The organism is Actinomycetospora atypica, from assembly GCF_042653685.1.
In the GTDB taxonomy this organism is placed as follows: Bacteria; Actinomycetota; Actinomycetes; order Mycobacteriales; family Pseudonocardiaceae; genus Actinomycetospora; species Actinomycetospora atypica.
On record NZ_JBHSIV010000019.1, the window covers coordinates 57,139 to 106,153 of the forward strand.

At 74.8% G+C, this 49,015-nt stretch carries 46 protein-coding genes (1 of these 46 cut by a window edge); 12 read left to right on the top strand and 34 right to left on the bottom strand.

Going from position 1 to position 49,015, the window contains the following annotated elements:
* Window positions 1-918, bottom strand: partial view of a cytochrome P450 gene (locus tag ACFPBZ_RS17690; RefSeq protein ID WP_378037407.1) — the 5' portion only. It extends 426 nt beyond the left edge of the window; 918 of the gene's 1,344 nt are visible here — the first part of the coding sequence; its start codon is at window positions 916-918; its stop codon lies beyond the left edge, outside the window.
* Between the two features lie 74 nt (window positions 919-992).
* Here ACFPBZ_RS17690 and ACFPBZ_RS17695 point away from each other — a divergent pair, with 74 nt between their 5' ends.
* Both ACFPBZ_RS17695 and ACFPBZ_RS17700 read left to right on the top strand, forming a co-directional pair.
* Window positions 993-1,607: a TetR/AcrR family transcriptional regulator gene (locus ACFPBZ_RS17695; RefSeq protein ID WP_378037408.1), complete on the top strand. Its 615-nt coding sequence runs from the start codon at window positions 993-995 to the stop codon at window positions 1,605-1,607.
* A gap of 45 nt (window positions 1,608-1,652) precedes the next feature.
* Window positions 1,653-1,940, top strand: coding sequence for a YiaA/YiaB family inner membrane protein (locus tag ACFPBZ_RS17700; RefSeq protein ID WP_378037409.1), 288 nt, complete (start codon window positions 1,653-1,655; stop codon window positions 1,938-1,940).
* 78 nt (window positions 1,941-2,018) lie between these two features.
* Here the strand turns inward: ACFPBZ_RS17700 and ACFPBZ_RS17705 are convergent, their stop codons facing one another.
* On the bottom strand, window positions 2,019-2,255 hold the full coding sequence (locus tag ACFPBZ_RS17705; protein ID WP_378037410.1) for a hypothetical protein: 237 nt from the start codon (window positions 2,253-2,255) through the stop codon (window positions 2,019-2,021).
* Between the two features lie 72 nt (window positions 2,256-2,327).
* Here ACFPBZ_RS17705 and ACFPBZ_RS17710 point away from each other — a divergent pair, with 72 nt between their 5' ends.
* Complete coding sequence (locus ACFPBZ_RS17710; RefSeq protein WP_378037411.1) at window positions 2,328-3,233, top strand: LysR family transcriptional regulator; 906 nt, start codon at window positions 2,328-2,330, stop codon at window positions 3,231-3,233.
* 44 nt (window positions 3,234-3,277) lie between these two features.
* Here the strand turns inward: ACFPBZ_RS17710 and ACFPBZ_RS17715 are convergent, their stop codons facing one another.
* The 4 genes from ACFPBZ_RS17715 to meaB all read right to left on the bottom strand — a co-directional run bounded on the left by ACFPBZ_RS17715 (window position 3,278) and on the right by meaB (window position 6,718).
* Complete coding sequence (locus ACFPBZ_RS17715) at window positions 3,278-4,936, bottom strand: catalase (RefSeq protein ID WP_378037412.1); 1,659 nt, start codon at window positions 4,934-4,936, stop codon at window positions 3,278-3,280.
* 123 nt (window positions 4,937-5,059) lie between these two features.
* The gene (locus ACFPBZ_RS17720; protein WP_378037413.1) at window positions 5,060-5,443 is read right to left on the bottom strand and encodes a type II toxin-antitoxin system VapC family toxin; all 384 of its coding nucleotides are present in this window, start codon (window positions 5,441-5,443) and stop codon (window positions 5,060-5,062) included.
* Entirely contained in the window at window positions 5,440-5,700 is a 261-nt protein-coding gene (locus ACFPBZ_RS17725) for a type II toxin-antitoxin system Phd/YefM family antitoxin (RefSeq protein WP_378037414.1), read from the bottom strand. Before ACFPBZ_RS17725 ends, ACFPBZ_RS17720 begins: the two co-directional genes overlap by 4 nt.
* A gap of 25 nt (window positions 5,701-5,725) precedes the next feature.
* Window positions 5,726-6,718 carry a methylmalonyl Co-A mutase-associated GTPase MeaB gene (gene meaB, locus ACFPBZ_RS17730; protein WP_378037415.1) on the bottom strand — a complete coding sequence of 331 codons (993 nt, stop codon included), beginning with the start codon at window positions 6,716-6,718 and terminating at the stop codon, window positions 5,726-5,728.
* 160 nt (window positions 6,719-6,878) lie between these two features.
* On the opposite strand from meaB, the gene ACFPBZ_RS17735 reads away from it, so the two are divergent.
* Complete coding sequence (locus tag ACFPBZ_RS17735; RefSeq protein WP_378037416.1) at window positions 6,879-10,145, top strand: DEAD/DEAH box helicase; 3,267 nt, start codon at window positions 6,879-6,881, stop codon at window positions 10,143-10,145.
* Window positions 10,146-10,151: 6 nt separating this feature from the next.
* Here ACFPBZ_RS17735 and scpA read toward each other — a convergent pair whose 3' ends face one another.
* From scpA to ACFPBZ_RS17760, 5 genes are all read right to left on the bottom strand, one after another.
* Complete coding sequence (gene scpA / locus ACFPBZ_RS17740; RefSeq protein WP_378037417.1) at window positions 10,152-12,356, bottom strand: methylmalonyl-CoA mutase; 2,205 nt, start codon at window positions 12,354-12,356, stop codon at window positions 10,152-10,154.
* The gene (locus tag ACFPBZ_RS17745; RefSeq protein ID WP_378037418.1) at window positions 12,353-14,236 is read right to left on the bottom strand and encodes a methylmalonyl-CoA mutase family protein; all 1,884 of its coding nucleotides are present in this window, start codon (window positions 14,234-14,236) and stop codon (window positions 12,353-12,355) included. The genes scpA and ACFPBZ_RS17745 overlap by 4 nt, the downstream gene beginning before the upstream one ends.
* Window positions 14,237-14,338: 102 nt before the next feature.
* Window positions 14,339-15,385: a 3-deoxy-7-phosphoheptulonate synthase gene (locus ACFPBZ_RS17750; RefSeq protein WP_378037419.1), complete on the bottom strand. Its 1,047-nt coding sequence runs from the start codon at window positions 15,383-15,385 to the stop codon at window positions 14,339-14,341.
* A 146-nt stretch (window positions 15,386-15,531) separates the two neighbouring features.
* Window positions 15,532-15,957 carry a barstar family protein gene (locus tag ACFPBZ_RS17755; RefSeq protein ID WP_378037420.1) on the bottom strand — a complete coding sequence of 142 codons (426 nt, stop codon included), beginning with the start codon at window positions 15,955-15,957 and terminating at the stop codon, window positions 15,532-15,534.
* A complete protein-coding gene (locus tag ACFPBZ_RS17760) occupies window positions 15,954-16,328 on the bottom strand; it encodes a guanyl-specific ribonuclease (protein WP_378037450.1) in 375 nt (124 codons plus the stop codon). The genes ACFPBZ_RS17755 and ACFPBZ_RS17760 overlap by 4 nt, the downstream gene beginning before the upstream one ends.
* Before the next feature lie 213 nt (window positions 16,329-16,541).
* Here ACFPBZ_RS17760 and ACFPBZ_RS17765 point away from each other — a divergent pair, with 213 nt between their 5' ends.
* Both ACFPBZ_RS17765 and ACFPBZ_RS17770 read left to right on the top strand, forming a co-directional pair.
* On the top strand, window positions 16,542-17,453 hold the full coding sequence (locus tag ACFPBZ_RS17765) for an acyl-CoA desaturase (protein ID WP_378037421.1): 912 nt from the start codon (window positions 16,542-16,544) through the stop codon (window positions 17,451-17,453).
* Window positions 17,454-17,506: 53 nt separating this feature from the next.
* On the top strand, window positions 17,507-18,991 hold the full coding sequence (locus ACFPBZ_RS17770; protein ID WP_378037422.1) for a Mur ligase family protein: 1,485 nt from the start codon (window positions 17,507-17,509) through the stop codon (window positions 18,989-18,991).
* Here ACFPBZ_RS17770 and ACFPBZ_RS17775 read toward each other — a convergent pair.
* Window positions 18,988-20,442 (bottom strand): acyl-CoA synthetase, encoded by a 1,455-nt coding sequence (locus ACFPBZ_RS17775; protein WP_378037423.1) that lies wholly within the window; start codon window positions 20,440-20,442, stop codon window positions 18,988-18,990. The genes ACFPBZ_RS17770 and ACFPBZ_RS17775 overlap by 4 nt on opposite strands.
* A 126-nt stretch (window positions 20,443-20,568) precedes the next feature.
* Here ACFPBZ_RS17775 and ACFPBZ_RS17780 point away from each other — a divergent pair, with 126 nt between their 5' ends.
* Window positions 20,569-21,036 carry a MarR family winged helix-turn-helix transcriptional regulator gene (locus ACFPBZ_RS17780; RefSeq protein ID WP_378037424.1) on the top strand — a complete coding sequence of 156 codons (468 nt, stop codon included), beginning with the start codon at window positions 20,569-20,571 and terminating at the stop codon, window positions 21,034-21,036.
* On the opposite strand, the gene ACFPBZ_RS17785 is transcribed toward ACFPBZ_RS17780, so the two are convergent.
* Complete coding sequence (locus ACFPBZ_RS17785; protein WP_465251517.1) at window positions 21,021-21,866, bottom strand: p-hydroxycinnamoyl CoA hydratase/lyase; 846 nt, start codon at window positions 21,864-21,866, stop codon at window positions 21,021-21,023. The two genes, ACFPBZ_RS17780 and ACFPBZ_RS17785, sit on opposite strands and share 16 nt — an antisense overlap.
* Before the next feature lie 67 nt (window positions 21,867-21,933).
* Window positions 21,934-22,848 carry an EamA family transporter gene (locus ACFPBZ_RS17790; RefSeq protein WP_378037425.1) on the bottom strand — a complete coding sequence of 305 codons (915 nt, stop codon included), beginning with the start codon at window positions 22,846-22,848 and terminating at the stop codon, window positions 21,934-21,936.
* Between the two features lie 80 nt (window positions 22,849-22,928).
* Here ACFPBZ_RS17790 and ACFPBZ_RS17795 point away from each other — a divergent pair, with 80 nt between their 5' ends.
* Window positions 22,929-23,411: an Lrp/AsnC family transcriptional regulator gene (locus tag ACFPBZ_RS17795; protein ID WP_378037426.1), complete on the top strand. Its 483-nt coding sequence runs from the start codon at window positions 22,929-22,931 to the stop codon at window positions 23,409-23,411.
* A 3-nt stretch (window positions 23,412-23,414) separates the two neighbouring features.
* Here the strand turns inward: ACFPBZ_RS17795 and ACFPBZ_RS17800 are convergent, their stop codons facing one another.
* From ACFPBZ_RS17800 to pcaH, 3 genes are read right to left on the bottom strand one after another with little or no spacing between them, the layout of a single operon-like run.
* Entirely contained in the window at window positions 23,415-24,620 is a 1,206-nt protein-coding gene (locus ACFPBZ_RS17800) for a 4-hydroxybenzoate 3-monooxygenase (protein ID WP_378037427.1), read from the bottom strand.
* The gene (gene pcaG / locus ACFPBZ_RS17805) at window positions 24,617-25,234 is read right to left on the bottom strand and encodes a protocatechuate 3,4-dioxygenase subunit alpha (protein WP_378037428.1); all 618 of its coding nucleotides are present in this window, start codon (window positions 25,232-25,234) and stop codon (window positions 24,617-24,619) included. The genes ACFPBZ_RS17800 and pcaG overlap by 4 nt, the downstream gene beginning before the upstream one ends.
* 3 nt (window positions 25,235-25,237) lie before the next feature.
* Window positions 25,238-25,948: a protocatechuate 3,4-dioxygenase subunit beta gene (pcaH, locus tag ACFPBZ_RS17810; RefSeq protein WP_378037452.1), complete on the bottom strand. Its 711-nt coding sequence runs from the start codon at window positions 25,946-25,948 to the stop codon at window positions 25,238-25,240.
* Between the two features lie 190 nt (window positions 25,949-26,138).
* Between pcaH and ACFPBZ_RS17815 the strand changes: the two genes are divergently transcribed.
* Window positions 26,139-26,939: an IclR family transcriptional regulator gene (locus ACFPBZ_RS17815; RefSeq protein ID WP_378037453.1), complete on the top strand. Its 801-nt coding sequence runs from the start codon at window positions 26,139-26,141 to the stop codon at window positions 26,937-26,939.
* A gap of 8 nt (window positions 26,940-26,947) precedes the next feature.
* Here ACFPBZ_RS17815 and ACFPBZ_RS17820 read toward each other — a convergent pair whose 3' ends face one another.
* The 5 genes from ACFPBZ_RS17820 to ACFPBZ_RS17840 form a co-directional block, all read right to left on the bottom strand.
* Window positions 26,948-27,865 carry a hypothetical protein gene (locus tag ACFPBZ_RS17820; protein WP_378037429.1) on the bottom strand — a complete coding sequence of 306 codons (918 nt, stop codon included), beginning with the start codon at window positions 27,863-27,865 and terminating at the stop codon, window positions 26,948-26,950.
* Window positions 27,866-27,887: 22 nt separating this feature from the next.
* Complete coding sequence (locus ACFPBZ_RS17825; RefSeq protein WP_378037430.1) at window positions 27,888-28,940, bottom strand: FUSC family protein; 1,053 nt, start codon at window positions 28,938-28,940, stop codon at window positions 27,888-27,890.
* A 28-nt stretch (window positions 28,941-28,968) separates the two neighbouring features.
* Window positions 28,969-30,603 (bottom strand): APC family permease, encoded by a 1,635-nt coding sequence (locus ACFPBZ_RS17830; protein ID WP_378037431.1) that lies wholly within the window; start codon window positions 30,601-30,603, stop codon window positions 28,969-28,971.
* 150 nt (window positions 30,604-30,753) lie between these two features.
* The gene (locus ACFPBZ_RS17835; protein ID WP_378037432.1) at window positions 30,754-31,611 is read right to left on the bottom strand and encodes a SigB/SigF/SigG family RNA polymerase sigma factor; all 858 of its coding nucleotides are present in this window, start codon (window positions 31,609-31,611) and stop codon (window positions 30,754-30,756) included.
* 359 nt (window positions 31,612-31,970) lie between these two features.
* On the bottom strand, window positions 31,971-33,626 hold the full coding sequence (locus ACFPBZ_RS17840; RefSeq protein ID WP_378037433.1) for a CocE/NonD family hydrolase: 1,656 nt from the start codon (window positions 33,624-33,626) through the stop codon (window positions 31,971-31,973).
* A 144-nt stretch (window positions 33,627-33,770) separates the two neighbouring features.
* Between ACFPBZ_RS17840 and ACFPBZ_RS17845 the strand changes: the two genes are divergently transcribed.
* Both ACFPBZ_RS17845 and ACFPBZ_RS17850 read left to right on the top strand, forming a co-directional pair.
* Window positions 33,771-35,477 carry a metallophosphoesterase gene (locus tag ACFPBZ_RS17845; RefSeq protein ID WP_378037434.1) on the top strand — a complete coding sequence of 569 codons (1,707 nt, stop codon included), beginning with the start codon at window positions 33,771-33,773 and terminating at the stop codon, window positions 35,475-35,477.
* Between the two features lie 218 nt (window positions 35,478-35,695).
* Window positions 35,696-36,652 (top strand): patatin-like phospholipase family protein, encoded by a 957-nt coding sequence (locus ACFPBZ_RS17850; protein ID WP_378037435.1) that lies wholly within the window; start codon window positions 35,696-35,698, stop codon window positions 36,650-36,652.
* Window positions 36,653-36,699: 47 nt separating this feature from the next.
* Here ACFPBZ_RS17850 and ACFPBZ_RS17855 read toward each other — a convergent pair whose 3' ends face one another.
* The 8 genes from ACFPBZ_RS17855 to ACFPBZ_RS17890 all read right to left on the bottom strand — a co-directional run bounded on the left by ACFPBZ_RS17855 (window position 36,700) and on the right by ACFPBZ_RS17890 (window position 43,707).
* Entirely contained in the window at window positions 36,700-37,065 is a 366-nt protein-coding gene (locus ACFPBZ_RS17855) for a glycerol dehydratase reactivase beta/small subunit family protein (protein WP_378037436.1), read from the bottom strand.
* Window positions 37,062-38,891 (bottom strand): diol dehydratase reactivase subunit alpha, encoded by a 1,830-nt coding sequence (locus tag ACFPBZ_RS17860; RefSeq protein WP_378037437.1) that lies wholly within the window; start codon window positions 38,889-38,891, stop codon window positions 37,062-37,064. The genes ACFPBZ_RS17855 and ACFPBZ_RS17860 overlap by 4 nt, the downstream gene beginning before the upstream one ends.
* A 1-nt stretch (window position 38,892) precedes the next feature.
* Window positions 38,893-39,474 carry a propanediol/glycerol family dehydratase medium subunit gene (locus ACFPBZ_RS17865; RefSeq protein WP_378037438.1) on the bottom strand — a complete coding sequence of 194 codons (582 nt, stop codon included), beginning with the start codon at window positions 39,472-39,474 and terminating at the stop codon, window positions 38,893-38,895.
* A complete protein-coding gene (locus tag ACFPBZ_RS17870) occupies window positions 39,471-41,186 on the bottom strand; it encodes a propanediol/glycerol family dehydratase large subunit (protein ID WP_378037439.1) in 1,716 nt (571 codons plus the stop codon). Before ACFPBZ_RS17870 ends, ACFPBZ_RS17865 begins: the two co-directional genes overlap by 4 nt.
* Window positions 41,183-41,608, bottom strand: a complete 426-nt coding sequence (locus tag ACFPBZ_RS17875) for a diol dehydratase small subunit (RefSeq protein ID WP_378037440.1) — start codon at window positions 41,606-41,608, stop codon at window positions 41,183-41,185. The genes ACFPBZ_RS17870 and ACFPBZ_RS17875 overlap by 4 nt, the downstream gene beginning before the upstream one ends.
* A complete protein-coding gene (locus ACFPBZ_RS17880; RefSeq protein WP_378037441.1) occupies window positions 41,605-42,480 on the bottom strand; it encodes an MIP/aquaporin family protein in 876 nt (291 codons plus the stop codon). Before ACFPBZ_RS17880 ends, ACFPBZ_RS17875 begins: the two co-directional genes overlap by 4 nt.
* Window positions 42,477-42,893, bottom strand: a complete 417-nt coding sequence (locus ACFPBZ_RS17885; RefSeq protein WP_378037442.1) for a GlcG/HbpS family heme-binding protein — start codon at window positions 42,891-42,893, stop codon at window positions 42,477-42,479. Before ACFPBZ_RS17885 ends, ACFPBZ_RS17880 begins: the two co-directional genes overlap by 4 nt.
* 160 nt (window positions 42,894-43,053) lie before the next feature.
* Entirely contained in the window at window positions 43,054-43,707 is a 654-nt protein-coding gene (locus ACFPBZ_RS17890; RefSeq protein WP_378037443.1) for a GntR family transcriptional regulator, read from the bottom strand.
* 154 nt (window positions 43,708-43,861) lie between these two features.
* Between ACFPBZ_RS17890 and ACFPBZ_RS17895 the strand changes: the two genes are divergently transcribed.
* Window positions 43,862-45,295, top strand: a complete 1,434-nt coding sequence (locus tag ACFPBZ_RS17895) for a LuxR C-terminal-related transcriptional regulator (protein ID WP_378037444.1) — start codon at window positions 43,862-43,864, stop codon at window positions 45,293-45,295.
* Between the two features lie 52 nt (window positions 45,296-45,347).
* Here ACFPBZ_RS17895 and ACFPBZ_RS17900 read toward each other — a convergent pair whose 3' ends face one another.
* The 4 genes from ACFPBZ_RS17900 to ACFPBZ_RS17915 all read right to left on the bottom strand — a co-directional run.
* Complete coding sequence (locus ACFPBZ_RS17900) at window positions 45,348-46,337, bottom strand: aldo/keto reductase (RefSeq protein ID WP_378037445.1); 990 nt, start codon at window positions 46,335-46,337, stop codon at window positions 45,348-45,350.
* A 9-nt stretch (window positions 46,338-46,346) separates the two neighbouring features.
* The gene (locus ACFPBZ_RS17905) at window positions 46,347-47,267 is read right to left on the bottom strand and encodes a glycosyltransferase family 9 protein (protein WP_378037446.1); all 921 of its coding nucleotides are present in this window, start codon (window positions 47,265-47,267) and stop codon (window positions 46,347-46,349) included.
* Entirely contained in the window at window positions 47,264-48,418 is a 1,155-nt protein-coding gene (locus ACFPBZ_RS17910; RefSeq protein WP_378037447.1) for a glycosyltransferase family 4 protein, read from the bottom strand. Before ACFPBZ_RS17910 ends, ACFPBZ_RS17905 begins: the two co-directional genes overlap by 4 nt.
* Window positions 48,419-48,508: 90 nt before the next feature.
* Window positions 48,509-49,015 (bottom strand): hypothetical protein (locus ACFPBZ_RS17915; protein WP_378037448.1); only part of this gene is annotated, 507 nt, incomplete at its 5' end.

Here is a 49,015-nt window from a genome sequence, read left to right on the forward strand (position 1 = left end):
GAAGAGCCGGTTCGCTCCGTTGGAGATCAGGTTGACCGTCGTCTCGAACCCCGCGGCGAGGATGAGCATCGACGTGGCCACGAGCTCCTGCTCGGTCAGGCCCGTCCCGTCGTCGTCGGCCACCCCGACCAGCTTCGAGAGCAGATCCTCGCCCGGGTTCGCCCGCAGGCTGCGCAGGTGCTCGCGCAGCCAGGCGTCGAAGGCCGCGAGCGAGCGCTCCGCGAGGGCGTAGCGCTGCCAGGGCAGCCCCATGTCGAGGGTCGCGGCGGCGCCGTCACCCCAGGTCAGCAGCGTCGTCCGCATCTCCTGCGGCACGCCCAGCATCTCGGCGATCACCGTGACCGGGACGAGCGCGGCGTAGTTCGCCACGAGGTCGACGGGGCCGCCACGCAGCTCCCGCTCCATGTCGTCGAGCAGCCCGGTGGTGATCTCCTCGGTGCGCGTCCGCAGCGCGGCCACCGCCTTCGCGGTGAACGCCCGGGTCACCAGGCGGCGGTACCGCGCGTGGTCGGGCGGGTCCACGACGAGCATCGAGGGCGGCGCGTCGACGCCCGCGTAGGGCCGGGGCCCGAGCAGCCGGATGCCGGCCCGGACCGCCGCGGGGAGCACCCGGTCGCGGTCGGCGACCCCGAAGTCGTCGCTGCGCAGGACGGCGGTGGTGATGTCGTGGTGGGCGGTGATGCGCCCGAACGGCCCCGTCGCGAAGGGCCGGGACTCGCGGAGGCGGTGGTAGTGCTCCCAGGGCTCCGCCTGCATCGCCGGGTCGTGCAGCATCCGCCCGTCGGCGTTGCCCGCCCGGGCCCTCGCGGACATCGCGGTCCGCAGCAGCCCCTGGGTGAGCGCCCACCGCAGCGCGAGCGCGGGCGTGGAGGGCGCGGCCGGCGCCGACCTCCGGGTGTCTCCGACCAGCGTCGTCATACCAACCACCTCTCACCGACCCGTCGTCGGGAACATACCGAGAGTATGTCGTCGACCCGACTATGGTCGGACCCGTGGTCGAGGTCAAGAGCCGCCGCGGGGAGTACACCGAGGCGACGAGGCGTGCCCTGCTCGACGCGGCCGCGCGGCTGTTCACCGAGCGCGGCTTCGCGAAGACCTCGCTCGACGACGTCGCGGCCGACGCCCGCGTCACCAAGGGCGCGATCTACCACCACTTCAGCGGCAAGTCCGGCCTGTTCGAGGCCCTCTTCGACGAGCTCGAGCAGAGCGAGAACGGCGCGGCCCGCGCGGCCTTCGTCGCGCACGACGACCCCACCGAGGGCGCCCTCGCCGCCCTCGACCAGTTCCTGCTCGCCTGCTCCGAGTCGGTCTACGGCGCGCTCGTGTTCCGCGAGGCGCCCATCGCCCTGGGCTGGGAGGCCTGGCGCCGGTGCGAGGAGAAGTACTCCTACGCGCTGATGGCCGACATGCTCACGGCCCTGCAGGCGGCCGGCCGCATCCCGGCGCACGGCGGCGACGCGCTGCCCAACATCGCCTTCGGCATGCTCGGCGCGGCGGGCCAGCTCCTCGCCCGCACCCCGCCCGAGGACCGCGCCCGTGTCCGCGAGGAGTGCCGGTGGCCGTTCGCGGCGCTGCTCGCCGGGTTCGCCTCGCTGCCCCCTGAGTAGCTCCACGGATTCCCGACGACCGGCGGTGCGAGCAGGGTCGCCGGCATGGCTTCCTCGACCGCCCGCCCCACCACGCCCGCCTTCGCCGCCCAGGCCGCGCTCTCCTTCGGGGCGTCGCTGTTCGCCCTCGGGGTCGGCCTCGCCTACCTGCCGGTCGACGGCTGGGTGCGCGGCTTCCTCGCCGTCGGGCTCCTCTGGTGCATCACCTCGGCGTTCACGCTCGCCAAGGTCGTCCGCGACCGGCAGGAGGAGGGCACGATCCTCAGCCGGGTCGACCAGGCGCGGCTCGACAAGCTCCTCGCCGAGCACGACCCGTTCGCGAGCTCCGGCTGACCGTGTCCCGCGACCGGACGAACGGCCCGGTCGTCACCTCCTTGGGTGACGAACGCGCCGGTCGTCCGGACTGGCCGGTCAGCGGTGCGGCCGGGGCAGGGGACGACCGGCCGCGCGCCGGCACCAGCCGCCCCGCGTGGTCGACATCCGCCGCTTCGTCGAGGGCATCAGCTCGCCGTGCAGGACGTACTCGCCGCCCTCCCAGGCCCAGTGGAGGTACCGCTCCTCCCACGGGCGCTCGGCCAGGCTGAGACGCTCGGACAGTTCCTTCTGCTCGGCCCAGAACCGGGCCAGCGCTTCCCACGCCGTCTTCACACCGTCCATGCTCCGCAGTGGTGGCCGTTCCGACCAGCGAGAAAGTCGCCCTCCGCCCTTAAGCTCTCCTTCATGCTCGATCCGCGACGCCTGCTCGTCCTGCGCGCCGTGGTCCGCGCCGGCTCGATGACCGCGGCAGCCCCGGAGCTCGGCTACACGCCCTCGGCGGTGTCCCAGCAGGTGGCGGCACTCGAGCGGGAGCTCGCGACGCCCCTGCTGGTGCGCCACGCCCGCGGGGTGGTCCCCACCGAGGCCGGGGCCCTGCTGATCGAGCACGCGGACGCGGTGGCGGGGCGGCTCGAGCGGGCCGCCGACGAGGTGGCCGACCTGACGGCCCTGCGCGCGGGCCGGCTCCGGCTCGCCTCGTTCGCGAGCGCCGGCGCCCGCCTGCTGCCCGGGGCGATCGGGGCGTTCCGGCGGCGCCACCCCGCCGTGCGGCTCTCGCTGGAGCTCCGCGAGCCCGACGAGTGCCCCGACCTGCTGCGCGACGGCGACCTCGACCTCGCGATCTCCTTCGGCTACGTCCCCGGCCCCGGGCACGACACCGACGGCCTCACCGCCACCTGGCTGCTCGACGACGTCGTCAACGTCGCGCTCCCGGCCGACCACCCGGCCGCCGAGGAGGCCGGTCCCACCCCGACCGACGAGATCGACGTGGCGACGCTGCGCGACGCCGCCTGGATCCGCGACTCCGGCAACGTGTGCCGTGAGCAACTCGTCGAGATGTGCGCCGCCGCGGGCTTCACCCCGAACATCGCCTTCGACTCCGACGACTTCCCGATGGTCTCGGGACTCGTGGAGTCGGGAGTGGGCGTGGCGCTCGTCCCCGACCTCGCCGTCCACCAGATGGGCCGCCGCGTGGTGCTCCGTCGGCTGCGACCCCGGGTGGTGCGCCGGATCGAGGCCCTGACCACCCCGAACCCGTCGCCCGCGACCGCGGCGATGCTCGACGTGCTCCGCTCGCGGCGCCCCGCCTGACCGGCCCGCGGCGACCCGGTCGGGTCGCCGCGGCCGCCCGGTGTCTAGCGGGAGGTGACGTGGCGCTCGTCGGGAACGCAGTGGGTCATGACGAGCCCCTCGACGTCCCGGCGACCGTTGCTGCCCAGGTTCGCCAGCCGCTGCTGGTCCTCCTCGGACAGGGTCTGGCTCTGCAGGGGCTCGAGGTGGGTGACGTCGGAGGCCTTGATGCCCAGCCCCTCGCCGACCCGCTCGCCCAGCTCGTCCTCGACGAGGAAGAAGTGCCAGACCATGCGCTCCTGGACGTCCCGCTCGCACTGCCCGAGCAGCGTGACGAAGTTGGCCACGAGGTCGTCGCGCTCCCAGTCCTCCATCAGCAGGTACCGCTGGCCGGCCTGCTTGTAGTCCTGGGTGAGCGGGATGCGCCTGCGCGTCAGCCGCCCGGAGATCTCCGGCCCCACGTCGTCGGTCTGCGGGGCCTCGGCCTCGCGCAGTCCGCCGTGGATCGACGGCTCGTAGTTCACGTGCGGGTTCGTCCCCGGCACGTGGTCGACGCTGTACTCCATCTGCCCGTCGCGCTGGTTCGTGCCCACCCGCGTCCGCGGCTGGTTCACCGGCAGCTGCAGGTAGTTCGGACCCACGCGGTAGCGCTGGGTGTCGGAGTAGGAGAACGTCCGGCCGACGAGCATCTTGTCGTCGGAGAACTCCAGACCGTCCACGAGCACGCCGGTGCCGAACGCGATCTGCTCGTTCTCGGCGAACTGGTTCTCGACGTTCCGGTTCAGCACCATCCTCCCCACCGGCTTCGCGGGGAAGTCGTTCTCCGGCCAGGTCTTGGTGTCGTCGAGCGGGTCGAAGTCCAGCTCCGGGTGCTCGCCGTCGGCCATCATCTGCACCCGGAGCTCCCACTCCGGGTAGTCGCCGTTCTCGATGGCCTCGTAGAGGTCCTTCGTGGCGTGGCCGAGCTCGTAGGCCTGGATGTTGGCCGCGTCCTCGTCGGTCATCGACCGGACGCCCTGGGAGGGGATCCAGTGGTACTTGACCAGCACCGACTCCCCGGCGGCGTTGACCCAGCGGTAGGTGTTCACGCCGAAGCCCTGCATGTGCCGGTAGTCCGCCGGGATGCCGCGCGGGCTGAAGAGGTTCATCAGCATGTGCATGGTCTCCGGCGTCTGCGACATGAAGTCGAAGATCCGGTTGGGCTCCTGCCGGAACGTCACGGGGTCCGGCTTGAGCGAATGGATGACGTCCGGGAACTTGATCGCGTCGCGGATGAAGAACACCGCGAGGTTGTTGCCGACCAGGTCCCAGTTCCCGTCCTCGGTGTAGAACTTCACCGCGAAACCGCGCGGGTCGCGGGCGGTCTCCGCGGAGTCGCGGCCGCCGATCACGCTGGAGAAGCGGACGGCGACGTCGGTGCGCTTGCCCTTCTCGCTGAACAGCTTCGCGCGGGTGTAGGTGGCGATCGGCTCCTCGCCCCAGGCGCCGTAGGCCTCGAAGTAGCCGTAGGACAACGCCCCGCGCGCGTGCACCACGCGCTCCGGGATCCGCTCCCGGTCGAAGTGGCTGATCTTCTCCAGGAACTGGTAGTTCTCCAGCGTCGCGGGCCCGCGGGCCCCGACGGTGCGCTGGTTCTGGTTGTCGTAGACCGGGTGGCCCTGGCGAGTAGTGAGCACGGCGCGGTCGTCGCCCGGCTCCGGTCCCTTGCTCGACACGTCGGTCATGGAAATCCTCTCGGACGGCACGCGACCCGGGTGGGAGGCCGCGGGCCTCGCGGCTACCCACCGTCCGGCGAGCCGGACGCGTCGAGAATCCGGTCCGCCGCAGGGGCCGGGGACCGTGGGGGATCAGCCGTCGGCGCGCAGGACCGCGACCGAGTAGGCCTCCAGTCGTCGGTCCGCCGTGACGAGCGTCAGCCCCTCGTGCCGGGCCTGCGCGACGAGCATCCGGTCGAACGGATCGCGGTGGTGCACCGGCAGGCCGGCGAACTCCTGGGCGTGCTCTCCGGTCACCGGGAGCTCCCGGATCCCCACCTCGGCGAGCCATGTCCGCAGGTCGACGTCGAGCTCGAGCTTCCCCACCGCTTCCTTGATGGCGACCTCCCACAGGCTGATCACCGAGCAGACGAGGTCGTTCGACTCCGACTCCAACGCACTCCGCGCCGCGACGGACAGCCGTGGCGAGCCGGTAGCGGCCCAGATGACCACCTGGGTGTCCGCGAGGAGTCTCATCCGGGCGGCGACACGTCGAGCTCGCGCCCGAGGATCATGTCGGCGATCTCCTCGTCCCCCTCGTGCCAGTCGCCGATCACCCGGATCTTCCCCTCGAGCCCGCCCAGGCGCCGGGCCCCGACCTTCCGCTGCTCCGGGACGAGCCGCGCGACCGGCCGGCCGTGCCGGGCGATGACGATCTCCTCGCCCGCCTCGACGCGCTCGAGCAGTCTGGACAGCTGCGTCTTCGCCTCGTACACGTTCACCTGCTCGGTCACGGTGACGAGAGTACAGAGACATTGGTCAACGTTGGTCTGATTCCCCGAAGGCGTCGAGAATCCGATCGGCCGCGAGGGCCGGGGTGAGCTCCCCGTCGAGGACCTCGCGCTCGAGCTCGCCGCGGATCTCCTTGACCCCCGGGTGGTCGCGCAGCCGGCCGAGCAGGCGCTCGCGGACCATCTGCCAGGTCCAGTCCACCTGCTGGCGGGCACGCTTCGCGGCGAACTCGCCCCGCTCGTCCAGGAACTCCTGGTGGTTCACGAGCGCCGACCAGACGTCGTCGAGCCCGGTGCGCTCCTGCGCCGAGCACGTCAGCACCGGCACCTGCCACGGGTCGCGCTCGCCGCGCAGCATCTTCAGCGCCGACTCGAGCTCCCGGGCCGCCCGCTTCGCGTCGCGGGCGTGCGGGCCGTCGGCCTTGTTCACCGCGATGACGTCGGCGATCTCGAGGATGCCGCGCTTGATGCCCTGCAGCGAGTCGCCGGTGCGGGCGAGGGTGAGGAAGAGGAACGAGTCCACCATCTCGGCGACCGCGGTCTCGGACTGGCCGACGCCGACGGTCTCGACGATGACGACGTCGTAGCCCGCCGCCTCCATCACCACCATCGTCTCCCGCGTCGCCTTCGCGACCCCGCCGAGCGTGCCCGCGGTCGGGGACGGACGGATGAACGCCTGGTCGTCGGTCGCGAGGGCGTCCATGCGGGTCTTGTCGCCGAGGATCGAGCCGCCGGACCGGGTGGAGCTGGGGTCGACGGCGAGGACCGCGACCTTGCTGCCGCCTGCAGTGAGCTGCGAGCCGAGCGCCCCGATGAACGTCGACTTCCCGACCCCGGGCACCCCGGAGATGCCGATCCGTCGCGCCCCGCCCGCGTGGGGCAGGAGTTCGACGAGCAGTTCCTGCGCGGCGTCGCGGTGGTCGGCGCGCGTGGACTCGACCAGGGTGATCGCGCGCCCGATCCAGAGCCGGGAGCCCGAGCGGACACCCTCGACGTACTTCGCGATGTCGATCCCGGTCACGTCGCCTTCCCGAGGTCCGCTGTCGACATGACTGACGAGTCTACGGCCCCCGGGACAGGGAGATCGTCTCGTCCACCCCGCACCACCGGGAGGCCGAGCGCGCGGAGACTGTCGGACCCCCGGCCTATCTTTCGGGAAAGTTCTCCAGAGGGGGCGGCGGATGAGCCGGACGGTGAAGGTCGACGGGGTCGGTGCGCAGGACGTGGCGGGGGCGGTCGGGCCCACCATGGCGGAACGCGGCCGGCGGTACGTCCGGGACGGCGCGGTGCTGTTCTCGGAGTGGCACGCGGGGGCGCTGCAGCTCCGAGCCGTGGTCCGCGGCGGGGAGGGGCAGGTCTACTCGACGATCGTGCGCTTCGACGTCGGGCGGGGCGGCGCCCTCCTGCTGGTGGACGGCGAGTGCTCGTGCCCGGTCGGGGTGATGTGCAAGCACGTCGCGGCGGCCGCGCTGAGCGCCGTGCCCGCGAGTCCGGTCGCCTCGGAGCCGACGTGGGAGACCACGCTCGAGGCGCTGCTCGGGCCCACCACGAATCTCCCGCCTCCGCCGACGAGCGTGCTGGGGGTCGAGCTGACGCCCGACGGGGCGGGCGGGCTCGGGGCGCGCCTCGTGCGTCGCGGGGCGAAGGGCTGGGTGTACGGCGGTCTGCTGTGGAACCGGATGCTGCAGCCCGTCGCGGCCGCGCAGCACCACCCCGAGCAACTGGCACTCGTCCGCGAGCTCTACCTGCTCCACCAGGCCGGCCGGGCCGACTCCGGGTTCTCGCCGTACCGCCACTTCGGCTACGGCCTCGACGAGAAGCAGATCGACCTCGCCGAGGTCGCGAGCCCGCGGCTGTGGTCGCTGCTCGACGCGGCGGCCGACGCCGGCCTGCAGCTCCTGCCCGCCCGCCACCGGCTCGGCCCGGTCTCCCGCGGCGACCGTCTGTCGCTCACCCTGGACGTGACGGCGGGTCCCGACGAAGGTTCGCTCGGCATCCGACCGGTCCTGCGGTCCGGGGAGGTGGAGGCGACCGACCTGCGGCCCGTCGCGTTCCTCGGCGGGGACCTCGCCCACGGCGTCGCCACCGTCTCCCGGGCGGAGGACCTCGCGCCCGCCTCGTGTCGGCTGACGCTGAGCCGCCTCGACCCGCCGGTGGCCCGGTCGGTCTGGCGGGCGGCCCTCGACGAGGCCGACGTCGCCGTACCGGCCGACGCCGTCCACGCCTTCCGCGCGCGCTTCGCCCCGCGCCTGGCCGAGCTCCGGGGGGTCACCTCGTCCGACGGCTCGTTCACGCCGCCGCGGATCGGGCCGCCGGTGTTGGTGCTCCGGGCCGTGTTCAGCGGCGAGCACGCGCTCTCCCTGGTCTGGGAGTGGTCCTACGACGTCGACGGGACCGACACCCGCGTCGGGCTAGGCCGCCCCGTGTCCCGGGAGCGGTTCCGGGACGCCGAGGCCGAGGACGCGGTGCTGGACACCCTCGACGATCTCCCGGTCGACTGGGAGCGGTTCCGCGTCCACCCGACCGACCACCGCGGCCCGCACCGGTTCATCGGCCTGCACACGGCCGCGTTCGTCACCGAGGCGTTCCCGGTGCTCGACGACGCCGACGGCGTCCGGGTCGAGCGCTCCGGGACGCTCACCGACTACCGCGAGGTCGGCGACGACGTCGCGATCGAGGTGTCCACCACCGAGTCCGGGACCGGCAACGACTGGTTCGACCTCGGCGTCTCCGTCGTCGCCGAGGGACGCGAGGTCCCGTTCACCAAGGTCTTCGAAGCCCTCGCGACGGGACAGACGCATCTCCTGCTCCCCGACGGCGCGTTCTTCTCGCTGGAGAAGCCCGAATTCGTCGCGCTCCGCAGGCTGATCGACGAGGCCCGGGCGATGCAGGACCGGCCCGCCGGTGCGCCGCTGCGGGTCAGCCCGTACCAGGCGGACTGGTGGGAGGAGCTGGCCGCGCTCGGGGTCGTCACCCACCAGGCCGAGGGGTGGCGGGAGCGGGTCGACGGCCTGCTCGCCGCGGGCGCAGCCGAGCCCGCGCCGGTGCCCGCCTCGCTGCGGGCCGACCTGCGGCCCTATCAGCGGGCGGGCTTCGAGTGGCTGGCGTTCCTGTGGCGCCACGGGCTCGGCGGGGTGCTCGCCGACGACATGGGGCTCGGGAAGACCCTGCAGGCGCTCGCCCTGATCGCGCACGCCCGGGAGACCGATCCCGGCAGCGGCCCGGTCCTGATCGTCGCGCCCACCAGCGTGGTCGCGAACTGGACGGCGGAGGCCGCGCGATTCACCCCGGAGCTTCGCGTGGTGGCGCTCACCGACACGCTGCGCCGACGCGGGCAGGAGCTCGAGAACGTCGTCGACGGGGCCGACGTCGTGGTCACCTCGTACACGCTCTTCCGGCTCGACGCGGACGCCCACGAACGGATCGGCTGGTCCGCGGCCCTGTTCGACGAGGCGCAGTTCCTCAAGAACCGGCGGTCCAAGGCCTACTCGTGCGCCCGGCGCCTCCCCGCGCCGGTCAAGGTGGCGATCACCGGGACTCCGATGGAGAACGACCTCATGGAGCTGTGGTCCCTGCTCTCGATCACGGCGCCGGGCCTGTTCCCGAACCCCGAGACCTTCCGGACCACCTACGCCAAGCCGATCGAGAAGGGCGACGACGAACTCCTCGCGCGCCTCCGGCGCCGGGTCCGCCCGCTGATGCTGAGGCGCACGAAGGAGCAGGTGGCCCCGGAGCTGCCGGCGAAGCAGGAGCAGGTGCTCCCCGTCGCACTCTCCCCGGCCCACCAGCGCATCTACCAGCGGGTGCTCCAGCGCGAGCGCCAGAAGATCCTGCAGCTGCTCGGCGACGTGGACACCAACCGGATCTCGATCCTGGCCGCGATCACCCGGCTCCGGCAGCTGAGCCTGCACCCGGGGCTGGTCGGGGAGGACGCGGAGGTCGGGTCGGCGAAGATCGACCTGCTCGTCGAGCAGGTCCGCGACGTCGCCGGGGCGGGACACCGGGCCCTGGTGTTCAGCCAGTTCACCGGCTTCCTCGCGCACGTGCGCCACGCCCTCGACGACGCCGGGATTCCGTACTCCTACCTCGACGGCACGACGAAGGACCGGCCGGCGGCGATCGCGGGGTTCAAGGACGGCGACGCGCCCGTGTTCCTCATCAGCCTGAAGGCGGGCGGGTTCGGGCTGAACCTGACCGAGGCCGACTACTGCTTCCTGCTCGACCCGTGGTGGAACCCCGCGACGGAGGCCCAGGCGATCGACCGGACGCACCGCATCGGGCAGGACCGCACGGTGATGGTCTACCGCCTGATCTCCGCCGACACGATCGAGGAGAAGGTCCGGGCGCTCGCGCAGCGCAAGGCGGAGCTCACGGCCGGGGTCCTCGACGACGGCGCGGCCTTCGCGGCCACGCTCGACGCCGACGACATCCGCGACCTGGTCTCCTGACCACGGTCAGGAGGACGTGTGTCCCAGCTTCTCCCCCAGCGAGTCCAGCAGCTGCGTCGCCGCCTCGGCGATCACCGTGCCGGGCCCGAAGATCGCGGAGGCGCCCTTCGCGAGCAGCTCCTCGTGGTCGCCCGGCGGGATCACGCCGCCGGCCACGATGAGGATCTCCTCGGCGCCCAGCTCGGCCAGCGCGTCGCGCAGCGCCGGGACCAGCGTGAGGTGCCCGGCCGCCAGCGACGACACCCCGACGACGTGCACGTCGGCCTCGACGGCCTGGCGCGCGACCTCCTCGGGGGTCTGGAACAGCGGGCCCACGTCGACGTCGAAGCCGAGGTCGGCGAACGCGGTGGCGATGACCTTCTGCCCGCGGTCGTGGCCGTCCTGGCCCATCTTCGCGACGAGGATGCGGGGCCGGCGGCCCTCGGCCTCCTCGAACGCGGCGGCGGCCGACCGGGCCTGCTCGACGGCGGAGTTCTCGCCCACCTCGTCACGGTAGACCCCGGAGATCGTCCGCACGTCCGAGCGGTGCCGGCCGTAGACCTTCTCCAGGGCGTCGGAGATCTCCCCGACCGAGGCGTGCGCCCGGGCGGCGTCGATCGCGAGTTTGAGCAGGTTGCCGTCGAGCCCCGGCTCGCGCTTCCCGTCCTGCGCGGCCTGGGCGGCGTTGGTCAGGGCGTTCAGCGCGGAGTCGACGGCCCCGGCGTCCCGGCCGTCGCGCAGCTCCTGCAGGCGTGCGACCTGCTGGCGCAGCACGTCGGCGTTGTCGACCTTGAGGACGTCGACGTCCTCGCCACCGAGCAGCGGGTACTTGTTGATGCCGATGACGGGCTGGCGCCCGGAGTCGATGCGCGCCTGGGTGCGGGCCGCGGCCTCCTCGATGCGCATCTTCGGCAGACCCTCGTCGATCGCCTTGGCCATGCCGCCGGTCGACTCGACCTCCTCGATGTGGGCCCAGGCGCGGCCGGCGAGCTCGCGGGTCAGCCGCTCGACGTAGGCCGAGCCACCCCAGGGGTCGACCGTCCGCGTGGTGCCCGACTCCTGCTGCAGCAGCAGCTGGGTGTTGCGGGCGATGCGCGCGGAGAAGTCCGTCGGCAGCGCGAGGGCCTCGTCGAGCGCGTTGGTGTGCAGCGACTGGGTGTGCCCCTGGGTCGCGGCCATGGCCTCGATGCAGGTGCGGACGACGTTGTTGTAGACGTCCTGCGCGGTGAGCGACCAGCCCGAGGTCTGCGAGTGGGTGCGCAGCGAGAGCGACTTGTCGTTCTGCGCGCCGAAGCCCTTCACGAGCTTCGCCCACAGCAGGCGCGCGGCCCGCAGCTTCGCGATCTCCATGAAGTAGTTCATGCCGATGCCCCAGAAGAAGGACAGGCGCGGCGCGAACTTGTCGATGTCGAGCCCGGCGTCCCGCCCGGCCCGCAGGTACTCCACGCCGTCGGCGAGGGTGTAGGCGAGCTCCAGGTCGGCCGAGGCCCCGGCCTCCTGGATGTGATAGCCGGAGATCGAGATCGAGTTGAACTTCGGCATCGTCGACGACGTGTAGCTGAAGATGTCGGAGATGATCTGCATCGACGGCTGGGGCGGGTAGATGTAGGTGTTGCGGACCATGAACTCCTTGAGGATGTCGTTCTGGATGGTCCCGGCGAGCTGCTCGGGCTCGACGCCCTGCTCACCCGCCGCGGCCACGTAGAGCGCCATCACGGGGAGCACGGCCCCGTTCATGGTCATCGACACCGACATCCGGTCGAGCGGGATGCCGTCGAAGAGCTGCCGCATGTCGAGGATCGAGTCGATCGACACGCCCGCCATCCCGACGTCGCCGGCGACGCGGGGGTTGTCCGAGTCGTAGCCGCGGTGGGTGGGCAGGTCGAAGGCGACCGAGAGCCCCTTCTGGCCGGCGGCGAGGTTGCGCCGGTAGAAGGCGTTCGACTCCTTGGCGGTGGAGAACCCGGCGTACTGGCGGACCGTCCACGGCTGGGTCCGGTACATCGTCGGGTAGGGCCCGCGCAGGAAGGGCGGGAGACCGGGGAGGGTCTCGAGGAAGTCGAGTCCCTCGGTGTCGGCGGCGGTGTAGAGGGGCCGGACCCCGATGCCCTCCGGGGTCTCCCAGAGCAGGTCCTCGGGACCCTTGCCGGTGGCGGCCTCGAGCGCCTCGGCCCAGTCGCCCGTGGGGCGGGGCGTCCCGAGCTCGACGTCGGCGAACGATCCGATGCTCATGAGCGGCTCTCCAACTCGTCCAGCAGGTCGGTCAGCAGCGCGGCGGCGTCGCAGCCCGAGTACAGGTACCCGGTGAGGGCGGTTCCGTCGTCGCTGGTGAGCCCCTCGGTCTTCGGGGAGCCCGCGAGGATCACGCGCGTGGCACCGGCGTCGGCCAGCGCGCGGGCGAGGGGGGCGGCGTGCTCGGCGTAGACCTTGTCCGACGAGGCGATCACGGCCACCGGGGTCCCGGCCTCCCGGAACGCCGCGACAATCTCCTCGACGTCGGTGCCGCCGGGCCCCTCGACCACGTCGACGCCGCCGGCGTGCAGGAGGTTCGTCGTGAACGAGACCCGCGCCGTGTACTGCGCGAGCTTCCCGAGGGTCGCGAGGAAGGCGACGGGGCGCGTCGCGTGGGCGTCGGCCCGGTCGCGGAGCTCCTCGAAGACCTGCGCGTAGCGCCGCCGCGGCAGGCCGCCGACCTCGGGGGCCTCCGGCGCGGGGGTGCGCTGCGGGAGGGTCTCGGCGAGGTTGGGGAACTCGCTGACGCCGGTGATCGGGTCCCGACGATGCGCGATGCGCTCCGCGCGCCGGGTCCAGGTCTCCTCCAGCGCCGCGGCCAACGAGCCGTCGTCGAGCGCGGCGGCCGCACCGCCGGCGCCCTCGATCGTCGTGAAGACGTCCCACGCGGCGTGGGCGAGCGAGTCGGTGAGCGACTCGACGTACCACGACCCGCCGGCCGGGTCGATGACGTGGGCGAGGTGCGACTCCTCGAGCAACAGCGCCTGGGTGTTGCGGGCGATGCGACGGGAGAAGTCGTCGGGCAGGCCGAGCGCGGCGTCGAAGGGCAGCACGGTGACCGCGTCGGCGCCGCCGAGCCCGGCGCCGACCGCGGCGACGGTGGTCCGCAGCATGTTCACCCACGGGTCGCGGGCGCTCATCATCGCCGGCGAGGTGACCGCGTGCTGGCGCATCGCCCGGGCGCCCTCGGAGGCTCCGGCCACCGAGCCGATCCGCTCCCAGCAGCGACGCGCGGCCCGCAGCTTCGCGATGGTGGCGAACTGGTCGGCGGTGGCGGCGAGGCGGAACTCGACGCGGGCGAAGGCGTCGTCGACCGAGAGGCCGGCGTCGTTCAGGAGCCGGACGGCGTGCAGCCCGGCCGCCAGCGCGGCGCCGAGCTCCTGGCCGTCCGAGCCGCCCGCCTCGTGGTACGGCAGCCCGTCGGCGACCACCGTGGCCAGGGCCGGGTGCTGCGCGGCGGCGGTCCGGGAGTGCTCGACCATCGCCGCGGTGTGGTCCTCGCCGAGCTCCGGGCCGCCGCGGGTGCGGGCGAGCAGCGGGTCGTAGCCCAGTGACCCGCCGAGCGCGGAGGTGACGCCGTGCTCACGGGCGAGGCGCAGCAGGGCCGCCGCGGCGTCGGGGGTGTCGCGGCCGGCCGACAGCGCGATCGGGGCCAGGTCGAGCAGCACCCCGTCGAGCAGCGTCCCGAGCGCGTCCACCGGCGGGCCGCCCGCCTCACCGAGGACCAGCCAGAGCGAGGACACCCCGTTCTCCAGCTCGGCCAGCACCACGTCGTTGGCGCCGTCGGTGTCGGCGAAGGCGTGGCGCTGGCGGCGGTACCAGCCGTCGGCGACGTGCCCCTCCGGACGGGACGCCCGGGTGAACGGCGGCAGGCCCGGGGCACCGGCGGGCGCGTCGGGTGCGTCGTCGGCGGTGTAGAGCGCCGCGATGGAGAACCCGTCGTCGGTGACGGTGGCGAGGGCCTCCTCGGCGTCACCGGGCTCCACCTCGCGGCCCGACTTGCGCAGCACGCCCGCGACGAGCTCGCGCCACGCCTCGCGGGTCGGCGTCTCGAACTCGCCGGCGAGCGTCAGCTCCTCGGGCGCCTCGGGTGCTGTCATGGCCGGGATCGTAGAACGGTCAGCACGGACCGGTTCCCGCCCGATGGCACACCGCACGAAGGGATGCGTCACGGAATCGCTCCAGAAGCCTCCCGGGCGGCCTCACCGGCGGGCGGCGGCGAGCAGGTCGAGCAGCTCCACCGTCGTCTCCCACCCCACGCAGGAGTCGGTGACGCTGCGGCCGCGCACCATGTCCGGCCCGATCTCCTGGCGTCCCTCGGCGAGGAAGCTCTCGATCATCACACCGGCGACGGGGCCTCCCTGGGCCACCTGGCGCGCGAGGTCGGCGACGACGGCCGGCTGGCGGCGGTGGTCCTTGCCGGAGTTGCCGTGGCTCGCGTCCACCACCACCCGCCCCCGGCGGCCCGCGGCCTCGAGCGCCGCGGCCGCCGCGGCGACGGACGCCTCGTCGTAGTTGGTCCCCGACGAACCGCCGCGCAGGATCAGGTGGGCATCGGCGTTGCCGGTGGTGGTGATGAGCCCGGCGAGCCCCTCGGCCGTGACCCCCATGAAGGCGTGGGGCGCCGCGGCCGCCCCGATCGCGTCGACCGCCACCCCGACGTCGCCGTCGGTGCCGTTCTTGATCCCGATCGGCATGGAGAGCCCGCTCGCGAGCTGGCGGTGCACCTGGCTCGCGGCCGTCCGGGCGCCGATCGAGCCCCACGAGACGAGGTCCGCGAGGTACTGCGGGGTGATGGGGTCGAGGAACTCGCACCCGAGGGGCAGGCCCGTCGCGGCCAGGTCGAGCATCAGCGAGCGCGCCGTGCGCAGCCCGCGGGCCACGTCGAAGGTCCCGTCGAGACCGGGGTCGTTGATGAGACCCTTCCACCCCACGGTCGAGCGCGGCTTCTCGAAGTAGGTGCGCATCACCACGTGGAGCCGGTCCGCGTGGGCGGCCGCGCGCTCGGCGAGCCGGGCGCCGTACTCCCGGGCGGCGTCGGCGTCGTGGATCGAGCAGGGGCCGACGACGACGAGCAGCCGGTCGTCGTCGCCGCGCAGGATCGCCTCCGCGCCGTCGCGGCCGCGGTGCACGGCGTCGGCGACGACGTCGGAGGCCGGCAGCTCGTGGCGCAGCAGCGCGGGCGAGGGCAGCGGGGTGACGGCGGCGGTGCGGGCGCCGTCGAGGGGCCGTCGGAGCACGGCGGTCATCTCGGGTCTCCAGATCTGGACCCGGCCCACCGGTGGAGCACCGCGAGCCGGCGTCCGGCTCGCGGGGTGGGGGTTCTAGCGCAGCGGTCTACCCGCCGACCCCTCCCGGGCCGGGCACGTAAACCGGTACCAGCGCTGCACGGCGGTCACCCTACACGCGTGATCCGCAGCGGGTGGTCGCCCTCGCTGCCGCTCGCCGCGGCGAGGATCTCCCCCAGCACGCGGTGGGTCCTCGGGTCGGCGTCGCGCAGCGGGCCGTCCTCCCAGACGATCTCCACGGGCCCCACCGGCAGCCACGACAGGTCCCGCAGGCACTCCTCGAGCGCGTCGAGGTTGGTGGCGTAGTAGTCCGGGAAGCGCAGCGCCCGCCCGAGCGCGGCCAGGGTGGAGCGCTTGTCGGCGACGTCGCGCACCACGCCGACGGTGCGCGACCGTGCCGACGCCGCGGCGGCGGCCTCGTCGACCCTCGCCGACGGGACGGCCCCGCCGCCCGGCGCGGCCGGTCCGGCCCCGCTCCGCGGCGCGACCGGTCCCGACGGCTCCGCTCCGCTCCGCTGCCCGTCCGGGGTCATCGACTCACGTCCACGACGACGAAGCTCCCGTAGTGATCACCGGTGTAGTAGTACTCGCCGCGCGAGCCGGTGACGATCCGCCGGGCGCCGCGGTCGTCGAACCCGGGCGTCGGCACGGTGTACTCGCGGTAGTAACCGCGGGCCTCGTCGGGAAGGCTCCCCTCCCGGTTCCCGAACTCGATCCCGTCCCGGCCGTACGGGTACGGGCCGCCCCGCTGCACGAGCCGCACCGTGTCGCCGGCCTGGGCGGGCAGGCCCGAGAGCGCCCGCACCGGCAGCCCGGAGTCGGCCCCCGGCACCGTCGGCGCTGCGACCGGGGCGGCCGTGGCGCACGCCGCGGCGGGAACGAGCCCGACGAACAGCGTGAGCATCGTCACCAGGAGCAGGCGCAGGGAGTGGCGGGTCACCGGGTGATGGTGGCGGCCCACCGGGTCGGACACCACCCGATCTCGCGGACCGTCACCGGTCGGTCACCGCGCGTTCGGCAGCGGGGTCGTGCTCGCACGTCGCGCCACCCGGCGGTCGCTTCTTTGCTCCGTCCGCGACGGGTGCGCGACATCGTCTGCCCGTACCGTCAGGTCTCGATGACTGCGACCGCTGCCAGCCACGTGCACCCCCGCCCCCTCGCTCCGCACGTGATGACCTATCTGGTCGTCCTCGTGCCGTTCGTGGCCCTCCTCGCCGCCGTGCCGTTGGCGTGGGGCTGGGGTCTGTCCTGGCTCGACGTCGGACTGACCGTCGGGCTCTACGTCGTGTCGATGCTCGGCGTCACCGTCGGCTTCCACCGCTACTTCACCCACGGCGCCTTCAAGAGCGGGCGCGGCCTGCGCATCGCGCTCGCGGTGGCGGGGTCCCTCGCCGTGCAGGGCCCGGTCCTGCACTGGGTGGCCGACCACCGTCGCCACCACGCCTTCGCCGACAAGGAGGGCGACCCGCACTCGCCGTGGCGCTACGGGACCTCCCCCGCGGCGATGGCCCGCGGGTTCTGGCACGCCCACCTCGGCTGGATCCTCGAGCGGAACCTCACCGACCAGCAGCGCTACACCCCCGACCTGCTCGCCGATCCCGACGTCGTGCGGGTGAGCAGGGCGTTCGGCTGGATCACCGCGGCGTCGTTCATCGTCCCGGCCCTGATCGGGGGCCTCGCGACGTGGAGCGTGTGGGGCGCGTTCACCGCGTTCTTCTGGGCCGGCCTGGTGCGGGTCTGCCTGTCCCACCACGTCGCCTGGTCGACGAACTCGATCTGCCACATGGTCGGCGAGCGCCCCTGGAAGGCCCGCGACCGCTCGACCAACGTCTGGCCGCTCGCGATCCTCTCGATGGGCGAGTCGTGGCACAACCTGCACCACGCCGACCCCACCTCGGCGCGGCACGGCGTCGGGCGCTTCGAGATCGACCTGTCGGCCGAGACGATCCGGGTCTTCGAGAAGCTCGGCTGGGCCTGGGACGTCCGCTGGCCGCGCCCGGAGCGGCTGGAGAAGCTGCGCGCGACCTGATCGCGTTTGTCCGATCCCTGCCCGGGTGACCCTCACCCGACTGGGGGTGGGGCGTGGCGCGGACGATCGCGGAGATCCTCGGGTTCCTGCGCACGCTCGCGCCGGTGGCTCGTCTGGTGGTGCCCGAGCGCCTACGGCCCGTCGCCGTCCGCGGTGTGACCCTCGACAGCCGGGAGGTCCGCCCCGGCGACCTGTTCGCGGGGTTGCCCGGGGCCCGGGTGCACGGCGCCGACCGGGCGGACGACGCGTGGGAGGCCGGGGCGGTCGCCCTCCTGTCCGACCGGCCCTCGCCCCTGCTGCCGAGCCTCGTCGTCCCCGACCCGCGCCGGGTGCTCGGCCCGCTCGCCTCCTGGCTGCACGACGACCCGTCCCGCGCGGTCGCGGTCCACGGCGTCACCGGCACCAACGGCAAGACGAGCACCGTGCACCTGCTCGACGCCGCGCTCACCGCGGCGGGGCGCCGCACGGGCCTGGCCGGCAGCCTCGTCGTCCGGGCGGGGGACGACGAGCGTCCCGCCGGGCGCACGACCGCGGAGGCGCCGGCCGTCCAGGCCATGCTCGCCCGGTGCCGCGACGCCGGCGTCGACGACGTCGCCCTGGAGGTCTCGAGCCACGGCCTCGCCCTGCACCGCGTCGCGGGGACCCGGTTCCGCACGGCGGTGTTCACCAACCTGAGCCCCGACCACCTCGACCTGCACGGTGACCTCGAGAGCTACTACGCGGCCAAGGCCTCGCTGTTCACCCCGGAGCGGGCCGACGCCGCGGTGGTGGTGGTCGACGACGAGGCCGGGCGGCGCCTGGCCGCGGAGACCACCTGCCCGGTGACCACCGTGTCGACGACCGGCGTCCCCGCCGACTGGCGCGCCGGGACGATCCGGGCCGACGGCGACGGGACGTCGTTCCGCGCCCGCGGACCCGGGGTCGACGTGGAGGTCCGGCTGCAGCTGCTCGGCCCGCAGCAGGTGCCCAACGCCCTCGCCGCCCTCGCCACGGCGGTCGGGGCCGGCGCCGACCCGGCCGCCGCGGTCCGCGGCCTCGCGGCCACCCCCGCCCTCCCCGGGCGCCTGGAGCGGGTCGACGCGGGCCAGCCGTTCCTCGCCGTCGTCGACTTCGCCCACAACGTCGGCGCCCACCGCCGGGTGCTGCCGTTCCTGCGCTCGGTCACCGCCGGGCGCCTCGTCGTCGTGCTGGGCGCCACCGGCGGGCGCGACCGGAGCAAGCGGGCGGCGCTCGGGCGCTGCGTGGCCGGGCTCGCCGACCTCGTCGTGGTCACCGACGAAAGCCCGCACGACGAGGACCCGGCCGCGCTCCGCGACGCCGTCGCCGCCGGGGCCCGCGAGGTCGCCGGGGCCGAGGTGGTGGTCCACGCCGACCGGCGGACGGCGGTCGCGGTCGCCGTCGCGGAGGCGGGCCCGGGCGACACGGTGCTCCTCGCGGGGCGCGGCGCCGACGGCGTGCGGATCGAGGCCGGGGTCGCCGAACCGCTCGACGACCGCGAGCTCCTGCGGACCGCCCTGCGCCCCCGCGTCGCCGGCTAGCCCCGGCGCAGGCGCGCCTTCTGCACCTTGCCCATCGCGTTGCGGGGCAGCGCGTCGACCACGACGACCTCCCGCGGGCGCTTGTGCCGCGAGAGGCGGTCCCCGACGAACTCCATGACGGCCTCGGCGTCGACCGGCCCCTCCGGGCAGACGACGTGCGCGACGATGCGCTGTCCGAGGTCCTCGTCGGGCTCCCCCACCACGGCGGCCTCGGTGATGCCGGAGTAGGCGAGCAGCGCCGTCTCCACCTCGCCGGCGCCGATCCGGTAGCCGCCCGACTTGATGAGGTCGACCGAGCGGCGCCCGACGATGCGGTGGTAGCCCGTCGCGTCGACCACGGCCGCGTCGCCGGTGCGGAACCAGCCGTCGTCGGTCCACGTGTCCGCGGTGGCCTCGGGCCGGTTGAGGTAGCCGTCGAAGAGGCAGGCCCCGCGGACCTGGAGCTCGCCGATCGACTCGCCGTCGGCCGGGACGTCCTCGTCGGTGACGATCGACTCGCCGTCGGGCGACTCCGCCACCGCCCGCAGCCGCACCTCGACGCCCTCGACGGGCACGCCCACCCAGCCGGGCCGGCGCTCGCCGTCGGCCCGCACCGACAGGCTGATCATGGTCTCGCTCATGCCGTAGCGCTCCACCGGCGCCTGCCCGGTGAGCTCCCGGATCCGCTCGAACACCGGGACCGGCAGCGGGGCCGACCCGCTCACCAGCAGCCGGGCGTCGGTCAGCGCGGCCGCCGACGCCGGATCCTGCGCGACGCGCGACCAGACGGTCGGCACGCCGAACAGCAGCGACCCGCCGTGCTCGCGGACGGCGCGGGCGTAGTTCTCGGCCGTCGGACGGCCGGTGTGCACCAGGCGCGACCCGAGGCGCAGCGACCCGAACACCCCGAGCACCAGGCCGTGGACGTGGAACAGCGGCAGCCCGTGGGCGAGCGTGTCGGCGGCGGTCCAGGCCCAGGCGTCGGCGAGCCCGTCGAGCCCGGCGGCCATCGCCGCGGTGGAGAGCAGCACGCCCTTCGGCGACCCGGTGGTGCCGGAGGTGTAGACGATCAGCGCGGTGTCGTCGCCCGGCGGCTCGCGGACCTCGTGCCCGGCGCGGCGGGAGAGGTCGACCCTCCGGCACGGCAGCGCCACGTCGCGCGGCTTGTCGCCGAACCAGGTGGCCGCGCCGGAGTCGGAGAGCACGTGGGCGCGCTCGGCCACCCCGCTGTCGGGCGGCACGGGCACCACGGGCGCCCCCGCGAGCAGGGCGCCGACGACGGCCACGACCGTCTCGGCGGTGGGCGTGGCCGACACCGCCACGGGGGCGGTCGCCTGCGCCCGCTCGGCGATCCCGTCGGCGACGACGGACGCGGCGCCGAGGAGCTCGGGCCCGGAGAACGCGGTCCCGCCGATCCGGATCGCCTCGGGATCGTCGAGGCCGCCCTCGAGGAGAGCGCGCAGCAGGGGCACCGTCGGACCTCCGGGAACGGGGAGCGGACACCACCGCGGTGTGGTGGGCGCCGTCCATTCTCACCACTGGGGGGTGCCCGGCGCGCGGGGCACCGCCCACGGACTTCCGCGTGGCACGATCCGCGGGTGAGCCAGGGGTCCCAGCGCACCCGTCGCCCGCGGCCGTCGCTGCTCTACGCGGTCAAGCAGGTCGAGCTGATCGTGCGGTCCCGGCTCGACGAGGTGCTGCGCGACTCCGGGATCACCGCCCTGCAGTACACCGCCCTGACCGTGCTGGCCCGGCGCGACGGGCTGACCTCCGCCGAGCTCGCGCGGAACTCCTTCGTCACGCCGCAGGCGATGGCCGACCTCGTCACCGCCCTCGAGCGGGGCCACCACATCGAGCGCCGCCGGGACCCGGAGAACCGCCGCCAGCTGCTGATCAGCCTCACGCCGACGGGCCAGGAGCTCCTGGCCCGCTACGCCGCGCCGGTCGCCGCGATCGAGGAGCGGATGGTCGCCGACCTGGGCGACGACGACCGCGAGCGCTTCCGCGGCTACCTCGACACCGCGCGCGCGGCGCTCGCGGACGGGCCCGGTCAGGAGCGGCGGTAGGCGCCGAGCCCCGGCCGGTAGGTCTTCTCGTCGAGGAACTGCCCGAGCCCCTGGGCCTTGCCCTGCTCCGGGTCGTGCCCCGTGGCGGCGTCGAGCTTGGCGTAGAGGTAGTCCTCGGCGACGTCCCACGACATCTGCCGGACCTTCTTCACGCCCACCTTCGCCGCGCGCAGCACGTGGGTGTTCATCCCGGCGAGCCTGGCGGCCACCTCGACCGTGCGGGCCCGGAGACGGTCGGCCGGGACGGCCTCGTTGACCAGCCGCATCGCCGAGGCCTGCCGGCCGTCGAAGCGCTCGCCGGTCATCACGTACCACTGCGCGTCGCGGGCCGGGATCGTCTCGGCGAGCGCGCGGGAGACCAGCCCGCCGGGCGGGATGCCCCAGTTGACCTCGGAGAGGCCGAACGAGGCGTCCTCGGCGGCGATCGCGAGGTCGCAGCACACGAGCGGGGTGAACGCGCCGCCGAAGCACCAGCCGTTGACCATCGCGATCGTCGGCTTGGCGAAGTGGATGAGCCGGCGCCACTGCCACTCCGCCGAGTCGCGGCGGGCGCGGATCTCCACGTGCGGGGCCGCGGCGTCGACCTCGCGGAAGTACTCCTGCAGGTCCATCCCGGCCGACCACGCCTCGCCGCGACCGGTCAGCACCACGACCCGCACGTCGTCGGCGCCCTCGAGCCAGTCGAGGGCCGCGATCATCTCGCGGTTGAGGGTGGGGCTCATCGCGTTGCGCTTGTCGGGCCGGTCGAAGAAGAGCCAGCCGATGCCGGCCTCGTCGTCGGCCCCGACCTCGATCGCGACGGTCTCGAACTGCGGGGGCGGCATCGTCATGCGGGACAAATTAACAGGAAACCTGATGATCAGGTGGAGTCACTGCCAGCGGGCAGGGGTCGCGCGGTCAGGCGTGCGCCGGCACCGGGCCGTCGTCGGGAAGGCGATCGAGCCGCGTGCGGCGGGCGTCGACGAGTACCGCCGCCACCACCCCCGCGACCAGCGTGATCTCCCCGGCGAGCTGCAGCGGGCCCGGAACGCCGCCCTCGACGACGGCCGCGAAGACGAAGCCCCACGCGGTCTCGAGAGCCATGAGCTGGCTGACCAGCACCGGCGAGAGGTGGCCCGCGGCGGCGTGCCAGAGCCGCACGGCCAGCCACGAGGACACCAGGCCGAGGAACAGCACGACGACGAGGGCACGCACCGGCTGGGCGGGCACGCCGCCGATCACCAGCAGCGCGACCGCGGCGGGCAGGGCGAGCACCCCCGCGGCGAGGCCCTGGGCGGCGGCGAGCACGGGCGCGACGTCGGGGCGCTCGTGCAGGAGCTTGTGCGAGTCGAGCCCGTACCAGGACCAGGAGACCAGCGCGAGCACCGCGAGACCCAGCCCGACGAGGGCCTCGAGCGACCAGTCCTGGCCCGGGCCGACGTGCAGGAGGACCTGACCGACCGCGACCAGCCCGAGCGCGGGGACCAGGCCCACGATGCGGCCGGTCCCCCGCGCGGAGACGAGCGCCATCACCACCGGGACGAGGCCGATCGTCGCCACCGCCACGGTGGGCCCCGCGAGCCGCACCGACACCGCGACGAGCGCGTAGTAGAGGACCGACCCGGTCAGCGCGTGCGCGATCACCCGCCCCCAGGGGACGTCGGCGCGCAGCACCGACCGCAACTGGGGCAGCGAGACCGCCCCGAACGCCACGAACCGGCCCGTCGCGAGGAGCAGCGCGGGGGCCAGCGGCGCCAGACCCGGCGCCACGAACACCGCTCCCCACGCTGTACCGGCGACGACCATCGCCAGCAGGGCCACGTTCTTCGTCATGATCCCAGCGTGCGTCCGCGGGGGCGGGCGATGCCGGGCGATCTCGGCGAGCACGGGGCGAGAAGGTGCATGATTCCGTCGTGACCGTGCCGTCCGTCGAACGATCCGCCCAGCTCGACCGGATCGACCGCCTGATCCTCGCCCACCTCGTCGACCACGGGCGCTCCAGCCTCGCCGACCTCGCCGAGGCGGTGTCGGTCTCGGCGTCGTCGGCGCAGCGCCGGCTGCGGCGCCTGGAGTCCGAGGGCGTGATCCGCGGCTACCGCGCGGTGCTCGACCCGGGCGCGATCGGCCGCGCGCTCGTGGTGCACCTGAGCGTGGTCCTGGTCGACCACACCGCGGACACCGTCGGGCGGTTCGAACGCTGGATCGTCGACCTCGACGGCCTCGTCAGCTGCCACCACGTGACCGGCGACGTCGACTACCTGCTCCGCATCGACGTCGCCGACGTGCACGCCCTCGACGTGCTCCTGCGCCGCACGCTCGCCCAGATCCCCGGCGTCGCGCGGTTCACGACGATGGTCGCGACCTCGGCCCTCGTCGACCGGTTCACCGAGCTGTAGGGCTCAGAGGTCGAGCTCCAGGCCGCGGTAGTTCTCCGCGATCGAGCGGCGGTAGGACTCCGACTGCGCGATCAGGCGCAGGTGCGAGAGCGCGAGCCGGTCGTCGAACGGGTCGGCGTCGGGGTCGCGGTGCAGCATCGTCGTCATCGTCCAGCTGAAGTGCTCCCCCCGCCACACCCGCCGCAGCGCGGTGTCGGAGTAGGCGTCGAGGAGCTCCTGCGCGCCGGTGTCGTGCCAGGTCGCGAGGGCCTCGGCGAGCACCCGGACGTCGGCGACGGCGAGGTTGAGCCCCTTCGCCCCGGTGGGCGGGACGATGTGCGCGGCGTCCCCGGCGAGGAAGAGCCGCCCGTGGCGCATCGGCTCGGCGACGAACGAGCGCATCGGCGTGACGGACTTGTCGGTGATCGTCCCGCGGTTCAGCGTGAACGACCCGTCCGCCAGCGCCGTCCGCGCCTCGAGCTCGTCCCAGATCGCGTCGTCGGACCAGGACGAGGGGTCGGTGCCGTTCGGCACCTGGATGTAGGCCCGCGTGACGCTCGGCGAGCGCATGGAGAGCAGGGCGAATCCGCGGTCGTGGCGGGCGTAGACGAGCTCGTCGGACGAGGGCGGCGCGTCGGCCAGGATCCCCAGCCAGGAGAAGGGGTAGACGCGCTCGTAGGTCCGCACGGCCTCGTCGGGAACCGCCCGGCGCGCGACCCCGTGGAAGCCGTCGGTCCCGACGACGACGTCGGCGCGCAGCTCGTGCTCGGCGCCCCCGTGGCGGTAGCGGACGAGGCCGGCCCCGTCGCCCACCGCGCCGTCGACCTCGGACACCGAGAGCACCTCGGCCTCGAACAGCAGCGGCTCGCCCTGCTCCAGGCGCAGGGCGATGAGGTCCTTGACCACCTCGGTCTGCGCCCAGATCATCACCGCCTTCCCGGTGAGGGCGGCCATGTCGACGCCGATCCGCTCGCCGTGGGCGTGGAAGGCGAACCCGTCGTGCGGCAGGCCCCGCTCGTCCATGCGGGCGTCGGCCCCGACCTCGCGCAGCGCGTCGACCGTGCCGTGCTCGAGGATGCCGGCGCGCTGGCGCGACTCGACCCGCTCGCGCGGCCGCGACTCCAGCACCACCGAGTCGACACCGCGCTTGCGCAGCAGGTGCGACAGCAGCAGGCCCGCCGGGCCGCCGCCGACGATCGCGACGGTGGTGCGGTCCGGGGCGGGGCTCACGAGGTGCCTCCTTCGATGGTCGAGCTCCGCTCCGCTGCGTCTCCCCCGACCAGGTCCAGGAACACGGTCTCCCCCGGGCCCTGCAGCCGGATGTCGAACCGGTAGCCGGGCCCGCCGAACCAGCCGTCGGGGGTCGCCATCAGCGTGGCGGCGCGCTCCTCGGGCAGCGAGGCCAGCAGCGGGTCGCCGATGTTGGCCTCGGTGTGGTTGGGGAAGTAGACGCGGGTGAAGAGGTGGTGCAGCAGGCCCCGGGCGAACACCGTGACCGCGAGGTGCGGCGCCTCGGCCGACCCCGCCACCCCGGCGGGCCGCAGGGTCCGCACCGAGTAGTCGCCGCCGCGGTCGGTGGGGACGCGGGCGAACCCGGTGAACGAGCGGCCGTCGCGGGCCATCGACCCGGAGCGCACGGGGAGGCGGCCGTCGGGGCCCGCCTGCCAGAACTCGAGCAGCGCGTCGGGCACCGGGGCACCGGCGCCGTCGCGGACGGTGCCGTGCAGCGAGATCGCGCCGGCCGTGCCGGGCGGGACGACGTCGCCGCCGCCGTCGAAGGGCAGGCCGAAGGCGAAGAACGGGCCGACGGTCTGGCTGGGGGTCGGCTCCAGGGGTGCGGTCACGGGTTACACCTCGTCCGGGTCGGGCGGGGTGGCGCCGGGACCGTCGAGGACGATGTCCCACTGGTAGCCCAGCGCCCACTCGGCGACGGTCGTGTCGTGGTCGTAGCGCGCGACCAGCCGCTGCTGCGCCTTCTCGTCGGTGACCGAGGAGAAGATCGGGTCGAGCGCGAACAGCGGGTCGCCCGGGAAGTACATCTGCGTGACGAGGCGCTGGGTGAACGCCGTGCCGAACAGCGAGAAGTGGATGTGCGCGGGCCGCCAGGCGTTGTGGTGGTTGCGCCAGGGGTAGGCGCCCGGCTTGATCGTGACGAAGCGGTAGCGCCCGTCGTCGTCGGTGAGGCAGCGCCCGCCCCCGAGGAAGTGCGGGTCGAGCGGGGCGGGGTGGCGGTCGCCGTCGTGGCGGTAGCGCCCCGAGGCGTTGGCCTGCCAGACCTCGACGAGCTGGTTGCGCACCGGGCGGCCGGCGGCGTCGAGCACCCGGCCGGTGACCACGATGCGCTCCCCGAGCGGCTCGCCGGTGGAGTGCGCGGTGAGGTCGGCGTCGAGAGCGGCCACGTCCTTCGTGCCGAACACCGGCGCAGCGCGCTCGACGAGGCTCGGGGTCGCCACGACGAGGGGCTGCGACGGGGCGCGCAGGCCGGTCGACCGGTAGGGCCCGAAGGCCCGGTCGGGATGGCCGCCGCGCTGCGGGGCGGCCGCCGAGGCGGCGCGGATGGCCTCGGTGACGTCGTCCTGTTCGGTGCGTTCGCGGTGCGGCGATCCTGGGCTCACGGCGACCAGGGTGGCGGGGATCGCCCGGGTAGGAGAGCCTGGCTTCCGCCCACCGGAAGCAAAGGAGCTGGCGGTGACCGACGCCCTGCCCGTGCGCCCCCGACGACCGGGGCCGCCCCGCGCCCGCAGCGGCCTGACCTCGTCGGGCGGCGGAGCGGCGCGGGCCGGCGGCGAGACCGTCACCGGCCGCGTGTTCTCGATCCTCGAGGCCTTCGACCACGACCACCCCCACCTCACCCTCACCGAGATCGCCCGGGCCGCGGCCCTCCCGGTCTCCACCGCGCACCGGCTCGTCGGCGAGCTCGCGGGGTGGGGCGCGCTCGAGCGCGGGGCCGACGGCGCCTACCGGATCGGGCTGCGGCTCTGGGAGGTCGGCTCGCTCGCGCCGCGCAGCGTCGGGCTGCGGGAACGGGCGATGCCGTTCCTCGAGGACCTCTACGAGGCGACCCGCCAGAACGTGCAGCTCGCGGTGCGCGACGGGCACGAGGGGGTCTACGTCGAGCGCCTCGCCCACCCCGAGGCGGTGCGCCTGTACTCCCGGATCGGCGGGCGGTGGCCGCTGCACGGCACGGGCGTGGGGCAGGTGCTGCTCGCCTTCGCGCCCCCGGTGGTGCAGGAGTCGGTCCTCGCCGGGCCGCTCACCGCGTTCACCCCGAGGACGATCACCGACCCGACGACGCTGCGCCGCGTCCTCGCCGCCGTGCGCCGCGACGGGGTGGCCGTGTGCGACGGCCTCATCGACCTCGCGGCGCTCTCCGTGGCCGCGCCGGTGCGGGGCGAGTCCGACGGCGTCGTCGCGGCGCTCTCGGTGGTCGTCCCCTCGCCCACGGGGCCCGGCGGCATCGAGCCGCGCACCCTCGTCCCGGCGGTGCGGGCCGCCGCCCGCGGGATCTCCCGCGCCCTCGGGGCGCCCACGCCCCGGCTCCGCGCCTAGGGCTCGAACTACTCCAGGTCGGCCCGCTCGGCCTCCGCCTGGTCGAGCGCCCGGCGGGCCTCGTCGGCGGCGGTCTCGGCCTCCTCGGCGGCCTGCCGCGCCGTGTCGAGCGCCTCCTGCGTGGCCGCCTCCTGGGCCTCGGCGCGCTCGAGCCGCTCGCGCAGCGACGCCACGGCCTCCGCCGCCTCGGTGTGGTCGGCCTCGGCCTGCCCGGCGCGCGACCGGGCCCGCTCGGCCGCCCGCATGGCGTCGTCGCGCTCCTCGCGGGCCCGCTCGACGGCCCGGTCGGCCGCCTCCCGGGCGTGCGCGCGCTCGGCCTCGTCCTCCGCGTCGTCGTCGGGCCCGTCCGGCCCGGGCTCCTGCCGCGGGGGCGCCGGGCGCGACGACGACCCGCGCGGCGGCGGTCGTCGGCGGGCCCCTCCGCCGGAGCGCGCCGGGGTGGAGCCCCCCTCGAAGCCGACCCCGGGCTCGAGCGCGGTGGTCAGCCGGCCCGCGGCGAAGGCCCGGGCGGCCGCGGGGTCGGCGAGGGCGGCGGCGATGGTGTTCTCGAGGTCGCGGGCCACCGAGTCACCGACGCCCACCCCGTCCTCCCGGGCGAGCTTGCGGGCGCGGGCGACGAGGGCCCCGACGAGCTCCCGGCGCTGGCGGGTGAGGGCGCGCAGCGCGTCCCCCGAGAGCGACTCCTGCGCGCTGCGCAGCTGCCCGCCGAGCTCCTCGAGCGCGCCGACCTCGTCGGGCGACTCCCGGGCGAGGACGTTCGCGAGCCACGCCCCGAGCGAGGGCTTGCGCAGCGCGCCGAGGGCCTTCGCGACGTCGGAGGCCTTCTCCGCCTTCGCGGCCTTGACCAGCTCGGTGCGCCGCGGCACGAACTCGTCGGGGTGCAGGCCGTAGAGCTCGTCCGCGGCCTCGTCGACATCGGGGGCCATGGGGCCGCATCCTGCCCGACCCTCAGCTCATCGCGTGCGTCCGCCGCGGGTCGGTCAGCGTGGCGACGTCCTCGGCCAGGAGGTGCAGCTGGGTGGCGAGCCGGGCGGCGCCGGCCGGGCGGGTGTCGGGGTCGGTCGCGGCGAGGTCGACCGCCACCTCGTGGGCCGACCGGTCCCCGCCGTCGGGCGGATCCTCGTCGCGCGGCCGGTCGGCGACGGCCCGGACGGCGGTGGCGAGGTCGGCGATGCCGTCGACGAGGTCGTCGGGCACCGCGTCGTCGCGGTCGGAGACCTCGGCGGCCGTGCGGGCGAGCAGGACCGCGCCGGCGTGGACGTACTCGACGCCGGTGAGCCGCTCCTGCATCCGGGCCAGGGCCGTCCGCTCCCGGCGCCCGCGCAGCGTGGTGCGGGCCAGCCGGTCGGAGGTGGTGCGGGCGTCGAGGAACGCGGCGAGGTCGTCGTGCCCGCCGCGCAGGCGCTCGGCGGCCCGCCGGGCGTCGTCCGCCGACGGCCCCGAGCGCAGGGCGGTGACGACGTCCTCGAGCCCAGCGGCAATCCGGCGCAGCGCCGTGGCCGCGGCGTCGCCGAGCTCGCGGGTGGGGCTCGGCGAGATGAGCACCTGGCTGACCAGCAGGGCCAGCGCGCCGCCGATCAGGGCACTCGCCAGCCGGGTCCAGCCGGCCTGGGTGGAGCCGATCCCGACGACGAGCAGCGCCGCGATCCCCGCCTGCAGCAGCGTCAGCGGGTTGATGCTGCCCAGCGACACCACGAGCATCCCGACGACCACCGCGACCCCGACCTGCAGCCAGCCGCTGCCGATCACGACCTTCGCGAGCTCGCCGACCCCGACCCCCGCGACCACCCCGAGGAGCAGGCGCAGGGCCCGCGGACCCCGCGCGGCGGGCGCGTCGGTGAGGCAGACGACCGCCGCGATCGGCGCGAAGATCGGCGCCGGCTGCCGCAGGATCAGCTGCGCCAGGACCCAGGCCGCGGTGGCCGTCAGCCCGGCGAGGGCGATCCGCCCCCACGCCTCCCGCACTCGGTCCCGGGCCCGTCCGGGCAGTCCCTGGATCACCGGACGGAGGTACCCGATGGGCCCACCGCTACCCGTGCGGCTCGGCGGCCGCGTCCGCCGCCTCGGCGTCCACCTCCCGCGCGACCTGCTCGGGCGACATCGCCATCGCGACGGCCAGGTAGAAGATCACCAGCGACCAGGCGGCGACGGCGAGCAGGTCGATCCACTCGGGGATGACCGCCGCGCCGTCGTACTGGCCGAGCGCGGAGATGACGAGGATCCCGCCGAGCCACGGCAGGATCCAGGCGAGCGAGCGCAGCTGCAGGTCAGGGCCGAGGAACGGCGTGCCCTCGCGGGAGGACCGGTAGGCCCGGAACGCCACGAAGAGGACGAAGCCGATGACGATCGCGACGCCGAGCTTCCAGTCGGTGGTCCAGCCCGACCAGTAGATGATCTCGTTCGCCGCGATGAACGACAGCGGGGCGATCACCCCGGCGGCGGGCATCCGGTAGGGCCGCGGGCGGTCGGGGTCGACCCGGCGCAGGGCCGCGAGGGTCAGCGGGGCGAACCCGTACATGATCACCGTCGCCGAGGTCACGAGCGAGACCAGCGACTGCCAGCTCGGGAACGGCGCGAACGAGATCAGCCCGACGACGAGGGCGACGAGCGTCGAGACCCACGGGATGCCGCGGCGGGAGATCCTCGCGAGCGAGCGTGGGGCGAACCCGGACCGGCCGAGGGCGTAGGACAGGCGCGCCGAGGTGGCGACGTAGATCAGGCCGGTGCCCGCGGGCGAGACGAACGCGTCGACGTAGAGCAGGACCGACAGCCAGGTCAGGCCGAGGGCGCCCGCGATCGTCACGTAGGGGCCGAAGTCGCCCTCGCCGATCGGGTTCGCCCAGCCCGTCGCGAGCGCGGCCGGGTCGAGCGCGCCGACGAACGCGACCTCCAGGGCGAGGTAGATGACGACCCCGAGCGCGACGGCGCCGATGAGCGCCCGCGGCAGGTCCTTCTGCGGGTTCCGGGCCTCCCCGCCCATCTGGGCCGCCTGCTCGAAGCCCTGCAGCGCGAACACGACGCCGAGGGGCAGCGCGGCGAACACACCGTGCGCGCCGTACGGGGCGAACCCGCCGCCGGCGGTGAAGTTCGAGCCCCGGAACGCCACGAAGACCAGGACGATCACCGTCAGCACCGGGATCGCGATCTTCCACAGCACCGTGATCCGGTTGGTCTCCGCGAGCAGGGCCACCCCGAGCAGGTTGATCCCGGTGAACACCAGCATCAGCAGGGCCGCGACGAGCAGCCCGATGCCGGTGAGGTCACCATCGGTGTCGACGAAGCCGGGCAGGACGTGGTCGAGGTAGGACAGCGCCGCCTCCACCTCGATCGGCGCGATGGCGACGGCCTGGATCCAGCCGACCCAGCCCGCGGTGAACCCGGCGACCGCGCCGAACGCGAGCCGCGGGTAGCGGGCCGTGCCCCCGGCCACCGGGTAGGTGGCCCCGAGCTCGGCGTGCACCAGGGCGAGCAGGATGACGATCACCCCGGCCAGCAGCCACGACAGGATCGACGCGCCGCCCGCCGACTTCGCCGCGGTGAGGGCGCCCAGCAGCCAGCCCGATCCGATGATCGAGCCGAGCGAGATGAACAGGAGCGCGCTGAACCCCACGGTCCGGCGCAGGCCGGTCCCGGTGGTGAGCGCGGGTGCTTCGGTGGTCGACATGCGGGCTCCGGACTCCGGCGCGACGGGGATCGCGCGGAATGGTGCGCATGCACAAGCATTCCCGCCACCCGCCCATCGGGGCCCTACCGGGCGGAACCGGACCCGGTGGTGGACAAGCCGGGAACAACCGGGCGCGTCGTCACCGGAACGTCACACGGCGAGCAGCGGACCCTCGTCGTCGTCGGCCCGGCGCTGGGCCTCGACCTGCGTGCGCAGCTGCGCGAGCGTCCGCGACAGCAGGCGGGAGACGTGCATCTGCGAGATGCAGAGCACCGACGCGATCTCGGCCTGGGTCTGCTCGTGGACGAAGCGCAGCGCGAGCATCGTCCGCTCGCGCTGGGGCAGCGAGGCGACCAGCCCGTGGACGATGGACCGCACCTCCACCAGGTCGAACTCCGGGTCGACGGTGCCGAGCACGTTCACCAGCGAGGAGTCGTCGCCCTCGCCGAGGGTCTCGTCGAGCGAGGCCGGGTGGTAGGAGCCGTGGGCCGACACCGCCTCCGCGACCTCCTCGCGGGACAGGCCGAGGTGCTCGGCGATCTCGGGGACCGTCGGGGCGCGGCCCAGCCGCTGGGACAGCGCGGAGGTGGCGCCCCCGACGGCGAGGTAGCGGTCCTTGACGCTGCGGGGCGTGCGGACCGACCACGCGGAGTCGCGGAAGTACCGCCGGACCTCGCCCATGATCGTCGGGACGGCGTAGGACAGGAAGTCGCGCTCGCGCCCGGGGTCGAAGCGGTCGACGGCGTGCATCAGCCCCACCGTCGCGACCTGCTCGAGGTCCTCGGTGGGCTCCCCGCGCCGCGCGAAGCGCCGGGCGATGTTGCGGGCGACCGGCAGGTAGGCGACCACCAGCCGGTCGCGCAGGACGGCACGCCGCGGGTCGTCCGGGGGACAGGCCGCATGTTCGGCGAGCACGGGCGCCAGCGAGCTGTAATCCTCGTCGGGAACGCGGACGACGGTGGGTCGCTCGACTCCACCGTCCCGGACACCGGTCGCCGGACTGACCATGGTCGCGCTCCCTGGCCGCCGCACCCGGGCAGCAGCAGCACCCGGGCAGGCGAGGTCGAGCCGTTCGTCGTAGCGGCTGCAGGCTGAACCGACCGACCTCGAGCCCCGACAGGCTGTCAGCACGGGTCCACGCCACGCAAGCACCCGTCACCGCAGGTCGTCGCACGGGCGCACCGGGTGATGGCGATCAGGAGGGCGCGGGAGCGGGCCGGCCGGGGGGACGACCGGCCCGCTCGACGCGTCGGACGCCCGGGGGGATGGGCGTCCGCAGCGTCCCGCCGGGAGACCCAGCGGCGCAGGGATAGTAGACAGCCCTCCGGGTGTGACCCCCGTCCGGTCCGGGCCGCGCCCCGGTCCCGTCAGGGCTCGACCGGCAGCACGACGTGCGACGGGTGGGCGGCGTCGTGGAGGATCTCGCGGGGCCGCGCGACGAGCACCCGGCCCTCGCCCAGCGGGGAGGCGGTGCCCGGGTGCCGGGCGATCCGCGGGTGCGCGCCGCCGGAGACCTGCACGCGCAGCCGGTGCCCGGCGGCGAACCGGTGCCCGACCGGCCAGAGCTCCACCTCGACCGCGACGGTGCCGTCCTCGGACGGCGCGGGGCTCCCGGGCCGGATGCGCCGCACCCCGTCGGTGACGTTGACCGAGCGCCCGGCGGCGTCGACGTCGCAGACCCGGACGAACACGTCGAGGTGCTCCACCTGGGCCCGCACGTGGACGGTGGCCCGGACGGGCCCGAGGGCGACGAGGTCGGCGTCGAGCACCGGGCCGGTGAAGACGACGACGTCGGCCCGGGCCTCGAGCGCGGTCTGGTCGCGCGGGCCGGACCGGCCGGAGAGGATCGGGCCGCCGACGGCGGGGGTGGGGTCGTTCGGGTCGTAGTCGATCCGCGTCCCCGCCCAGTACGCGTCGTCCCGGGTGGGGAACTCGGGCGCCCGCTCGGAGAGCCCGTGGTCGGTGCGCAGGTAGAAGGCCCGCTCGCGGGTGTGCTCCGGCGGCCAGTCGCCCAGGTGCCGCTCGCCCCCGCCCCCGGACAGCTCGAGATGCACCGGCGGTTCGTCGTCGGGAACCGCCGCGGCGCCGTCCATCGCGCGGTCGATCACGGTGAGGGCGTCGCGGATCCCCGCGGCCATCCCGGCCGGGGTGGTGTGGACCCAGGGCCCGATCCGCAGCAGCGGGCGGGCCCCGGCGGCGCGCAGCGCGGCGAAGTCGTCCAGCTGCCAGGGCAGGAAGATGTCCTGCCACCCCGCGGTGCTGCTGATCGCGACGCCGCGGCGCCCGACCTCGTCGACCCGCGCGGAGTACGAGCGCTTGGCCCAGTACGCCGAGTCGGGGTCGTCCTCGCGCAGCCAGTCCTGGAAGAAGCCGATCGGCACGCCGGAGGCCACCAGGTCGGCCTGCGAGAGCGGGACGGTGCCGAAGCCGGCCTGCACCCGGTGGCGCACCGCCTCGAGGAGGCGCCCGCCGAGACCGGGGCTCTGCATCATCGCGGCCCACGAGAGCGCGTTGTCGAGGGAGAACGCGCCGCCGGGGTAGGTCTGGTCGCGGAACTGCGAGGCCGTGACGATCAGGCCCATCGCCCGCAGCGCCTCCCCCGCCTCGGGGGCGAGCGCCCACTGGGTGATGCCGAGGTAGCTCGGGCCCATCGTCGCGATGCGGCCGTCGCACCACGGCTGGTCGAGGAGCCACCGCACCGTGGCGGCGCCGTCGTCGGCCTCGTCGAACGGGGACAGCTCCCCCTGGGAGCCGGCCGTGCCGCGCACCGACTGCACCACCACCTGGTAGCCGCGCTCGGCGACGAGGCGGCCGAACACGAGGCCCACCCAGCCCGCGCGGCCGTAGGGGCTGCGGACCAGGACCACCGGGCCGCGCTCGAGCCCGGCCGGCCGGTGGAGGTCGTGGCGCAGCACGGCCCCGTCGGGCATCGGGACCGCGACGTCGCGCACGACCCGGACGCGGGGGGCGCGCGGGGCGGGGAGGCCGAGGCCCCGGCGCAGCAGTCGGGTGACGGGGCTCATGCGTCCATGATGACGGCCCCGTCCGGGGGGACGGCGCACCGCTCGCCCGTCACTGACCGTTTCGTCGGATTCACCGCTCGTGTTCATCCGGAGTTCGCCGCGGCCGGGCTGCGGTCGGCACACCCCCGGGTGACGCTGCGAGCCGTGACCCGCACGCCCCGTGGCCAGGCCCCCGACGTCGGGGTCCCCGCCGACCTCGCCGAGACCATGTCCGTCGCCGAGCAGCACGACTGGGTGGCGGGGTTCCTGCGCCGCCACCCCGTGTCGCGGCGCAGCGCGCTGCGGCAGGGGTCCGGCGTCGTCGCCGCCCTCGGGCTCGCCTCCGCCCCCTGGACCCTCGCCGCCTGCGCCTCCGCCTCGCAGGCGCCGGTGGCGGTCGTCGGGCGCCACCTGTCCTTCGGCGACGACCCGATGCGCTCCATGGCGATGGCGGGCGAGCTGACCGCGCCGCCGCAGGGGGCCGTGGTGGTCGAGCTCGGCCAGAACGGCGACTTCGGCGCCCGGCTGCCGGTCGAGGTCCGCCGGCTCGTCTCGCAGGTGCCCCAGGCCGACGGCTCGATCCGCGGGAGCGACCAGTACTTCGTGCACGCGCTCGCGAACGGGCTGCAGCCCGGGCAGGGCTACGACTACCGCTTCCGGCTCGCCGACGGCACCACCACCGCCACGGCCACCTTCCACACCGCGCCGCAGCGGCCGGGCACGCCGTGGAGCTTCACCGCGTTCGCCGACCAGGGCGTCGACATGGTCCCGCCGAGCGGCCGGAGCGGGTTCACCAACGCCTACTACAAGCCCGACGACCTGCGCCGGACGATGACGCCCTCGACCGCCATGGTCGACCGCATCGCGACCACCCGGCCGGCGTTCCACCTGCTCGCGGGCGACATCTGCTACGCCGACCCCTCCGGCGAGGGTCACCCCGTGAAGAGCACCGGGACGTCGAAGTCGCCGTCGGGGTTCGACAGCTTCGACCCGACCGTCTGGACGACGTACTTCGGGCTGATCGAGCGCAGCGCCGCGTCGACGCCGTGGATGTTCGCCACCGGCAACCACGACATGGAGGCGCTCTACGACGACAACGCCGCCCGCGGGGCCCGGCACGGCTACGGCGGGCACGCCGCCCGCCTCGACCTGCCGCGGACCGGCCCGAGCGCCTGCCCCAGCGTCTACTCGATGCGCTACGGCAACGTCGGGATCGTCAGCGTCGACGCCAACGACCTGTCCATGGAGATCCCGACGAACGCGGGCTACTCCGGCGGGGCCCAGGTCGCCTGGCTGCGGCAGACCCTCGGCGACCTGCGCGCCGACCCGGCCGTCGACTTCGTCGTGGCCTTCTTCCACCACTGCGCCTTCGCCACCTCGTCGACCCACGCCTCGGACGCCGGGGTGCGCGCCGCGGTCGCGCCGCTGTTCGACGAGTTCTCCGTGGACCTCGCGCTGCAGGGCCACAACCACCAGTACGAGCGCACCAACCCCATCCGCGGGGCGCGCTCGACGGTCCAGGCCCCCGACGGCGCGACGGTGCGCCCGGAGACCGACGGCACCACCTACGTGTGCGTCGGCTCGGGCGGGCGGCCGCGGTACTCCTGGCAGCCGAACGAGACCGACCGCTACCGGGGCAACACCGGGCCCGACAGCGGCGTGAACGTGGTCAGCTACCAGGCCACCGGCGAGGCCACGAAGCTCCCCGACACCGTCGACTGGTCGCAGGCCCGCTACCTCGACTACGCCTACGTGACCGTCGACGTCGTCCCCCCGGCCGGCGCCGGGCAGCTCACGACCATGACCCTGCGCACGATCACCGACACCGGCCAGGAGATCGACCGCGTGACCCTGGAGCGCCGCGCCCGCTGACGGACCCGGGGGCCCGGGTCACGCGCGACCCGGGCCCCCGGGGTCGGACGACGACGCCGGCGGGAACCCTCCGACACGTTCCCGCCGAGCTCCCGGCGACGGGAATCCGTCGTCACCGGGATCGTCGTCGCCGACGTGAAGGAGACGCCGGTCACCCCGGGCCGTGACGGAGCCGTCGTCGTTTCGCCCGGACGTGGCCCGCCCGCCAGGATGCACCCGTGTCCCCGCACCATCGCGTCCTCGAGGTCCTCGCCGCCCGGTTCGCGGAGGGCACCGGCCCGGGTGACCGGACCGACGGGCACCGGGTGGCCCTCGCGATCGAGGGCGGCGGCAGCCGGGCCACCTACTCGTCGGGGATGGTGCTGGGCCTCGAGCGGCTGGGGCTCGCGCGCTGCTTCGACGCGGTCTACGGCGCGTCGGCCGGCGCCCTGGCGGGGAGCTGGCTCGTCGGCGGCCAGACCGAGAAGTGCTGTGCCGGGTGGTGGGAGCCCGGGCTGATGGAGCGGGTGACCCGCCCGCGGCGGGGGTTGCGCGGGCGGCCCGTGGTCGACGTCGAGTACCTCATCGAGACCGTCGGGGAGGAGATCGTCCCCGTCGACTGGCAGGCGATCGTCGACGCCGAGGTGCCGCTGCACCCGGTGGCCACCGACGTCGACACCGGCGAGGCGTTCGACCTGCACGGCACGATCAGCGACCCCGTCTCGCTCAAGCTCGCGCTGCGCGCCTCGGCCAACGTGCCGCTGCTCGCCGGGATGCCGATCGAGATCCACGGGCGGCGCTTCGTCGACGCCGCGGTGGCCGAGCCGCTCCCCTTCCACACCGCCCTCGACCAGGGCGCCACCCACGTGCTGATGCTCCGCACCCGCCGCGCCGACCAGGAGGCGATCGACGCGACGCGGCTGGAGAAGGCGCTCGTCGCGCGGCTCGGCCAGACCCGCGTGCCCGGGCTCGTCCAGGTGCTGGGGAACCGGCTGGAGACCCGGCGGGCCGACGACGAGCGGCTCGCGAAGGCCACGCTCGACGAGGGCGGCGACCCGCCGCACCTGTTCGAGGTCCGCCCGCCCGAGGGCTCGGGCACGATCAGTCCGCTGGAGACCGACCCCGACGTCCTGCGCGAGGGCGTCGAGACCGGGTGCGCCGCGCTCCGGGCGCTCGTGGAGCCGGCGCTGGGCTAGCCGCCTCCTGCCGCGTGTCAGCGATGGCACGTCGCTGACACCGGACGTCAGGGATCCGCCACGCTCGCGCCGGCCACCGCCAGCGGCAGCCCCGTGACGATCCGGGCCGCGTCCCCGCCGGCCCGGCGGTGCTCCCCCGGGTCCGTGCCCGCCGGGAGCTCCACCACGGGCGGCCCGACCAGCGCGTGCACCACCGCCACCGCCCCGTCCGCGCCGATCCCGACGCCCACCTCGAGCCGAGACCGCACCGCGGCCGCCCGGGCGCAGGCCAGGGCCTCGTCGGGAAGGACGACGCCCGCGGTGGGCACGCCCTGCTCCTCGGCGCCCGCGTGCACCTCGCGCGCCACCGCCGGTGGTGCCGCCGGGTGGGCGGCGACCACCACCGTCGGCGGGCCGTCGTCGGAGGCGCTCACGCCCGGACGCCCGGGTCCGCGGCGTGGGCGTCCACGAGCCCCGCGGCCACCGCGTTGCGCGGCCCCTCGGTGCCGTGGACGTTGCCGATCCCGCACACCACCCCGTAGGGCGCGAGCGCGTCGGCCACCAGGGCGGGGATCTCGAAGTCGAGCGCCGACCCGCCGAGCAGCACCACCGAGCCGAGGAGCCGCAGCGACCCCTGCGGCGCCACCTGCGCGAGCGCCCGCAGGGCGTTCACGACGAACACCCGGCGCTTGGCCTCCCGGCGCACCCGCCGGACCTCCTCGAGCGGCGCGCGGACCGGGACCGCGGCGAGCCCGTCCGGCGTCACGGTCACCACCTTGGCGAACACGTGGGGCGGCAGGGGCGCGTCGAAGAACTGCACCGTGCCGTCCTCGTGGCGCACGTGGAAGAAGCTCTCGACCTTCGCCAGCGGGTGGCGCTTGACCGCCTCGGCGGCCTCGCGGTCGTCGAGGCCCAGCTCGGAGTCGATGAGCTTGGTGACGAGCTCCCCCGCGCCGGCGACGTGGACGGCGGCGGTGCGGCCGTCGCGGTCGAGCAGCGCGGCGTCGGTGGAGCCGCCGCCCATGTCGACGATCGCGATCGGCACCGACGACCCGGGCGTGGTGAGCGCGCCGCGCACCGCGACCTCGCCCTCGACCCCGCCGATGACCGCCTCGCAGCCGAGCTCGTCGCCGAGCGCGTCGGCCACCGCCTGCATCCGGCTCCGGCTGGTGCGCACCATCGCGGCCAGCGCCACGGCGTTCTCCCGCGACACCTCCCCCGCGAGGCCGCCGCGCACGGTGGCCGGGACGAGGGTGTCGACGGCGAGCACGTCGCGGATGGCGATCTCGGAGGCCGGCTGCCCGGTCACGTCGACCATCGTGTCGCGGACCCCGGCGAGCATCCCGCCGACGTGGGTGCCGGCCTCGCCGTGCACGTCGGAGAGCGGCGCGACCCGGGCGATCGCCTCCATGATCGCCGCCGCGCCCTCGTCGACGCCGACCTCCAGCGATCGTCCGGCGCCGGACAACGTCAGCGTCCCGACGGGGATCCGGCGGTCGGTGACGTCGCCCTCGGGGGTCCGGACGACGACCGCCGACCGGTTGCCCGAGAGCGCGCGCGCCACGGGCGAGACCTGCCGGGTCTCGTCGGCGTCCAGCCCGAACGTCGAGGCGAGCCCGTAGGAGTCCGAGAGGGTGCGCACCGTCCGGCCGGGCGGCGCGACCTCCACCGCCGCGCGCATCCCGAGCGGCACCCGGTCGACCGCGGAGACCTCGTCGACCACCGGGATGCGCCGGTCGAGCCGGTTCACCACGAGCACCGCGTCGTCGCCGTGCAGCACCGCGGCCACCACGTCGACACCCCGCCCGACGGCCTTGTTCAGCGCGTGGGCGACGTCGTCGAAGTCGGCCCCGGCCCCCACCACGACGACCGCGGGCTCGTCGCCGTGGTCGTCGAGGTCGGCCAGGGCGACGGTGGTCCCGATGCCCAGGCCCTCGCCGCCCGGGGTGTCGGGGTTGTGCCCGATCATCGTCGACTCGGTGATGACGGTCTCGGTGATCGTCTCCATCGCGAGGCCGCTGATGACGGGCGTGGCCTCGTTGAGCAGGACGGTGGCCGGGGTGTCCGCCGGCCGGCCGGCGGCCGCGAGGGCCTTGCGGACGGCGGTGACGGCCCCGGCGCTGTTGGCCGGGGTGCCTTTCACCCCCGTCGTCGGGGTCAGCGAGGAGGCCAGGCGGTCGACCCGGCCCCCGACGACCTCGGCGAGACACGCCTCGGTCGTCGAGTTCCCGACGTCGACCCCGACGACGAGTCCGCTCACGTCAGTCGACCCGCGTGATGACCGGTTCGACGTCCACCGCCGCCCGCGACTGGTCGATGCACTCGAACTCCTTGAGGTGCAGCAGCGCGGCCTTGGCCTGCCAGCGCGGCCGGGCCATCTGGTCGTTGCGCGTCGGCACCGGCCGGGGCGAGCGGCCCTGGGCGTACTGCGCGGCGTTCGCCCCGATCATGCGGAACACCTCGGCGTCGAGCAGCGGCGCCTGCGGGAAGAGCTCGAGGTTCGACAGCCGCGCGAGGTCCCGCTGGTGGACCACGGTGGTGCCGCGGGCGAGGATGCCGACCGCGATCCCGGAGCCGGAGAGCTTCGCGCCCTGGTGGGCGATCGCCGCGAGGTCGGCGGTCCGGTAGACCTTGATCGCCCGCGCCACCCCGCCCTGCTCCTCGATCCCGGCGAGCAGCTGCCGGATCACCTCGGCGTGCGGGACGTTGACGATCGTCTTCGTGAACGGGTCCCCGAAGGCCGGGGAGAGCGCGATGACGACCTCCTCGGGCCGGGTGCCGCGCTCGGCGGGCCCGATCTCGCGGAGACTGAGGGTGCGGTGCGGCTCGACTGCGGCGGTCATACGACCTCCTCCTCGGGGTTCTCGGCGGAGGTGACGTGGCGGAGCTTCTTGAGCTCCTCCCACCGTTCGCCGGTCAGGCGGTAGCCGGTGCCCGGCCCGGCGTAGTCGTTGGCGTCGTTGATCGCCGCCATCGGGACGAAGTCGCCGGTCAGCACGGCGGCGGTCTGCAGCAGGTCGCCGGAGACGCGCTGGCGCAGGACCTGCAGGTAGTTCTCGGCGACGTCGCCGAACCCGGTGCGCTCGAGGACCTTCACGAGGTCGAGCCCGGTGACGCCGCGCTCCATCACGCTGCGCGCGCCCTCGAGGTCGGCGAGCACGTCGCGGTCGGGGTAGTCGTCGCTGGAGTCGGCGTAGGTGGCGGCCTCCACCTCCTCGTCGGTGATCGGCGGGAGGTCGAGCTCGGCGAACACCGCCTGCATGGCGCGCGCGGCCTTGTTGCGGACCTGCAGGATCACGTCCTCGCGGACGTGGCGCAGACCGCCGTCGACCTGCATGTCGCGCTGGATGACGTTCCAGTCGTCGTAGTCCTCGGTGTCGAGGTTCGACCCGGCGAACATGTTGTCCTTGTTCGGCACCGCCGAGTAGCCCGAGCACACGAAGTCGGTGCCGGAGAGCAGCTGCGGGAGCAGGCGGCTGGTGCGGCGCATCGCGGAGTGCGAGAACGACTGGTCGTTGCCCGACGCGCACTCCAGGTCCATCCAGCTCGCGACGAGGTTCTCCGCCGCCACCGCGCGGATGCCGCCGGGCACCGCGCCCGGGACCCCGATGCAGGAGATCGAGCCGTTCTGCAGTCCCTGCACCCCGGCGCCCTTGGCCATGAGGATGCAGCGGATCTCCAGGTACAGCATGGAGCGCCCCTCGGCGTTGCCCATCTGCACCTCCGACCCGGTGCCCGAGGTGAACCGCATCTTGATGCCGCGGCTGGCGTAGGCCGAGGCCAGGAACGCCTTCGACCAGGGGGTGTCGTCGCCGTCGACGAACACCGACTCGGTGCCGTAGATCGAGATCGTCTCGGCGTAGGCGGTGATGCCGCGCATGCCGAGGTCGAGCTCGGTGGCCTCCTCCAGCGCGCACTGGGTGAGCACACCGCCGCGCCCGACCTGGCCGCCGACCTGCAGGCCGATCGCCACGAGCGGGGCGTAGCGCACGACGCCCAGGGTGGTCTCCAGCTCGGCGAAGCCGCGGACCGCGCCCTCGGCGGCGTCGGCCGCCACCTGGATCGGGTTGTCCTTGGCGCTCGTCGAGTGCGCCTGGTTGGCCGGCGTGCGCCGCGACCGGGTCTTCTGCAGGCCCATCATGATCTCGACGACGTTCATCAGCTTGACGACGTCGAGGATCTTCGCCGGGGTGAGGCCCCGGCCGACGGCGACGACCTCGGCGCGGGTGGTCCGCGGGTCGACGAGCATCCGCGCGATCTCGATCGACGGCGTCGCGACCGCGTCCTCGCAGGTCTCGACGTCGATCGCGTGGTCGGCGATGAAGGTGTCCATGAAGTCGAACTCGTCGCGCGACCGGCCGTCGAGCTCGACGATCCGGCCGTCCTCGACGCGCACGGAGGGCTGCGGGTCGAAGTCCGACTCCATCGCGACGAGGCCCTTCTCGGGCCACTCCTCGACGAAGCCGTCCAGGTTCACCGGCCGGGCCTCGAGGACCTCGGTGCGCCTGGACGTCCGGACCTCGCTGCCCGTGGGCCGGGGGGTCACCGCGGTCATGAGTCCTCCTCGGCGAGCAGGTTGCGGGCCGCGTAGACCTGGGCGGCCTCGCGGACGAGGGCGGCGCAGGTGGTGGCCGAGTACGTGGTCTCCAGGCGGGACGCGAGCTCCTCGAGCTGGGCCGCGCTGGAGGCGTTGGGCCGCAGCGAGTTGTACATCGCCAGCACCTCGTCGTCGGGGATGGCGGTCATCTCCGAGGCGCGGGTGAAGTTCTCCGCGAGCTGCCGGCGCCCCGTCGACGCGGCGATCCGGCCCTGCAGCGCGAGGGTGTCGGGGGTGACGCGCAGGTCCTCCGCGGTGACGTCCCCGGAGACGACGGCGTCCATCGTCAGGTCGGAGAGCGCCTTGCCCGTGGGGGTGCGCAGCAGCTCGGGGCGGTTGATGGACAGCGGGTAGTCCGCCGGGGTCAGTTCCACGGTCATCGCGTGGCCTCCTTCGGGGTGCCGTCGCGGTCGGGGACGACCACGTCGGCGGGGTGGCGCGGGTCGGCGTTGGCGCCGGCCTCGGCCGACTCGGGGGTCGGGGCGGGAACGGGGGCGTCCGCGGCCGCGGGCACCTCGAAGCGCTCGATGACGAGGACGTAGAGCCCGCCGCCGAGCAGGGCGCCGATCACCGGCGCGACGATCGGTAGCCACCAGTAGGGCGTGCCGTCCGGGGTCACCCACGCCGTGTCGTAGCCGGTGAGCCACGAGGCCAGGCGCGGCCCGAAGTCGCGGGCCGGGTTGATGGCGTAGCCGGCGTTGGTGCCCCAGGCGAACCCGATGCCGAGGAGCAGCAGGCCGACCATGAAGGGCAGCAGCTGGCCCGCGGCGCCCTGCAGGGTCGCGAGCAGCGCGAACAGGATGAAGACGAGCAGCGCGGTGCCGACGACCTGGTCGAAGAAGGCCGTGGTGACGCCGTGCGCGGGCAGCGTCGAGAAGATCGTCTGGGACGCCGAGGTCAGGCCGGGGTCGGCCTTGGTGATGCCCGACCCGTAGACGCCGCGGGTCACCAGCGCGGCGAGGAACGCCCCGAGGAACTGGGCGGCGGTGTAGGGCAGGACGTGGCGCCAGGGGAACTTGCGGTACGCGGCCATGGCGACCGAGACCGCGGGGTTGAGGTGGCCCGCGCCGAGCCGCCCGGCGACGTAGATGCCCATGATCAGGCCGGCGACCCAGCCCCAGGTCAGCGTGGCCCAGTCGCCGTTCTCGCCGTCCGAGACGACCATCTGCGCGACCGAGGCGGTCCCGAAGATCAGGAGGATGAAGGTGCCGGCGAACTCCCCGATGAGCTCGCGGCGCAGGGCCGGGGTCATGCGGGCACCGGCGTGCTGACGGCGGCCGCGGCGGCCTCGGCCACCTGCACGTCCTGCTCGGCCGACCCGGCGCTCACGCCGATGGCGCCGACGAGCACCCCGTCGCGGTGGACCGGGACGCCGCCGCCGAAGACGACCATGCCGCCCGCGGTCTGCTCGAGCCCGTAGAGCTCGGCGCCCGGCTGCACCAGCGGCATGAGCGCGGCGGTCGGGGCCTCCATGAGGATCGAGGTCCGGGCCTTGCGCTGGGCGATGTCGATACTGGCGCGGATGGCGCCGTCCTGACGGGCGAACGCCAGCAGGTGCCCCCCGTCGTCGACGACGGCGACGTTCATCGGCTGGCCGATCGCGTCGGCCTCGGCGAGGCCCGCGTCGAGGGCGGCACGGGCGTCGGCCAGGGTCAGGCCCGGCATGGACCACCTCCAGGGGTGAGCGGATGCCACGCCGGCTCGAGCGCCGTCCCACGTGGCCGCGCCGGGCGAGCGCCCGACGGGTCACGACGCTAGGAGTGGTCCCGGTCACCCGGGTACGGGGACTGTTCCCACCCGGGGGGATGGGGGATCTCCCCCACCCTCAGCGGCCGAGGACGGCCGACCGCGTGGCCCGGAGGTGCTCGGAGAGCCGGTCGCGTGCCGCCGTTGACCCGTCCGGCCCCAGCGCGACGAGGATCGCCTCGTGCTGGCCGAGGATCTCGGCCACGCGCTCCGGGCCGCGCGCGAGCATCGACCCGAGGTTCATGCGGAGCTGGCGGTCGCGCAGCGAGTCGTAGAGCTCGGTGAGGATCGGGTTGCCCGCGCTCTCGACGAGCGTGGTGTGGAAGCGCCGGTCGCCCTCGGCGAAGGCCCGCTCGTCACCCGCGTCGCCCGCGACGCGCTGCTCGGCGAGCACGTGGCGCAGGCGCACGACGACCGCGGCCCGCTCGGCCTCCGACCCCGCGCACAGCTTCGCGAGGGCGTGGCCCTCGACGAGCTCCCGGGCCTCCAGCACGGCCTCGACCTCGGCGGGCGACACGGCGACGACCAGCGCGCCGCGCTTGGGGAACAGGCGCAGCAGGCCCTCGGCCTCGAGGCGCAGGAACGCCTCCCGGACCGGGGTCCGGCTCATCGCGAGCGCCTCCGCGACCTGGCCCTCGCTGATCAGGTCGCCGCCGGGCAGGGAGCCGTCGAGGATGCCGGCCTTGGTGTGGCGGTACGCCCGCTCCTTGGCCGAGAGCTCCACTCGAGTCACGTCATCACCTTGCCGCCCGGTCGGCGTGACCCTACTCTCACCCTCATCGACGCATCTTGTATGCATGGTGGGCCGGGGGGTCCGAGGAGGACTGCAGGTGACGACGACGTCGATGGCACCGGAGGCCTCCCCACCGTGGACGAACCGGACGGGTGTGACCGAACACCGTCCGGACGATCACGGCAAGGACTCCCTGCTCGGTCGGATCGTGGCGCAGCTGTGCGAGCTCACCGGCACCCGCGCCGCCTGGGTGGTCCGGGTCGACGAGGCGGCCGGGACGTGGGCGGTCGACGTCGGCTCCGGTCCCGGTAGCCCGCCCGACGGGCTCGTGGCCGCCGCGGTCCGGGACCGGGCGCCGGTGCAGGTGGTGGACGCGGCGACCGGGCACGTGGTGCTCGGGGTGCCGGTGCGCCGCGGCCCGCGGGTGGTCGGGGCGTGCGTGGTGGCCTCCGGCGGCGGGTTCTCCCCCGTCGACCGCTCCCTCGCCGTGCTCCTCGCCGACTACGCCGCCCTCGCGCTGGCCGACCACGGCTCGCTGGCCGGGCGCCCGCTCACCGAGGCGGTGCGCCAGGAGCTCGCCTGGGTCGAGGCGGCCGGCGCGGTGCGCACCGACCTCGTCACCGTCGGCAGCGGGACGCTCGACGCGGAGCGCGCCGAGGAGGTCTTCCGCGTGCTGCAGGAGGCCCTGGTCAACGTCGTCGCGCATGCCGGCGCCGGGCGGGTGCAGGTCGGCGTGATGCACGGCCCGGGCACCGTGACCGTGCTGGTGCAGGACGACGGCCGGGGCTTCGACGCGTCCCGCCACGGCGGGCTGCACGAGGCCGTCTCGGGGGCCCGCCTCGGGCTCGGGGCGATGACCGCCCGGGCCCGGCGCCTCGACGGCGAGCTCGAGATCGACAGCGGGGAGGGCCGCGGGACGCTGCTGCGCCTCACCGTGCCCTGCGGCGGCCCCGGCCCCGCCGCGCCCGGCCGGCCGCGCCCCTCGGTGCTGGTGGCCGCCGTGCGCCCGGTGGTGCGGGCGGGCGTCGTCCGGCTGCTGCAGCTCGGGGCGCCCGAGCTGGGCATGGTCTCCGAGATCGACCTGGGCACGGAGGTCCACGACCTCGCGGAGGTCTGCCGCCTGCTCGGTCCCGACGTCCTCGTCGTCGAGCCCGAGGTCCTCGCCGACCCGGCCACCGGTGACCTCGCGGGTGCCCTCGACCGTCTCGCCCGCGTGCCCGACGCCCCGGCCGTCGTCCTGCTCACCCCCGAGTGCCCCGACGACGCGCTGCGCGTCGCGGTGACGGGCGGGGTGAAGGGCTGTGTGGGCCCCGACGACGGCGACCGGCTCGTCGACACCGTCGCCGCCGCGGGCCGCGGCGAGACGTCCTTCGGCCCCGACCAGCTCGGCCGCCTCGCGGCCGCCCCGCGCACCGGTGGCGTGACGGCCCGCGAGCGCGAGGTCTGCCGGCTCGTCGCCCGCGGGCTCACCGACCGGCAGATCGCCTCGGCGCTGTCGATCTCGGCGAAGACGGTCGAGAAACACGTGGGCTCGCTGCTGCGCAAGACCGGCGCCCGCAACCGGACGATGCTGGTCGGCTTCGTCTAGCGACCTGTGCGTGCCTTTCCGTGCCAGGGCACGGAAAGGCACGCACGAGGCGTCAGCCGAACGGCAGCAGGTCGCGCCCCACCCCGACGGCCGCCGACAGCCCCGACACCGGGGTGAACCGGTCGGACGCGTCGTTGAGGGCGGTCCACTCGTCGCCGGTGAGCACGATCTCGGCGGCGGCGCAGTTGCTCTCCAGCTGCGCCACGGAGGACGCACCGGGGATGGCGACGACCTCGGGGCGGTGGATCGTCCAGGCCAGCGCCACCTGCGAGGGCGTCGCGTCGTGGGCGTCGGCGACCGCGCGCAGCGTGTCGATCAGCGGCTTCGCGCGGCGCAACGACTCGGGCAGGAAGAGCGGGTTGAGCGAGCGCACGCGGTTCTGCGGCCGGTGCTCGGCGTCGAACTTGCCCGAGAGCAGGCCCTGGGCGAGCGGGCTGTAGGCGATGACGACGCGCCCGGCCTCGGCGGCGTAGGGCAGCAGCTCCCGCTCGGGGGCGCGCGAGACGAGGCTGTACTGCACCTGGTTGGAGATCAGGCGCGAGCCGAGCGCGGCCTCGGCGTCCTGCCAGCGGTCGAGCGAGTAGTTCGAGACGCCGACCTCGTCGACGACGCCCGCGGCCTGCAGCGTGCGCATGCCGGGCATCGTCCGGCGGTCGCCGATCAGCGGGTTGGCCTGGTGGACCTGGTAGAGGTCGAGCGGGCGGCGCAGCCGCGAGGAGCTCGCGACGCCGCGCTGGGAGACGACCGGCCCGATCGGCAGCAGCGGGAAGACCTTGGAGGCGACGACGGTGGTGGCGGGATCGGCGTCGGCGCGGTCGAGCGCGTCGCCGAGGATGCGCTCGCTGCGCCCGAAGCCGTAGACCTCGGCGGTGTCGAAGACGGTGATGCCCAGCTCGAGGGCGCGCTTCACGATCCGGGCGGCCTCGGAGTCGGGACCCGCGGCGTAGTCGCCCCCGTAGCCCCACTCGGCCGAGCCGAACTGCCAGGTGCCGAGCCCGATGGCCGACCAGCGCTTGGAGGTGGGCAGCTGGAGATGACGCATGACTCCTGCTTACCCGATCGCCGCGACCACCGACGCCACCGACAGGTCCTCCAGGCAGGCCGGGCCGCTGCCCGAGAGCGGGCACCCCGCGTCCCACCAGCACACCTGCTCGGTGATCGCGGTCGGCCGCCGGTGCGGGCACCCCGTCAGCCCCTGCAGGTTCTCCCCCTCCTCGAGGCCGTAGCGCGCCGCCAGCGTCGGGCCGAACAGCGCGATCGTCCGCGCCCCCGAGGCCGCCGCCATCCGCACCGGGCCGGTGTCGCCGCCGACGACGGTGCCGCCCGCCCGCCCGACCGCCGCGAACCGCGCCGCCAGCCCCCGCAGGTCGGTGGGCTCCCAGGCCTCGACGCCCTCGAGCGGGGTCACCGACACCACCGGCCGGTCGTGCAGTGCCGCCGCCAGCTGCGTCCACCGCGGGGTGGGCCAGCGCTTCACCGCCATCCCCGCGTCGGGCACGAGCACCACGGTGCCGGGGGCGACCTCGGGCGCGCGCTCGTCGTCGCCGAGCACGAGCCGCGGCGGGCGCACCCGGTCGGCGATCACGCCTTCGGCGGCGAGGATCCGCTGGTAGCGCTCCCCCACCAGCTCGTCGGCCGGCGGCGAGCGCCACAGGTTCGTCACCGCGCGGGTCCCCCGCGCCGCCGCGTCGGCGTCGATCAGGTCGCCGATGCCGTCGAAGCGGGTGGTGGAGACGACGAGGTCGGGCGCCAGATCCGCGAGGGCCTTCCCGACGATCTCCCGCTCCGCGTGCTTCTCGGCGGTCAGCACGCCGGTGACGGCGGGGTCGCGCGCGAGCAGGACCGCACCGGGGGCGTGGGTGAGGACGACGAGCTCGCCTCCCGGGTCGGCGTCGGCCAGTGCGTGGACCGTCGGCAGCACCATGACGAGGTCGCCCAGGCCACCGAGCAGGTCGACGACGAGCGTCCTCACCGCCGCACCTCTGCTGCCCCCGACGACGCTGCCCCCGACGACGCTCCGGTGCAGGCCGCGTAGAGCTCCCGGTGCCGGTCGGCGAGCGCGGGCCAGTCGCGACCGGCGAGCAGCGTCCGGCCCCCGGCGGCCACGCGGGCGGCGAGCGCGGGGTCGTCGAGCAGGCGCCGCAGGCCGGTGACCAGCACATCGACGTCGCGGACCTCGGGGGCGACGACCACGGTCCGGCCGTCGACGAGCTCGTCGTCGGGGGCGGTCTGGGTGACGAGCGTCGGGAGCCCGTGGTCGAAGGCGCTGAGCAGGGCGCCGCTCTTCGTCGTCGCCCCGGCCGTGAAGGGGAACGCCGCGACGTCGGCGGCGCGCAGGGCGGCCGAGACCTCCCCGCCGGGCACGTGCCCGGTGATCGTGACGCGGTCGGTCGCGCCGGCCTGCGCGACGTGGGCGGTGAGCTCGGCGCGGAAGGCGACGGCCTCGTCGTCGGGAAGGGCCAGCGAGGTGAAGCCGCCGACGACCAGCAGGTGCAGCCGCGGGTGCTCCGGGGCGAGGCGGGCGACGGCGTCGATGAGGTAGCGCAGGCCCTTCACCGGGTGCACGAAGCCGAAGAAGACGACCACCTCGGCGTCCGCGGCGATCCGGAGGCGGGCGCGGGTGGCGGCGCGGTCGGGGCCGCCGGCGCCGTCGGCCACCGAGATGTTCGGAGGGATGGGCATCCGGACGACGTCCGCGGCCGGGAACCGGCGGCGCAGGACGGCCTCGTGGGCGGCGTTGGTGGTGATCACGGTGCGGCTGCCGGGGACGAGCCGGCCGGTCTCGGTGTCGGCGAGGCCCAGGCGTGCGGGGAGCCGCCAGGGTGCGGGGCTCCACCAGCCGTACTCGTGGACGGTGGTGACGAGCGGGCGGCGCACGAGGTCGGGCAGGACACCGGGCCAGCTGGAGAAGCGGTAGGCCGACGGCGCGAACTGGACGTGGACGACGTCGGCGTCGCGGGCCAGCCGGGCCGCACGCAGCGTCCCGCGCGGGCCGGGGTCGACCGGGACGTCGAGGACGTCGTCGCCGGCGGCGCGCAGCGCGGCGACCAGTCGGGCGGTGTAGTCGGCGACGCCGTCGTGGGCGGGGTCGGCACGACCGTGGAGCATCGCGACGCGGGGCACGCCGAGCCCTACCCGGCGTGGGGCCCCAGGAACCGCGGACGGCCCGCCCGCCACCGTGACCGGTGACGGACGGGCCGCGGAACGGCAGGGTCAGCCGACCTGGATGTCGCCGCGGTAGACCGAGCCGGTGAGGGTCTGGCCGCCCGCGGTGAAGCTGGCGGTGTCGACGCCGGTGCCGCCGGGGTAGGACCCGTCGACGATCGTCGCGGTGAACGGCACGACCGCGCCGGTGCGGTTGAGGGCGGTGCCGGTGATGGTCGCCGTCCCGCCGATGCGGGTCACCGAGGTGATCGAGCGGCAGAGGGCGCGGTAGTCCCCGGCGTTGAGGGCGCACGAGCCGGAGCCGCTGGTGGTGCCGCCGCGGACGTCGATCGAGAGCCGGTAGTCGGCCCCGAAGCGGACGTCGCCGCGGACCGAGGCGGGCACCGCGACCGGCACCGCGTAGGTGACCGTGACCGAGCCGGCCCCGGCGTTCGTCGCGGCGACGGTGCCGCCCGCGGGCACGAGGTTGCTGCCCCCGCCGCCGCCGGCCCCGCCGGTGTTGGCCGCGCTGGTCCCGGCGCCGCCGCCGACCGCGCCGCCACCGCCACCGCCGGG

Coding starts and splice junctions, on each gene's coding strand:
- ACFPBZ_RS17790 (WP_378037425.1), bottom strand. CDS start 22,848: ATGACGAAGAACGTGGCCCTGCTGGCGATGGTCGTCGCCGGTACAGCG.
- ACFPBZ_RS17760 (WP_378037450.1), bottom strand. CDS start 16,328: ATGCTCACGCTGTTCGTCGGGCTCGTTCCCGCCGCGGCGTGCGCCACG.
- ACFPBZ_RS17835 (WP_378037432.1), bottom strand. CDS start 31,611: ATGGTCAGTCCGGCGACCGGTGTCCGGGACGGTGGAGTCGAGCGACCC.
- ACFPBZ_RS17745 (WP_378037418.1), bottom strand. CDS start 14,236: ATGACAGCACCCGAGGCGCCCGAGGAGCTGACGCTCGCCGGCGAGTTC.
- ACFPBZ_RS17735 (WP_378037416.1), top strand. CDS start 6,879: ATGAGCCGGACGGTGAAGGTCGACGGGGTCGGTGCGCAGGACGTGGCG.
- ACFPBZ_RS17755 (WP_378037420.1), bottom strand. CDS start 15,957: ATGACCCCGGACGGGCAGCGGAGCGGAGCGGAGCCGTCGGGACCGGTC.
- ACFPBZ_RS17820 (WP_378037429.1), bottom strand. CDS start 27,865: ATGGCCCCCGATGTCGACGAGGCCGCGGACGAGCTCTACGGCCTGCAC.
- ACFPBZ_RS17830 (WP_378037431.1), bottom strand. CDS start 30,603: ATGTCGACCACCGAAGCACCCGCGCTCACCACCGGGACCGGCCTGCGC.
- ACFPBZ_RS17720 (WP_378037413.1), bottom strand. CDS start 5,443: ATGAGACTCCTCGCGGACACCCAGGTGGTCATCTGGGCCGCTACCGGC.
- ACFPBZ_RS17710 (WP_378037411.1), top strand. CDS start 2,328: ATGCTCGATCCGCGACGCCTGCTCGTCCTGCGCGCCGTGGTCCGCGCC.
- ACFPBZ_RS17700 (WP_378037409.1), top strand. CDS start 1,653: ATGGCTTCCTCGACCGCCCGCCCCACCACGCCCGCCTTCGCCGCCCAG.
- ACFPBZ_RS17880 (WP_378037441.1), bottom strand. CDS start 42,480: ATGACCCCGGCCCTGCGCCGCGAGCTCATCGGGGAGTTCGCCGGCACC.
- ACFPBZ_RS17785 (WP_465251517.1), bottom strand. CDS start 21,866: ATGACGATGCCGCCCCCGCAGTTCGAGACCGTCGCGATCGAGGTCGGG.
- ACFPBZ_RS17750 (WP_378037419.1), bottom strand. CDS start 15,385: ATGACCGCCGTGCTCCGACGGCCCCTCGACGGCGCCCGCACCGCCGCC.
- ACFPBZ_RS17885 (WP_378037442.1), bottom strand. CDS start 42,893: ATGCCGGGCCTGACCCTGGCCGACGCCCGTGCCGCCCTCGACGCGGGC.
- scpA (WP_378037417.1), bottom strand. CDS start 12,356: ATGAGCATCGGATCGTTCGCCGACGTCGAGCTCGGGACGCCCCGCCCC.
- ACFPBZ_RS17865 (WP_378037438.1), bottom strand. CDS start 39,474: ATGACCGCCGCAGTCGAGCCGCACCGCACCCTCAGTCTCCGCGAGATC.
- ACFPBZ_RS17870 (WP_378037439.1), bottom strand. CDS start 41,186: ATGACCGCGGTGACCCCCCGGCCCACGGGCAGCGAGGTCCGGACGTCC.
- ACFPBZ_RS17765 (WP_378037421.1), top strand. CDS start 16,542: ATGACTGCGACCGCTGCCAGCCACGTGCACCCCCGCCCCCTCGCTCCG.
- ACFPBZ_RS17715 (WP_378037412.1), bottom strand. CDS start 4,936: ATGACCGACGTGTCGAGCAAGGGACCGGAGCCGGGCGACGACCGCGCC.
- ACFPBZ_RS17875 (WP_378037440.1), bottom strand. CDS start 41,608: ATGACCGTGGAACTGACCCCGGCGGACTACCCGCTGTCCATCAACCGC.
- ACFPBZ_RS17900 (WP_378037445.1), bottom strand. CDS start 46,337: ATGCGTCATCTCCAGCTGCCCACCTCCAAGCGCTGGTCGGCCATCGGG.
- ACFPBZ_RS17840 (WP_378037433.1), bottom strand. CDS start 33,626: ATGAGCCCCGTCACCCGACTGCTGCGCCGGGGCCTCGGCCTCCCCGCC.